This is a genomic window from Anaerocolumna xylanovorans DSM 12503 (assembly GCF_900143645.1).
Classification (GTDB): domain Bacteria; phylum Bacillota; class Clostridia; order Lachnospirales; family Lachnospiraceae; genus Anaerocolumna; species Anaerocolumna xylanovorans.
The window spans coordinates 57672-106777 of sequence record NZ_FRFD01000017.1; the positions used below are offsets into that span (position 1 = coordinate 57672).

Here is a 49106-nt window from a genome sequence, read left to right on the forward strand (position 1 = left end):
CTTGCAGCCCGGGAAACTTTTTCATTTGTCTCATATTCATTCTGTCTTAAAAGGACTTCATAATCTGTTTCCATCTCATACCTCCATGCATATCGCAGGCTTGTCAGCAGACCACGAGCAATCTATCCTATTCTAACGTATCTTTTGCCGGGCTGCAAGCTCTTTTATACCTTCCTGTTACTATTCTATTTTCTGAAATAAGATTTCAATTTCAGTAAGATAATGGTAGAGTTTATTGCTTATTTGCTTTATAATAAAGAATATTAACGCCATTATCTATTTGGATTAAGGTATGTGTATGAGGAGGGGTAACTTTGAGAAGAAGTTTTTTGGTTTTTGCAATTATTTGCTTTACACTGATGCTTTGTTCTTGCGTAAACACCGGTAAGAAAGTAGAACCATTAAGAACTGAAACTGTTGATTTTGATATTAATACAGCTGCACAAATGGTTGAAAAGGGTGAAAAAATCATTGCAGATATCTCTCTTAAAGATACTGTTTCAAGAGACGAGTTTAAGCAATTTTTAACCGATATGGAAGATGCATACGACGGGTATAAAGAAATACAATGGAACTATATGTTTTTCTATAATGACGAATTTGAGGATGAACATATCGCTACGCTCCATTTGAATAAGGATATGTTCTATCCGACGATATATCATAAAGACGTAGAAATTGTATCTGCCCAGGTAAAAAATGAATATTACGAAGATGAGACTTTAAACGACATCATTTTAACCATAAGAGAAGAATATTTAGGTACGGACAGCAAATTAAAAGGCTGGTACAGGGAGTCTCTTTATAAAAAAAATGAGGAAGGTAAATGGGTGTTTTTTTCTTTTGACGGTCAGATGAATTTTTCGGATGAGGGTATCACATCTGATTATCTTAAATTAAAGTAATTAAAACAACTCATCCATCAGAATATAATATTTAATTTTATCCCAATCCGGCAATATCCCCAACTCGTTAAAAAGTAACTCCGGGTTAAAATCCTCATATATTTTTCCACCATAGCTGCCGTTATAATTATGCTGCAGACTCCTATAACACAGGGCAATATCCTGGTATTTATCAGCAACCCCGCTTCGGCCCAGATCAATAAATCCATTCACATTATTGTCCTTAATAAAAATATTGGGTAAGCAATAATCGCCATGGGAAAAAACAAGTTCCTCATCCGGCTTATTTTCTTTAAGCCACTCAAGCAGCTTTGCAGGACTTTCAAACCCCTTTTTTCCATATGTCTTAGGTTCGGCATCTTCCATACCGCAAAGATTGCTTTGAACACGGAATTCAGCAAGCTTTAATTTATTCTCTATGGAATTACTATGCGGACAATCTGATATATCCACACTCCACAGCATTTTTAACCCCTTAGCCAGCAGTCTGACTAATTCTTTGGGATTTTCAAGTAATTTTGGTGAACATGACATTTCGCCCATAATCCTGCTCATGAGCAGATAATTTATTCCATCTTCCTTGTATGAGCATAGAATCTTGGGAACAGACAGTTTATCTGCGAGCCAGAACATGATCCTATGTTCATTATCTGATTCTTCCCCTTGCTTTTCAATTTTCAGTACCATATCATCAAAGCAGATTACCTGTGAATCTGACATTCCAATTGCGTCAAGGGAATATGGCCTGCTGCCAATTATTTTTCTTATATTTTCAGGGATATATAAATTCATTTTTACTTGATGCGCTCCTTTCTTTTCAACTTTGCCATAATCAAGAGCAAAGCTATATTTATCATTAGGTTAGTTCCTAACGAATATAATAGACTAAAATATATCCACCAGGAGCATAAGTATGGGTTACTATGTTACTGCCGCAGATAATGTAAAAATATATGTGGAGGATCTTAATCCGGAATGTAAAAAAACTATTCTATTCATACATGGCTGGCCTGGAGACCATAATCTGTTTGAATACCAGTTTAACCAGATTCCCAAACTGGGTTATAGATGTATTGGAATAGATGTAAGAGGCTTTGGCAAATCGGACAGACCATTTTGCGGTTATGATTTCGGCACTTTTCGCTGCCCCTGCTCCCAGTCTGATTAAACTTCCTGATTTCCCATATGGCGTGGATAGAGAGACAGTGACACAAATGATTGAAGAAACCTGGATCAAAGAAGTATTATTCACTGATTTAAAAGCCATCCGTGTACCTACCTTAATCATCCACGGGATACATGATAAAGTGGTTCCCTTCCAACTAGAAATCGGTCTATCTGACAAGCAGATAGACCGAAGTTAAGCGCATGGCCTTGGTCCAGCCGACCAGGCATTTATTGTTCATTCATTCTTGCAAGCTTAGCACTTTGATCAGCGGCAATGAGGCTGTCGATTACTTCTTCCAGGTCTCCGTCCATGATATTGTCAAGCTGGTGAAGAGTCAATTTGATACGGTGGTCGGTAACACGGCCCTGGGGAAAGTTATAGGTACGAATCTTTTCTGAACGGTCTCCGGTACCTACCTGGCTTCTTCTGGCTTCTGCTTCCGCATTATGGGCTTTTTCAAGTTCCAGTTCATAAAGCTTGCTTCGCAGTACCTTTAAGGCCTTATCCCTGTTCTTTAACTGAGATTTTTCATCCTGGCAGGAGATTACGATACCGGTAGGAATATGCGTAAGCCGTACCGCTGAGTCAGTGGTGTTAACGCACTGTCCGCCGTTTCCTGAGGAGCGGAATACATCGAATTTACAGTCATTTAAATCAAGGGCTACATCCACTTCCTCTGCTTCCGGCATGATTGCAACCGTAGAGGTTGAAGTATGAATACGTCCGCCGGATTCCGTTACCGGAATACGCTGTACGCGGTGCACTCCACTTTCATATTTCATTTTGGAATATACGCCTTTCCCGTTAATCATGAAAACAACTTCCTTAAAACCGCCAAGTCCGTTTTCATTGACATTCATCATATCTATCTTCCAGTTCTGACTTTCTGCATATTTGGAATACATACGGAAAAGTTCCGCTGCAAATAAAGCTGCCTCATCTCCGCCTGCACCACCTCTGATTTCAACGATTACATTCTTCGCATCATTGGGGTCTTGGGGAAGAAGAAGTATCTTGATTTCCTTTTCAATAACTTCCTGTTTATCTTTACATTCATTTAATTCTTCCTTGGCAAGCTCTCTAAGCTCTTCATCACTTTCTTCGTCAAGCATGGTAAGGCTATCCTCAATGCGTGCCTTGGTTTCTTTATATTCTGTGTATTTTTCTACAATAGGCGCAAGATCGTTCTGCTCCTTCATAAGCTTCCTGAAACGCGTCTGGTCATTTACTACATTGGGGTCATTTAATTCGTCCGTCAACTCCTGGTAACGGATAAGTAAGTCTTCTAATTTATCAAACATTCCGGTTCCTCCATTTCTTATATCCCTTTATTCTTTCCATATCTGAGACGCTAAGTAAAGGGTTCACCTTTTTTCTCATTCCATCTTCCTGTAACCACTCTGTTAAGTCCTGCCAAATCCTTTATAATATTTATATCATCCATTCCTGCTTCTGTTAACAATTTCTTCACTGCCTCTCCCTGGTCATACCCAATTTCAAAAAAGACATATCCGCCTGGATTTAAGTAATCCTTCAATCTCTTGCATATTTCACGGTAAAAATATAACCCGTCTTCTTTTCCGTCCAAAGCGATGGTAGGTTCATTATCCTTTACCTCTTCCATCAGAGTAGTAATAACGCCGGTAGGTATATAGGGTGGATTCGATATTATTATATCATATTTTTTATTTACCTGTGAATAGATATCACTCTTCCTAAATTCAGCTGTAACCCTCAGCCTTTTTGCATTTTCACAGGCTATTTCCAATGCTTCATCAGATATATCTACTCCTGTTCCCTGCTTTACGCCGCCAAGTTTTAAAAGTGAGAGAAGAATACAGCCGGAGCCGGTACAGATGTCCAATACTTCCTTATCCTTACACACCTTTAAGGCTTCCATAACAAGAATCTCTGTGTCCTGTCTTGGTATCAGCACGCCTTCTCTGACCAGGAAATCAAGTCCCATAAATTCCTGTTCTCCGGTAATATATTGAAGGGGTATGTGCCGGCTTCTCTTTCTGATCAAATCAAGATAAGTCTCGTAGTCTTTTTGGGTAATTTCCTTTAGAGGCTCTGCCAAATACACCGCTCTGCTTATCTTAAACTGAAAAGCCAGCAAAAGCCATGCATCATGCTCTCCATTATCAATCTTATTTTCAGTAAGAATCTCTCTTCCGCTTTTTAAAGCATCCTGTAAGGTTATCATAATACTCCTGCTTTATTCCTTGCCTGCAGCCTCATCTGTAATTGCTACAAAATCATCTACGGCCTTTAATATCTCATCATCTTCCTCAAAAAGATTCATCGTCTTTAAGGTTTCTCTTCTTGCGGAGGTTGCTGCCATCTCTCTTGCAGACTTATTATAAGCATTGCTTTGGCTGCCTGCAGCCGGTTTTCTATTTTTATTGTTACTTGCTTTTGAAGAAGAATTATTTGCAGTTTTCTCACTTTTTGTATTTTTACTCTGTGAATTCCCCGCCTTAGTAGTTCTTGCTTTACTGCTCTGATTATTCCCTGCACTCTTCTTATTACTATTTTGCCTGTTTTCTTTCTTCTCTGCAGCAACTGCCTTACCGTTGTTATCAGCATCTATGGTAATGCCGGTACCCTCTGCCTCTTTTCCTAAAAAAACTCTCCAGTCAAATACTGCTTCTACGGACCTTATAGCAACTTCAATCATGTCATCGTCAGGTTCTCTGGTAGTCATACCCTGAAGCCACATGCCAGGTTTACTTAAGACTCTTACAGCAACCGTATCATTCCTTCCGGCAAAACGGATAAATTCATAGGATACACCGGCAATTACAGGTATCAGTAAGATTCTGCTGGCATAGCGAAGCCAGGTGATATCTGTCCTTATAAACATAAAGAAAATAATACTGACAAACATTACAAGGAACAAAAAGCTGGTTCCGCATCTTTTATGCTGTCTGGACTGTCCCCTTACATTTTCTACGGTGAGGTCATATCCATTTTCAATACAATTGATGGTCTTATGCTCTGCTCCGTGATACATAAATACTCTCTTTATATCCTTAAGCTGGGATATGGCAAATACATACAGTACAAAAAGGGCAATTCTTATAATACCTTCTATAAAGGCTACCAGACTGTCAGAAGCAATGGATTTTCCTAAAAGACCCGCTGCAAAAGCCGGCAGGACTACAAATATTCCCATAGCCAGTACAATGGCAATAACCATAGTAACAGCCATTAAGATGCTTTCTGTCTTGCCCTTAAAAACCTTCGAAAAGGCCTTATCAACCTTGGACTCTTTTTTTGCCTCTTCCTCTTCAAAAAAGCTGGCCGAAAAATTCAGCGTCTTTATCCCTATGCCCATGGACTCCGCAAAAGCAAGTATACCTCTTAGAATGGGAAGCTTCCATATTTTATGCTTTTCCGAGATACTGTTAAAGCTATCCTTCTGTACAACGATTTCGTTATCTGGCTTTCTTACCGCTATGGCATAATGATCTTTGTTTTTCATCATTACACCCTCAATAACTGCCTGTCCCCCGATTCCTGATGGTTTCATATACTTTTCCTTTCTGTGATAATCCATGTTTATAACAGGGTTATCCTGTAAACTGCGAATTTAAAAATAGGTTGAGATAATTAAACCTCAACCTGTTTTTAACACATAGTAGTATTGTCATTCTATTGTTCCTGATTAAGACCATATCTGCGGTTGAACTTATCAATAGCACCGCGAGCTGCCGCAGCTTTCTGCTGTCCGGTATAGAAAGAATGGCACTTAGAACAGATTTCTACGTGAATATCACTCTTTGTTGAACCTGTAACAAATTCATTGCCACAGTTGCAAACTACTTTTGCCTGATAGTACTTCGGATGTATTCCCTCTTTCATGCTTTCACCTCTTTACAAACAAATATAATTTTTTGAAAGTTGACAAATGTCAAACTAATATCATCATTAAAACAGCTTTCTCATTATAACATAGGTTATTTACGTTTGCAAGTCCTAATTCGTTAATTTCGTCTTTTTTACTATTTCGATAAATTCTGCATTTGTCTTCGTCTTAATAAACATATCAATGATTCTCTCTACCGCATCATCGGATTTCATACTGTTAAAGGCCTTTCGCATCAGATAGGTCGCTTCCATTTCCGGCTGCGTTAACAGCAAGTCATCCCTTCTGGTACTGGACTTCGGTAAATCTATGGCAGGGAAGATTCTTTTCTCGGAAAGGTTTCTGTCTAACACAAGTTCCATGTTACCGGTTCCTTTAAACTCTTCAAACACTACATCATCCATACGGCTTCCGGTATCAACTAAGGCTGTCGCGAGGATGGTAAGGCTGCCGCCTTCTCTCATATTTCTGGCTGCTCCAAAGAACCTCTTAGGCATATGAAGGGCCGCCGGATCAAGACCGCCGGAAAGTGTCCTTCCGCTTGCCTGTACGGTTAGATTGTATGCTCTGGCAAGTCTTGTAATGCTATCCAGCAAGATTACAACATCCTGCTTATGCTCCACAAGCCTCTTGGCACGTTCAATTACCATTTCAGATACTCTCTTATGGTTATCAGGCAGCTCATCAAAGGTTGAATAAATAACCTCTACATTCTTTCCTTCAATGGATTCCTTAATGTCGGTAACTTCCTCGGGACGCTCATCTATCAGTAAAATAATTAAATGGATGCTTGGGTGATTTATTGTAATTGCTTTGGCAATCTGCTTAAGCAAGGTTGTTTTACCAGTCTTTGGCTGGGACACAATCATACCTCTTTGCCCCTTGCCAATAGGGGATATCAAGTCTACCATACGCATGGAAACATTGGTTCCCGGTGTTTCAAGATGAATTCTCTCATTTGGAAAAACAGGAGTAAGGTCTTCGAATTTCTTTCGTTTCTGCGCTTCTGCAGGATGAAAACCATTCACACCCTTAACGTATAATAACGCGCTGAATTTCTCTCCCTGATTTTTAATTCTGGTATTTCCTGCAACAATGTCTCCGGTTTTTAAGGAAAAACGTCTTATTTGTGCCGGTGATACATAAACATCATTTTCTCCCGGCAAATAGTTATCACAGCGTATAAAGCCATAGCCATCCGGCATAACCTCCAAGATTCCTTCCTTGGTTTCGCCGCTGTCCAAGACTTCCGCATCCTGCTGCACATTATTTTTCTTGTCGGCTTCCTGACTGCCGTTTAACTGCCAGTAGGTATTCTTTTTACTTTCCTCGGATTGGTTCTGGGTCGCCCTCTTTATGCCGTTCTCCTGCCCTAATGGGCTTCTTGTTTCCCCATCCTTCTCTGTTCTTGTGTTCTTTCTTATCTGAGTGGAGGTTGCCTTCTCTTCCTGGACCTTCTCACTGGTAACTTTTCTATCTTTTTCTTCCTGTTCTGCCGGTTTTTTCAGTTCAACTTCTCGTTCAGTCTCACCCTTTCCAGCAATATCCGTATTATCTTTTGCTGATTCCGTACCCGCACCTAATATATCAATAAGCTCCTGCTTACGAAGTGTGGATACGCTCTTTATACCTCTGCTCTTCGCTAATGTTCTTAGCTCAGCCAAGGACATTTCACTGATTTGTACTTCCATGAATTCTTGCTCCTTTACAAGTATAAAATTAATAAATTTAGTGGGAAAGGTTTCGATTTGATCTAGAAGTTCATATGAATAAAATCAAAAATGTACTACTATTTCTAATTATACAGCATAGAGCCTAAAAAATAAAGTAGGATTTTATAATTAATTGGTCCTGTCAATGCTCTTGATTTACCCCTCTTACAGTGTTATGATGTTTTTATCTAATTAGTTTGTAAAAGTGTATACCATGACATCAGAAAAGAGGTTACTATATGACAAACAGTGAAAAAGCACTGCTTCTGCATGAGCAGTGGCATGGAAAGATTTCAACAGACGCAAAATGTTCGGTAAAAACCAGAGAAGACCTTGCTCTTGCTTACACTCCCGGAGTTGCAGAGCCTTGTAAGGTAATAGCAGAAGATAAGGATGCGGCTTATAAATATACACTAAAGGCCAATACCGTAGCAGTAGTCTCCGACGGCAGTGCCGTTCTGGGGCTCGGAAACATAGGACCCTATGCCGCAATGCCTGTTATGGAAGGAAAAGCAGTACTTTTTAAAGAATTCGGAGGCATCAATGCCTTTCCCATCTGTCTGGATACTCAGGATACGGAAGAAATTATTGAGACAGTTATCCGTATAGCCCCTGCCTTTGGCGGCATTAACTTAGAGGATATATCCGCTCCAAGATGTTTTGAAATTGAGGAGCGATTAAAGGAACGCCTTTCGATTCCGGTATTTCATGACGACCAGCATGGTACGGCTATTGTTGTATTAGCCGGTATCATAAATGCACTTAAGGTGACCGGCAAGACAGTAGAAAGCTCCCGGATTGTGGTTAACGGAGCCGGCTCCGCCGGAATTGCTATTGCTAAGCTCCTTTTAAATTACGGTTTCAGGCATTTGATTCTTTGTGATAAATCAGGTATGCTTTCAGAAAATACTCCCAGCCTGAACTGGATGCAGCAAAAGCTTATGACCGTTACCAATCTTGAAAGAAAAGAAGGTTCTTTGGCTGATGCCCTAAAAGGCGCTGATATCTTTATCGGTGTATCAGCCCCCGGAATTGTTACCAAGGAGATGGTAGCTTCTATGAACAAGGATGCTATCCTGTTTGCCATGGCAAATCCGGTACCGGAAATCATGCCGGATCTGGCAAAGGAAGCCGGAGCCAGAGTTATCGGAACCGGAAGATCTGATTTCCCCAATCAGGTCAACAATGTTGTTGCCTTCCCCGGTATTTTTAAGGGAGCTCTGGAAAGCAGGGCAAGCCAGATAACAGAGGAAATGAAGCTGGCTGCTGCAAAGGCAATTGCCGGACTGGTTTCCGAAGAAGAGCTGAATGAGGATAATATACTGCCGCAGCCCTTTGACTCAAGAGTATGTGAAGCAGTCAGCAATGCTGTAAAGGCCAATCTTGCTTCTACATAAGCCGGAAGGGAGTTAAACCTTGTCAGAGAAGAAAATGTGGGGTGATAAGCCCTATTATTCCCTGGATTATTATTTAAAAGAAACCTTCGGCAGAAAAATTTATAAAATTTCATTAAATGCCGGACTGACCTGCCCCAACAGAGACGGTACTCTCGGAGTGAATGGCTGTATCTTTTGCAGCGAAGGCGGCAGCGGAGATTTCTCTTCCTCCCCCTCTCTTTCCATTACATCCCAGATAGAGGAGGCAAAGAACAGAGTATCCGGGAAGCTTCCTGCAGGACAGACTTCATTTATTGCATACTTTCAAGCTTATACCAATACCTACGGGGAGATATCCTATTTAAGAAAAATATTTCATGAGGCTCTGTCCAATGAGGATATTGTCCTCTTATCCATCGCAACAAGACCCGACTGTCTGGGGGCAGAGGTATTAGCCCTGCTGTCTGAATGTGCCAAAATCAAGCCTTTATGGGTGGAATTAGGATTACAGACCATACATGAGGATACGGCAAGGCTTATTCGAAGAGGCTATTCTCTGTCTGTCTTTGAAAAGGCTGTCAGAGACTTAAATGACATCGGTGCTAAGGTTATTGTCCACATGATTTTAGGCCTTCCCGGTGAAAGTCCTTCTATGATGCTCTCTTCCATGGATTATCTCGGCAGCCAGCCGGTGCATGGTATTAAGCTGCAGCTTCTGCATGTACTAAGAGACACAGAGCTTGCCGCAATGCCCTATGAGGCACTTGCCTTAGAGGAATATACGGACCTTTTAATAGCCTGTATTGAAAGGCTTCCGCAAAATATAGTAATCCACAGGCTTACCGGTGACGGGCCTAAAAAGCTCTTACTGGCACCTTTATGGAGCAGCAATAAAAAACTTGTTTTGAACTTTATCCGAAGGGAGATGAAAGTCAGGGATTCCTGGCAGGGAAAATTGTTGTAGTTTTTTGAGAGGAGGCTTTTATGCAGTCAGATGCGTTAACTTTGTATAAACTGATTATACTGTTTCTATTAGATAAAGTGGATTTTCCACTGACAAATGCACAGATATCGAATTTTATTCTGGATAAGGAATACACCAACTATTTCAGCCTGCAGCAATGCATATCCGAATTGACGGAAGAAGAATTCATAAAGGTAGAAACTGTCGGTCACACTTCCCTCTACCAAATAACACCCTCTGGTGAAGAAACCCTTTCCTTTTTTCAGAATATGATACCTCAGGCTATCCAGGAAGAGATACTTGCTTACCTGAAAGAAAATAAATACAGCCTGCGGGATGAAACCTCCACCTTATCCGAATATCACAAATTAAACAAGGACGAGTATATGGTTTCCTTAAGGGTTATGGAGAAGAAAAATCCGATTATCGACATTCATATATCGGTGCCTACGGAGGAGGATGCGGCTAAGGTCTGCAGCAATTGGCGCAGCCAGAGCCAGGAGATATATTCCTATGTTCTTAATCAGCTTTTAAAAGAATAAGTTAATACAAGAAACTCCCTTCTATTCTTTCATACAAGGGAGTTTTTTCATTCTATTCGGTTTCAATTTCAAGCGCTTCTTCGATACAAGTCCATATTTCATCTCTGCCCTGCTTAGAAAGAGCGGAAAAGGGAAGTATTTTGGTATCGCTTTTTGCGCCCAGTCCGGTTCTTAGCACTTTAATCTGCTTATCCTTCTGGCTCCGGTTTATCTTATCCAGCTTTGTGGCTATAATCACCGGCTCATAGCCCTGATGGACAATCCAGTCATACATCAGTTTATCATTAGCAGAAGGCTCGTGACGGATGTCTATCAGAAGGAATACAATTTTAAGCTGTTTTGAGGTCTTCAAATAATTTTCAATCATTTTCCCCCATTTGGCTTTTATCTCCTCCGATACCTTTGCATATCCATACCCCGGTAAATCCACAAAATAAAGTTCTTCATTGATATTATAAAAGTTTATAGTCTGCGTCTTTCCGGGTTGGGCACTGATTCTGGCATAAGCTTTACGGTTCATCAGCCCGTTTATCAGTGAAGACTTTCCCACATTTGATTTTCCCACAAATGCTATTTCCGGCTTCTCATTTTCAGGAAGCGTGCTGGTAATACCGCAAACTGTTTCAAGGTTTACATTTTTTACATGCATGAAAGCATCTCCTTTCCCGTGGCTTTCCCTAAGCAAAAGCATATTTCAGCACTTCGGCCATGGAATCCACATATTTTAGCTCAATGCCCTCCAGTATTTCCGCTGCAATTTCCTCAATGTCTTTTTTATTCTGCAGCGGTACAAGAACCTGCTTCATATGGGCAGCTTTCGCTGCCAGTATCTTTTCTTTAAGGCCGCCTATAGGAAGGACCCGTCCCCTTAAGGTTATTTCTCCCGTCATGGCGGTATCCGCTCTTACGGCTTTTTTTGTTATGGCTGACAGCATCGCCGTTGCCATGGTTATTCCGGCAGAAGGGCCATCCTTGGGTACCGCCCCCTCCGGTATGTGAATATGAATATCGTTTTTTTCAAAATAATCTGCAGCAATTCCATAGTCGCCGCTGACAGAACGGATATAGCTAATCCCTGCCCTGGCAGACTCTTTCATTACATCCCCCAACTGGCCTGTAAGTTCAAAGCTTCCCTTTCCGGGCATAACATTGACTTCTATCTGAAGAGTATCTCCGCCTACACTGGTCCAGGCAAGTCCTCTTACTATCCCTATTTCGTCCTTTTCATTTGCCTGCTGGAAAGAGTATCTTTCTTTACCCAGGAACTTTTCCAGATTCTTTTCATTGACCCTTACTTTAGGTACCTGACTGCTTACAATCTCTTTGGCAGCCTTTCTGCAGATAGCTCCCAGCCTACGCTCCAGATTTCGGACTCCGGCTTCCTTCGTATAGCCGCTTATAATCTTAGCAAGAGCCTTGTCCGATACACTAAGCTGCTTAGAGGTCAGACCGTTACGTACAATCTGCTTCGGTAAGAGATGTTTTTTGGCAATATGGAATTTTTCATTTTCCGTATAGCTGCTGACTTCGATAATTTCCATCCTGTCAAGAAGAGGCTTTGGTATACCCTGCAGGGAATTTGCCGTAGCAATAAATAATACCTCTGATAAATCCACCGCTATCTCCACATAATGGTCTACAAATCTTTTATTCTGCTCAGAGTCCAGTACCTCTAAAAGAGCTGCCGAAGTATCCCCCTTATAATCACTGCTGACCTTATCAATCTCGTCTAAAAGCATAAGAGGATTCTTTACTCCTGCATTCTTAAGTCCTGTTATAATTCTTCCGGGCATAGCTCCTACATAGGTTCTTCTGTGTCCCCTGATTTCGGCTTCATCCCTTACACCTCCAAGACTGATCCGGACATATTCCTTATTTAACGCCTTGGCAACAGAATGTGCAATGGAAGTCTTACCGGTTCCCGGCGGGCCCACGAGACAAAGAATCGGGCTTTCTCCTTTTTTGGTCAGTACTCTGACCGCCAGAAATTCCAGAATTCTTTCTTTTACCTTCTCAAGGCCGTAATGCTCTTTCTCCAGAATATTTTCTGCCTGCAGGATGTCTTTTTTATCCTCACTCACCTTATCCCAGGGCAGTGCCAGCAATGTCTCAATATATCCTCTGATAACAGCACCCTCGGAAGAATTGCCGGAAACACTCTTAAAGCGCTCAATTTCTTTTATTATCTTATCCTTTACTTCCTGCGGGGCCTTTAGCCTTTCAGCCGCTGCCATATAATTGTCGGCATCGGCAACTCCTCCCCCTTCTCCCAGCTCTTCCCTGATAAGCTTTAGCTGCTCTCTTAAGATATATTCCTTTTGATTCTTATCAACTTTCTCTTTTACCTTAAGCTGTAAATCTTTGCGGATACGGATGATATCAATTTCCTCCGTCAGAACCACCATGATTTTTTCATATCTGGTAAAAGTATCTTCCGCCTCCAGAAGCATTTGTTTATCATCAAGACTTAAGGGCAGGTTGATCGCAATTTGGTCAATCAGCTCACCAACCTCTTTAATCTTACTTAGGACCTTCATTACCTCTTTCCCGATTTTGGGATTTTCATTAAAGTATACCTCTAAGATATCCTTAAGACCCCTTAGCATTGCTTTCTTTTCAGATTCGGTAAAATCCTCTTCTTTTTTCTCTATGATAGCAACCTCGCCCATAAGGAAGGGTTCTTCTTCAACGATACTGTCAAGCTTTGCCCTGTCCGTACCAGTGACCAATACCCGGATGACATTTCCCGGAAGCTTGATAATCTGCTTTACCAAGGCTATGGTACCCACAGAAAACAAATCTTCCTGCCCCGGTGTTTCCGTATCCGGATCTTTTTGCGTCAGCAAAAGCACCAGCTGGTCATTTTCCATAGCATTCTCAATAGCCTCTATGGATATCTGGCGGTTAACGTCAAAATGAATCTGCATTCCCGGCAGCACAGCCATTCCACGCAGTGCTACAATAGGCACTTTTCTGCTGTATTCACTCATTCTTGCCTCCCTGTCTTCATCATAAGCTAAAAACTGCCTTAAACCCTCGAATAAGGCTTTTAAGGCAGTCCCATAACAATCGAATCCTCTTTCAGCAGCTCTGCTATGTTTATTTATGCAATCTCATTGCTGTTCTTTTTGGATATTCGTTTTGATATTGCTTTTCTGGGCTGATTATCCTCCGTATTAATTAACTTCGGCTGATTCTGACCCTCTGCAGCATCTTTTGTTATAATACATTTTAAAACCTGAGTATCTGTAGGGACTCTATACATAGAATCCATCATAACAGATTCCATAATAGCGCGTAAGCCCCTGGCACCGGTTTTTCTCTCCAGAGAACGCTTAGCTATGACACGGATGGCCGCTTCTTCAAACTCAAGCTCTACGCCATCAAGTTCAAAGAGCTTCTTATACTGCTTCACAATAGCATTCTTGGGTTCTGTCAGAATCTTTACCAGCGTTTCCTCATCCAGCGCATCCAGAGCCACGCATACCGGAACACGTCCGACAAATTCCGGAATCAATCCGTATTTTACAAAATCCTGGGGCATTGACTGACGGAATAATTCGCCTACATTCTCCTTCATCTTTTCGGAAATCATAGCATTAAAGCCAATGGATTTCTGACCGATTCTGGCTTCAACGATTTTCTCAAGGCCATCAAAAGCACCGCCGCAGATAAATAATATATTCGTTGTGTCAATCTGTATAAATTCCTGATGAGGATGTTTTCTTCCACCCTGGGGGGGAACGGAGGCAGTCGTTCCTTCCAATATTTTAAGTAAGGCCTGCTGAACACCTTCTCCGGATACATCTCTGGTAATGGAGGTATTCTCTGACTTTCTGGTTATCTTATCAATTTCATCAATATAGATGATTCCATGCTCTGCTCTTTCAATATCAAATTCTGCCGCCTGAATCAGCTTTAGCAGAATATTTTCCACATCTTCACCTACATAGCCTGCTTCTGTCAAAGCAGTCGCATCTGCTATTGCAAAAGGTACATTTAAAAGTTTCGCCAGAGTTTGTGCAAGAAAGGTTTTACCGGAACCGGTAGGTCCTACCATAAGAATATTGCTCTTTTGCAGCTCAACATCCAGGTCTCTTCCTGCTAACACCCTCTTATAATGATTATATACAGATACTGCCAAGACCTTTTTGGCTTCTTCCTGACCAATTACATATTGGTCCAGAAAATTCTTAATCTCTGTAGGTTTTAATAAATTAATCTCTGTATCGTGCACTTTGTCATCAAATTCCTCTTCCACAATCTCGGAACAGATTTCGATGCACTCGTCACATATATATACATTCCCCGGTCCTGCAATGAGCTTACGCACTTGGTCCTGGGTTTTATTGCAAAAGGAGCACCTTAATTGTTTTCTTTCATCGGTTCTGTTCGCCACTCTTTTTACCAACTCCCTTCCTGCCTTACTTTTATCTGCCTACGATTACACTGTCAATCAGACCGTAAGCCTTTGCTTCTTCAGCCGTCATATAATAATCTCTTTCCGTATCGATTTCGATAACGTCCAGAGGTTTTCCTGTATTCGCTGCCAGAATTTCATTCAATTTCTTTTTAGTCTTTAAAATATTCTCAGCAACAATCTTAATATCCGTTGCCTGACCCTTAGCACCACCGGAAGGCTGATGGATCATAACCTCTGCATTGGGAAGGGCAAATCTCTTACCCTTAGCTCCTCCTGCTAACAGGAAGGCTCCCATACTGGCTGCCATACCGATACAAATAGTTGAAACATCACACTTAATATACTGCATGGTATCATAGATTGCCATACCTGCTGTTACAGAGCCACCGGGGCTGTTAATATATAAATTGATATCCTTTCCGGGGTCTTCCGATTCAAGGAAAAGTAACTGTGCCACAATAACACTGGCAGATACATCACTTACTTCCTCTCCCAAAAAGATGATTCTTTCCTTTAATAATCTGGAATAAATGTCGTAGGATCTTTCACCGCGGCTTGTCTGTTCAATGACATAAGGTACTAAACTCATAGTTGGCTCCCATCTGCGTGCTTTAGCACGCGTATAAAATCAGGGGGAGTGAAGGTTTATCTTTCACTCTTATCCTCCTTTATTCTGCTGCTACGGCTGTCTCTCCAATCAGATCAACTGCTTTTTGAACAGCCATATCCATAATGATTTGTTCTTTTTCTTTCTCTCCGACTAAGGCTTTTAACTTATCTGCTTCCATCTTGTAGTTTTCTGCCATCTGAGCTACTTCTGTTTCATATTCTTCATCGGATACTGTGATGTTTTCAGCCTTTACAATAGCCTCTAATGCCAGTCTTACCTGGATGGTCTTTAATGCCTGCGGACGCATCTGCTCTAAGAGCTGCTCTCCATTAGTGCCTGTAAACTGGAAGTACTGCTCAATGGTAAGTCCCTGTGACTGAACTCTCTGGGCAAAATCATCTGCCATCTGTCTTACCTGTGTATCAATCATAGCCTCCGGAATTTCCATCTGGGCCAGCTCTACAATTTTGTCAAGGGCAGCATCCTCTTTTGCTCTCTTTGCATCTTTTTCTTTCTTTTCTTGTAATTTTGCCAAAACGTCAGCCTTGTATTCTGCCAGGGTATCGAATTCAGATACATCCTGTGCAAAATCATCATCCGCTGCCGGTAATTCCTTTGCCTTGATTTCCTTTACGGCAACCTTAAATAAAGCAGGCTTTCCTGCCAGTTCTTTTGCATGGTATTCTTCCGGGAAGGTTACATTTACTTCTACTTCTTCTCCGATGCTTTTTCCGATTAACTGATCCTCAAAGGTATCAATAAAGGAATGGGAACCGATAGTTAAGGAATGGTCTTCTGCCTTTCCGCCTTCAAAAGGAATGCCATCTACGAAACCTTCAAAATCGATTACTAAAGTATCCTTATCCTGAACAGGCCTGTCTGTTACTGTTACGATTCTTGCATTCTGGTCTCTTACCTTATCAATCTCTGCGGTAATCTCTTCCTCTGTCACTTCTGCAGAAGGTATTTCTACTGCTATTCCCTTGTATTCACCAAGAGTAATCTCCGGCTTAACAGCAACTTCAGCAGTAAAAATAAAGGGCATACCCTTTTCAATCTGTGTAACTTCGATTTCAGGTCTTGAAACCAAAGTCAATCCGCATTCCTCGGCAGCCTTCTCATAAGCATCGGGAATAATAAGGTTCGCTGCATCCTCATAGAAGATACTCGGACCATACATCTTCTCTATAAAAGCACGAGGTGCCTTACCCCTGCGGAAGCCCTGGATATTGAATTTTCCTTTATTCTTGGCATAAGCTTTCTCGATAGCTGCATCAAATTCTTCAGCTGCAGTCTCTACAGTAAGCTTAACCATGTTTTTCTCTAACTTCTCTACCTGTAAACTCATTTAAAATTTCCTCCTTAAAATATGTGAAACTACCATACGTTTATTTATACGCAATAGTACAACTTCCCATTTTGACGTTTTGACATTAGTATATTATATCATAGCCATTCTGTAAATACCATATTTTTTTATATTAATACCTATGCGTATTACAAGCTCGCCAATAGATTGCCTGCAATCTACACAATACTGCTTAATGTAGAAAATTTGAAAAATACCTTTTATTTTTTCCGCTAAGCAACCACGTGCCCCTGTGCTTTCAATTTTTCAACCACAAGGTTTACATATTTTTCACATTCCTCTATAGTGGAAGCTTCAACCATTACCCGAAGCACAGGTTCCGTTCCGCTCTCTCTTACAATAATACGGCCGTTGCTCCCAAGGATACCGGTTACTTCTTCGATTGCATTTACAATTACCGCATCTTCCCTTGCCGTCTTTTTATCCTTTACGCGGACATTTTTAAGAACCTGAGGATATATCTGTATCTCTTTGATAAGGTCGGAAAGCTTCATTTTGGTTTCCAATATAACTTCCATAAGCTTTAAAGAGGTCAGGATTCCGTCCCCTGTCGTAGCATGCTTGCTGAAGATAATATGGCCTGACTGCTCTCCGCCGATGGAATGTCCATTCTCCATCATGTTTTCATATACATATTTATCTCCTACCGCGGTTTTTTCATAAGCAATTTCCTTTTCCTCAAAAGCCTTATAAAGTCCCAGGTTACTCATAATCGTCGTTACCACAGTATTATTATTCAGCTCATTCTTTTTCTTCATGTATACAGCGCAGACATAAAGAATCAGGTCGCCATCTATAATATTACCCTTATCATCTACGGCTAAACATCTGTCTGCATCCCCGTCATATGCAAAGCCCACATCCAGGTGATTTTCCACTACAAATTTCTGAAGCCCTTCAATATGGGTGGAGCCGCACTTTTCATTAATGTTTATTCCGTTAGGTTCATTATTAATTACATAAGTTTTGGCACCCAGTGCATCAAAGACCACCTTTGCCAGACTGGAAGCAGAACCATTGGCACAGTCAAGACCTACCTTCATATTCTTAAATGAACGTGTTACCAGTGATATAAGATATCCGATATAACGGTTTCTTCCTATTACATAGTCCGTAGTCCGTCCGATATTTTCTTTTGTTGCATAGGGTATTTCTTCTCCCGTTCCGTCTATGTAGTTTTCTATCAGTTCTTCTACTTCATTCTCTAATTTATAGCCGCATCCGTTTATTACCTTGATTCCATTGTCATAGTAAGGGTTATGGCTGGCAGAAATCATAATACCGCAGTCAAAATCCTCGCTTCGCACTACGTAAGATATACTTGGCGTACTGGTTACATGTAACAGATATACATCCGCGCCGCTGGCCGTAAGACCCGCTACCAGGGAATATTCAAACATATAGCTGGAACGTCTGGTGTCTTTTCCGATAACTATTTTGGGTCTGTGCTCTTTTCCGAAATAATATCCCAGGAATCTTCCCACCTTATAAGCATGCTCCACAGTCAAGTCAACATTGGCTTCTCCTCTGAAACCGTCCGTACCAAAATATTTACCCATGATTATACCTTGCAGCAGGCTTTATACCGCCGTCTGCTATCCTTTCTTTCTGATGATTACTTCTATGTATTTTTCCCATACAAGCTTGTTTTTTAATACAGCCTGATGTAAACTCATAATTTATGCGGTCCAGAAACGATTGTAACATAAATCCTGCCCCGAGTGCAACCCATTAAAGTTGCTCATAGTATTATATGTAAATTCTTTTGTCTCCGTGTATATAAAAAACATCATCTTATATTTATGACTGGCCTGCTTTATGCAAATGCCTGGTCATATATATTAGATGATGTTTTAGTGGTCAGGCTTATTGCAGCTATAAGGCATCTGTCTTATAGTTTAAGCTGACAGTTAGATCTTCTTTCTTTTATCCCAGAAATTAATAAGAACCGGATGAGCTCTGACCGGACATGGATTCTTCCTGTCTCTTGATCATACGTCTAACCATTTCTCCGCCTACAGAACCATTCTGAGCGCTGGTTAAATCTCCATTGTAACCTTGTTTTAAAGGTACTCCGATTTCAGAAGCAACCTCCATTTTAAATCTGTCAAGAGCTTCTCTAGCCTGAGGAACTTCTGTTCTGTTTGATCCGCTGTTGCTACTTGCCATAATTTTCACCTCCGAAAATATTTGTTTGTTTCCAGGAACTCTTGTTCCTGTAGCTGCCGATAACCGACTCTTTTTGAATCAGTTATCGTAATATTATTGTTGTCAGAATTCGAAAAATTATTATGGTAAGTTGTGGAATCTTTTTTTCTTTTGATTCTTTTTGAAAGAACGTCCTATTCCTCATACTTAATGTCCGGCAAACAGCATATACTATAAAAACCTTATATAACGGTAGTCTCTATGGAAAACGTATTGTCAATTATTAAAGCTTTAAATCACCTGCTGTGGAACGGTCCTATGCTGATACTCTTATTGGCAACCCATCTTTTTTTGACCTTCCGGTTAAAATTTATTCAAAAAAAGATATTTAAGGGTATCCGCCTTTCAACAAAGACTTCAGAGGATGATAAAGGACAGACCAGCAGCTTTGCAGCTCTTACCACTACGTTAGCCGCAACTCTTGGCATCGGAAACATTGTCGGTGTCTCTACGGCAGTTGCCATGGGCGGCCCCGGTGCTATCCTGTGGCTTTGGCTTACCGGTATACTTGGTATGGCTACAACCTATGGGGAATGTTATCTTAGTATCCGCTACCGGACTCTTGCAAAGGACGGTACTTATTCCGGCGGCCCCATGTATGTTCTGGAACACGGGCTTAAATCAAAACCGATGGCTGTACTTTATGCCTTGTTGACCGTATGCGCCTCCTATGGTGTAGGATGCTCCACCCAGTCTAATTCCATCACCAATGTTACCTCGTCCCTCTGGGGATTATCTCCTTATGGCGTGGGGATTGCCGCCGCTGTGCTTACCGGTCTTGTCATTCTCGGAGGAATTGACTCCATCGGAAATCTGTGCAAAAAGCTGGTTCCTGCCATGGGAGTCTTTTACATAGCAGCCTGCTTCATCTTAATTTTTATGAATCGCAGCTATATTCTTCCGGCCATTTCACTGATTTGCCGTTCTGCCTTTCTGCCAAGTGCCATGGCAGGAGGCTTTGTAGGTGCCACTATAAAAGCAGCCGCAAGATATGGCATAGCAAGAGGACTCTTTACGAATGAAGCGGGTATCGGAACCGCTGCCATAGCTGCTGCCAGCGCAAAAACCGATAATCCACACAACCAGGCTCTTGTATCCATGAGTGCGACCTTTTGGGATACGGTAGTAATGTGCGGCATTACAGGTATCGTAATCGTTGCAAATATCCTTAAAGATCCGGCTTCCGTAAAGGATATACCTGCTTCAGACTTAACAACTGCCGCCTTCATGCAGCTTCCCTATGGGGAATACATTCTTGGCTTTTCCATTGTTGCCTTTGCAATGGCAACTCTAATCGGCTGGTCTTATTTTGGTGAAAGAGCTGTTGTATACCTCTTTGGCAAAGAGGGAATCGGTACCTATAAATTGTGCTATATCGTTATGATATTTGTCGGCGCTGTTCTCTCTCTGGAGTTTGTCTGGGAATTATCAGATCTTATCAATGCTCTTATGATATTGCCAAATGTGCTGACTCTCTGGTTACTGCGAAAGGATATTAAAAATACTGAATAGTCCTTCCTATTCTGTCCGCTGTTTCATTTTCTTTCAGGAAACGGATAATTTCCAGGGAAAAGTCAATGGCGGTACCCATACCCTTTCCGGTAATAATATTACCGTCGGTAACTGCCCTTGCTCCCGTTACTTTTGCTCCGATAAGCTTCTCTTCATAGCCCGGAAAACAGGTTGCTTCCTTGCCCTTTAGCAGTCCATTTTCTCCCAGAATGCTGGGAGCCGCACAAATAGCTGCCAGTGCCTTGTCTTCCTCTCTGAACTTTTTAAGAAGGTCTACAAGGCCTGCGTGGTCTGCCAGATTCTTTGTTCCAGGCATTCCTCCGGGAAGTACTAACATCCTGGCATCCTCAAAATCAAGATTTTCAAATAAATCGTCTGCTTCTACGTTAATACCATGGGCACCTGCAATCTTTAAACTGCCGGTCACAGAAACTGTCATAATCTTAATCTCTGCGCGGCGCAGCAGATCAACTACTGTAAGCCCTTCAATTTCTTCAAACCCGTCTGCTAAAAATAAATATACCATACTATTAATACCTCTTTTCTTAAATAATATTTTTGCTTATTTATCCATTTATCTTTCTGTCAGAACTTTCATGACTCTTATTAATCATACAATTATCTGCTGTACTTTATTATAGCAGAAGTCCCGCCAAAGAAAAATACTTCTTTACAGCACTATCTAAGAACTAGAAAGCATTATACTTCTATTACTCTGTATTTCTTCTGAATATAATGTTTGGTAAAAAAGAGAGGATTTTATATTATGAAAATTTTAGTTTTAGCAGGCGGGCTTAGCCCGGAAAGAGATGTCTCCTTATCCTCCGGCAGCTTAATTGCCAATGCCCTGATGGTCTCCGGCCATGCTGTAGCATTAGCAGATGTATATGAAGGAATTAAGGCAGGGGCGGAAGAACTTCCCGGCCTGTTTCTGACAAAGGAAGATAACCACCGGTATGAGTACCTCATACCGGATACCGTACCGGATCTGGAAGCGCTTGTTAGTAAGAATAACGGAAGAAAAGAGCTAATCGGTGCCAATATCCTTTCCTTGTGCAAGATTGCAGATGTCGTATTTATCGCACTTCACGGCTCTATGGGTGAGAATGGTCAGCTTCAGGCAGTTCTTGACTGCCACGGCATCTCCTATACCGGCACCGGCTACACCGGATGCCTCCTTGCTATGGATAAAGACATAACTAAAAGACTTTTATGTCATGAAGGCATCCTTACAGCCCCCTGGATTACAGACGATGCAGCAAATATTACTCCAGAGAAAATAATAGCTGCCATAGGCTTTCCCTGTGTTGTTAAGCCCATAAGCAATGGCTCCAGTATCGGTATATCCTTTGCCCGCAATGCAGAAGAACTATCCTCTGCCCTAACCCTTGCAACGGAGAAGCTCTCCTCCTTCGGCTCCAAAAAGGTGCTTGTAGAAAAGCTGATTAAAGGAAGGGAATTTTCTGTCGGCATCCTGGAGGAAAAAGCCCTCCCGGTAATCGAAATCATACCAAAGGAAGGCTTCTATGATTATAAGAATAAATACCAGCAGGGACTTACCACAGAATGCTGCCCTGCTGTCTTATCAGAAGAACTTACGAAAAAAGCACAATCCCTTGCCCTGTCAGTCCATAAAACCCTGCACCTTGGAACCTACTCCCGGGTTGACTTTATTCTAAGCGGAGACGGAGAATTCTTTTGCCTGGAAGCCAATACCCTCCCCGGCATGACCCCGGTAAGCCTGCTGCCCCAGGAGGCAAAGGCCGATGGCATCTCTTATGAAGAGCTTTGTGAAAGCATTGCAAAGCTTGCCCTTTAAAACACCTCCATTGCTCCCTTCTTAACTGAGACTTTTTCAATCAGCCTTATTAAGAAAAAAGACAGTAAGTAATAAAGAATCCCAATTCCTGCTTCTCGCAGTAGAAGCCGTATAAATTGATATCTGTTTATGGTACCAAACAGCATGTTTACTGCTTCAATACTGTGAGTAAGCGGAAGGAAATCTGATACTAATCTGGCACCAGGCGGAAGCTGTTCTATAGGGAAATTAGCACCGCAGAAAATCATCAGCACATATGACATAAAATTCAGCACAAAATGCATTTGGTCCGTAATCAATCCGAAAATGCCAATAAACATCCCAAAACCTGCTGCCGCAAACATTGCTGTTACAACAGCTGTGAAAAATAAGAACCAATTAATACCTGAATAATCCACAGAAAATATCAGTCCTCCTGCAAAAAAGCCAATGATAACCGTAGCCATGGCAGCAATGCAGGTAAAAAAGCCTTTATGCAGTATAATCCCAAGCTTATGGGAGGGAGACACAATCAGGCTTCTGACACATCCGTAGGCCCTCTCGGCCATAAACGTACTTCCCAATGTAAAGATGCAGGTATTAATACACAGTAAAAAGGAATTACCCACCACCCATCTTGTCAAATCAGATGTTTGATAGCTGTATCCTGCAAGAACACAGTAAAAGATTAATGTAAGAAGAGGATATAATGTCTCATAGCAAAGAAACTCTTCTATCTTAAACATGGATTGCCGGCTCTTAAAGCTTAACCATGATAATGTAAAAAACCGCTTCATCCTTATCAGCTCACCTCCAAGGTTGCCAGTACCCTTACCTGGCTCTCGATTAATTTTAAAAGAAAGTACCCTATAACAAGATAAACAGCGGTAACAGCTATCAGAATACATAACACCGTATAAAACTCTTTTATATTCCAGACTTCCGATACGCTAAGCCGTATTAATTTCACCGCCCAGGTCGGAGAAAGGATATAACTAATCGGCCTTACCCACAAAGGAAGTATTTCTGCAGGAAATACAAAACCGCATACGAGAATAACAGGGATTTCAATACAATTCATGTATAACTGTGTTTTCCTGGACAGTGTAAGCAGATAAGCAACAATGATTGAAATCATGGAAAAACTGACAACCGCACAAAAAATGGCTAACAGCAGGCAATAGGGATGGCTTACTTTTATATCTATCCGAAACAAAATCTTCGCCGTTAAAAAGGACAAGATAAAAGTAACCATGCTTAGTATTGTATTCCCGATCACTTTTCCCGTTATAATGGCAGAAAAACCTGCCGGAGCCACATAGATAAGAGAAAGCGTTCCGCTATACCTCTCTCTGTTAATATCACCTGCGGAAGAAAAGCAGATGCAGCTCCAGAGTGCCATAAGCCCCGCACCAAGTACAACGTAGGAAACAAAGTCTCCTCTGTCAGAGCTTTTAAACATTTCGTATAAAAGTACGGTATTAACGATAGGATTCGCTATCAGGCAGAAGCGGAACATTGGCCTTGCAAAGGAACATTTCATCTGCAGCAGTGCCGTATAATAAATTACCTTCAATCCTTTCATGATAACCCCTCCAGCATTTTTATATAAACATCTTCCAGGGTGATTTCCCTATTGGAAAAGGAATGCACCTTTGTCCCCTTTAAAATCTCCATAACCGCTTCAATAATTTCTGCCCCGGCGCTGTACTTTACCGTAAGAAGACAATCCTTTTCATCCTGCTGCAAAACAGCTTGTTTTACTCCCTGTATCATTTCTATCTCTTTTACCTTATTTTCCATGGGATATTCCAACCGGATTTCTATTACTTCCTCTTCCTCTGCCAGCTTCTTTAAATTTGCAGGGGTATCTATGGCTACCAGCTTTCCGTGGTTTAAGATTGCTATCCGGTCACAAAGCTCATCTGCCTCATACATATAGTGGGTCGTCAAAAGTATCGTCTTTCCCTCCTCCTTTAACGTTCTTATGATATCCCGAAGCATTCTGGCCCCCAGCGGGTCAAGTCCTACTGTAGGCTCATCCATAAAGAGAATCTCCGGGTCATTTAAGAGTCCCCTTGCTATCTGCAGCCTCTGAATCATCCCTTTCGAAAAGGTTTCAACCAAAATATCAGCCTTTTCGCTTAGTCCCACCAGTTCAAGTATCCTGGCAGTCCTGCTGTCAGCTTCCTCTTGCCCTATATGATACAGGCAGGCAAAATATTTCAGATTGTCTCTTGCAGATAATCGCCTGTAAAGCCCCAGTTCCCCTCCAAAAATAAAATTAATTCGGTTTCTTATTTTCTTCTCCTGGGAAAATGTATCAAAACCCAGTACCTCACATTTTCCTTTCGTTGGTGCAAGCAGTGTAATCAGCATCTTAATGGTGGTTGTCTTACCGGCTCCGTTTTGCCCCAAGAGCCCAAATACTTCCCCCCTTTTTACCTGAAAAGAAATCCCGTCAACCGCCTTGACCCTTTCCTTCTTTCGGTGAACCCATCCCTTTGATGTAACAAATTCACGATGCAAATCCTGAACGTCAATGACACAATCCATAGAAATCTCCTTCTTTAATATTCGATATATATCGAATATTATTATAATCGAATCATGTGTCAATAGTCAATGACGAATATATTGTTTTTAACGAGGCTGTATTTTAAACGAACGTTAAATTTGTTATATTATTTCGTATGTGCTATAATTTGGTACAAACTTGTAAGATCTTATAAACTATAACTGAGTATGTTATGAGAGATTTTTTTAACTACGGAAAGATTAGAATTTTCAATTTTGATGACAAAGCAGGATTACATAGGTGAAAAGAGAAAGAAAATTTCGATATGAAAGGATGAGTGTAAATATGTCACTAGAAAGAGTTAAGCGCTATTTTAAACAGTTAGGGATTGACAACAGGATTTTGGAATTCGATGTCTCCAGTGCAACGGTGGAGCTTGCCGCCAGGGCTTTAGCCTGTGAAGAATGCCGGATTGCAAAGACATTATCCTTCCATGCCGGTGAGAAAATTGTTCTGATTGTAACTGCCGGTGACGCCCGGATCGATAATGCAAAATACAAAGCCCAGTTTGGAACAAAAGCAAAAATGCTTGCCCCAGAGGAAGCAGAACCGCTGACAGGGCATGCCGTAGGCGGTGTCTGCCCTTTTGCAGTAAATGATAAAGCAGAGGTTTATCTGGACGTATCCCTGCAGCGCTTTCAAGCGGTATTTCCTGCCTGCGGCAGTTCCAACAGTGCCATAGAACTGACACCCGCAGAACTTAAAGAATATTCAAACAGTTTAGGCTGGATAGATGTCTGCAAAGTTTACCACGCTTAGAACCGTAAGATTAGCTTTTAAACAGTAGTATTTTTTCCTTCCAAAAGCTTTTTCATCGCTTCCAGCAGTTCTTTTGCATTATTTCTATTGATACTGTAATACTTGGAGCTCTTATCCTGCTCCTCATTTAGAAGACCGCAGCTCTTTAGCTGTTCCATATGATGGGATATGGTGGAAGGTGCCATAGACAGCTCCTTCGCTATATCAAGCCCTCTTAACGGTTCCTTTTCATTTAGCAGGGCAATAATCTTAAATCTCGTATCATCCCCCACAGCCTTAAGCTGCTTTACTATCTTTTCCTGATCTTGCTGCGGCTCCCTGATAGAATAAAACAACACCTGATTTTTCCCGAAAAAACGAATCATTCTGGGTGTCAGAAATAAGCTGGGGGAAAAATAAAATTCCTGATAAGGCCCTCTGTTATGAAAAACCTTTCCCATCATCTTCTGGGAGTATTCTAATGGTTCCAGATGCTCCAGTTCCTCTTTGGTCTTTGCCTCTTCCCTTTCAAGAACTTCTTTTACTTTCTCGTTTTCTTTGCGAAAACCATCGGTGTCCAGTTCCTTTACAAAAGAAAAAAAGTCGCAGATTATCTTCCGGCTCTCTCTAAAAAGCATCTTACAACCCAGATAACTTCCCAAAAGCCTTGAATACTCCCTGTAAAGCCTTTCAAAGCACTCTTCATTTTCAAGGGCCTCTCTGACAAGCTTCTCATTGAAAATATTAAAATAGCCGGACAAAAAGCTTGCCGTATCCATATGCAGGAGATAATCGCAGTATGTATCTAAACTAAAATCCTTAATGGGATAATCCGTCAAAGGTTCTAACATTCCATAGGAACCCCCTGCTGCATTAAAAACTTCCGTAAGAAAGGCATACTTGTTCTTCAAAGCCTCCCGTGTCTTTCTGGCATATGCCTCCATAGACAGGTTATGCCCCTTTTCCCCCTCCAGAATATTAATAGCCGCCAGCATAAGCTCTATCTCATCCGAATATATATAATAGCTGTTTTCCTTAAGCTCCTGATAAAACATATCCGTATTAACCTTCTTTCATAATGCCTTCATCGTATCACCCCCATAATCTTTTGTCAACCAAACGAAAACAGGATCCGAATCCCCTTAATGGTTTCGAATCCTGCATTTTTATCTTTCTTCTCTAAAATATGCCTCCCCAAGACTGGCCGGCGGCTGGTTTTCATGCTTGTTTCTCTTACTGGATAAGATTAACACAATAATGGTTACCACATAAGGAAGCATCTTGCAAAGCTCCTGTGTCGCTCTTGTTAATCCCGGCAGATAGATATAAAGAATATAGAGTCCGCCAAAGAGGAAAGAACCCCAGATAGCATTAACAGGCTTCCACAGGGCAAGGATAACCAAAGCGATGGCAAGCCACCCCCTGTCACCAAAGCCATTATTGTTCCAGGTCCCGCCAAGATACTCCATTACAAAGTACAATCCGCCAAGTCCTGCAATAGCCGCACCGGAAATGGTTGCCGTATATTTATATCTGGACACGTTAATACCGGCAGCATCCGCCGCACCGGGGTCTTCTCCGATAGCCCGAAGGTTAAGTCCCTTCCTGGTCTTTTTTAAGAAGAAGGCAAGCAAGACGGCAAGGATAACGGAAAAGTATGTTAAGAAACCATAGGAAAACAGCAGGTCGCCGATTACGGGAATCCCGGACAATCCCGGTATCTTAGCCCGGTAAGCAGATGCCGTAGTCTTAACGGATATCTGCCCTACACCTCCTGCCAGCTTTGAAATAGAGCCGCCGAAGAAGTTGCCAAAGCCCACTCCAAAGGTAGTAAGTGCAAGGCCGACAACATTCTGGTTGGCACGAAGGGTTATGGTTAAGACACTATAAATCAGTCCGCCAAAGGCAGACGCTAACATCGTCACAAGCAAGGATATTAATAACCCTATAAAGGCATTGGGATGGCCGGTCGATTTTTCATAGAAAAAAGCTGCCATCAGGCCTGATATACCGCCCATGTACATAATACCCGGAATACCAAGATTTAAGTTACCGGATTTCTCCGTAACAATCTCACCGGAGGCACCAAACAAAATACTGACTCCCTGGCTGATTGCATTCTGTAAAAATGTTAACAGCAATGACATGTTATTGCACCTCCTTCTTGCTCTTACGGAATTCCACTTTATAGTTAATAAAGAACTCGCATCCTATCAGGAAAAATAACAGGATACCGGTTATAATGTCGGAAGCATTTTCATTTAGTCCATACTGCGAAGCAATCTGGATGGAACCTTGCTGCATGAATACCAGAAAAGCAGATACTAAAAGCATGGCAACCGGATTGAACTTTGACATCCAGGCAACAATGATCGCCGTAAAGCCCCTGCCTCCGGCAGTACTGGTGGATATGGTATGACTGGCACCGCTTACAATAATACTTCCCGCAAGACCGCAGATTCCGCCGGAAATCATCATAGTCCGGATGATAACCTTTTTCACGTTAATTCCCGCATATTTTGCTGTGTTCTGGCTCTCTCCGACAACTGCAATTTCATAGCCCTGCTTGCTGTGCTTCATATAAAGGTATACGGCTAAAGTCATGATAAGAACAATGATAACGTTTAAGACATACTGTTGTCCGAATATATTCCGAAACCATCCCTTTCTGGTTGCACCGTTAATGATTCCAACCGTATTGGAGCCGGCAGGATTTTCCCAGAAAACAATACAAAAGGTTACGATCTGCATTGCCACATAATTAAGCATCAGGGTAAATAAGGTTTCATTGGTATTGTAATAAGCCTTAAATACTGCGGGAAGAAGTCCCCACAGCATACCGGCAAGGCTGCTCACAATGAAAATAACCAAAAGCAAAAGCCAGTTAGGCATTGCATTTCCAAAGTATATCATCATAGCTGCTGTAGCAGTACCGCCCATTAATATCTGGCCTTCCGCCCCGATATTCCAGAACCGCATCTTAAAGGCCGGGGTAAGTCCTACCGCTATAATCAAAAGCACCATGGTTTCCCGGACAGTCACCCAAAAGCGGCGTTTTCTTCCTACCGCTCCGTCTATAATTCCAAGGTATACCTGAAAGGGATTATCATTTGTAAGTGCGACAATAATAAGGGCACAGAGAATCAGTGAAAGTACAACAGCAATTCCTCTGATAGCCCATGCTTTTCTTTTGGAAATACTGTCCCGTTTCGTCATACGTAAGAATACTTCTTTATTTGCCGCTTCTTTGCTCATGTTTATGTGCCCCCTTTCTGTCTGACGTCATCATAAGTCCGATTTCTTCCTTGGTCGTCTTTCTCGCGTCCAGGACACCGGCAACTCTTCCGCTATTAAGCACTAATATCCTGTCACACAAATCCAGTAATACATCCAAATCTTCACCAACGCAGATAACTGCAACCCCTTTTTCCTTCTGCTCATTTAACAGGTTATATATAGTATAGGAAGAATTGATATCAAGCCCTCTTACCGGATAAGCCACCATCAGAACCGTTGGGTTGGAAGCAATCTCACGTCCAACCAACACTTTCTGTACATTTCCGCCTGAAAGATGCCTTACAGGCGTGTCCACCCCGGGCGTTATCACGTCCAGCTTTTCTACAATACTGTTGGCCAGATTCTTTGGCTTCTTACGGTCAACAAAGAAATGCTTTCCTTCCTTATAGCTTCTAAGCATCATATTATCCGTTAAATCCATGGAACCGACAAGTCCCATTCCAAGCCTGTCCTCCGGAACAAAGGACAGATGAATCTTTAACTCCCTGATATCTGTTGCCTTCATGTCCGATATCTTATTTGTGCTGCCATCCGGTGCATAATAAAGAATTTCACCGCTTTCTATCGTTTGAAGCCCTGCGATAGCTTCTAAAAGCTCTTTTTGTCCGCTGCCTGCAATTCCTGCGATTCCTAATATTTCACCGCTGTAAGCCTGAAAGGAAGCTTCCTTTAAGACCTTAAGCCCCTCCCTGTTTCTGCACGTTATGCCTCTCATCTCAATCCGTTTCTCTGTGTTAGAAGGCTCCGTACGGTCAATATCTAACTTCACCTTTTCTCCTACCATCATTTCGGTAAGAGAATCCGCGGTAGCCTCTGCGGTATTTACCGTGCCGATATATTTTCCCTTTCGAAGCACCGTAACACGGTCGGAAAGCTCCAAAACCTCATTCAGCTTATGGGTAATGATAATAATGGATTTTCCAGCCTTCTTCATATTGCGGAGTACATCAAAAAGCTTCTTCGTTTCCTGGGGAGTCAAAACAGCCGTAGGCTCATCTAATATCAGGATATCAGCACCACGGTAGAGTACCTTTACAATCTCTACTGTCTGCTTTTGGGAAACAGACATGTTATATATCTTTTGTGACGGATTCAGATCAAAGCCATATTCGGCAGTAAGTTTATTTATCTCTTCGTGTACCTGATTCATCTTTAATGTTTTACTGCCCTGTAAACCCAGTATGATATTCTCTGCGGCAGTTAATATATCAATCAGCTTAAAATGCTGATGGATCATACCGATACCCAATGCAAAGGAATCTTTTGGGGAACGTATCATTACTTCATTTCCGTTAATAAATATCTGGCCTTCATCCGGGAAATAGATGCCGGAGAGCATATTCATAAGGGTGGTCTTACCGCTCCCGTTCTCTCCTAAAACAGACAGAATTTCACCCTTTCTGACAGAAAAGTTCACACTGTCATTTGCTATTACTTCGCCAAAACGCTTGGTAACATTCTTTAATTCAATGGCGTTTATCTGTTCCACAAAAAAACCTCCTGCACAATAAATTTGCGGAACCGCAAACTTGCAGTCCCGCATAAAAGGCCAAACACCAAGCCTCATACATTTTAAGCAACAATTTTAATTATTTTGTCAATTCAGTAATTCCATCAATTCTTAAATCAAAGGCAGGAGCAGAGATGACTTCTGACTCGTGGAAATATCCATCGGATACATAGGCAGAATATTTGGAGAATTTTTCATCCTTCGTGATTAAATCTTCGATTTTAGAGCCCTGAACGGTAAACTTGCTGGTATCAAATACCTTAAGGGAACCGTCCTTTAAACTTGCTTCCACTTTGGCAACCTCATCGGCTGTTCCGGGAGCAACTGCTTTGTCATTTAAAGGAGAGATGCTAACAGCACCATCAGCAAATCCCTGGCACCAGTCAGTGGCAATAGCTGTTTTGTCGATAATAGATTTCACAGCATATATATAATAAGGTCCCCAGTTAATGGTAGCAGAGGTTAATGCTGTGCCCGGAGCAACAGACGTCATATCTACGTTATATCCTACACAGGGAATATTTGCTTCTTCACAGGCAGTAGGAGCGCCGGTGGTGTCTGCATGCTGGCTGATTAATACACATTTATCAGCAATAAGCTGTTTTGCAACTTCATTTTCAGCCGCCATATCTCCCCAGCTGTTGGTATACTGAACTTCCATCGTAACAGAAGGGCATACACTTCTGGCGCCAAGATAAAATGAAGTATAACCGGATACAACTTCCGCATAGTTATAAGCACCTACATAGCCCATCTTAGCCTGGTCTGCCGTAATTGTTCCGTTCTTAATCATGTCATTCAGCTTAAGTCCTGCTACAACACCGGATACATAGCGGGATTCATATACCGCTGTAAAGTAGTTATGCATGTTGGCAAGTCCGGAGGACTTCGCCTGATAGCCGGTAGCGTGGCAGAACTGGATGTCAGGATATTCTCCTGCTGCCTGCATCATATAAGTTTCATAGCCAAAGCTGTTAGCAAAAATAATATTACAGCCCTGGTCTGCCAGGTCAACAATAGCATCATAACAGGATTCATCTTCTGCTATATTGGTCTTTTCAATTACCTGATTCTTTGATAAGCCCAGGGTATTCATCATTTCCTTGATGCCGTCCATGTGAGCGGCAGTATAGCCTTCATTCTCATCTCCAATGTAAATAATACCAACCTTGATATCGGAAGAATCACCCTTTGTAGTATCTTTGGTATCCGACTTACCGCATCCTGTCACCATTCCGACTGTCATTACCAAAATAAGCACTAACGTAACCACTTTCTTCATTAAAATTTCCTCCTGTAAAATTTAGTAGCGTCCATGGAGATTGTAACCCTATGAACACATTTATAACATAATGCCAAAAGCATATGTATCATAGTAAAAACAACATCTGTAAATCTCATAAAAGAAAGGAGTTGTATGTATAAAAATACACGCAACTCCCTCCATTGGGCCTATGCATAAATAGACTTAAATTTACCTGAAGGAGTATTCTAGGCTTTTTCTTCAAGCATCGTTAAATACCTTTCGATGCTTGCAAGCTTAACACAAAGTGTAAAAAGCTCCATAGCTGTCTTTAAATCTTTAGCCGGCGGGAAAGAGGGTGCAATACGTATATTGCTGTCGTTAGGATCCTTTCCGTATGGATAGGTTGCCCCTGCGGAGGTCAACTTAACTCCTGCTTTTTGGGCCCTTTCTACGACTTCTTTCGCACAGCCGTTTAAAGTATCAAAAGATATAAAATAACCGCCCTTTGGCTTATGCCATGAGGCAATTTCAAGTCCGCCAAGCTCTGTTTCCAAAACCTCAAGAACTGTCTCGAACTTCGGTCTTAATATATCCGCATGCTTTTTCATATGTGCAATAATACCGTTAATATCCTTATAATATCTCACATGGCGCAGCTGGTTTACTTTGTCGTGGCCGATGGTCTGGATTGCCAGCTGCTTCTTTATATCTACCAAATTGTTCGGCGAAGTTGCAATGGCAGCTACACCGGAACCTGGAAAGCTTATCTTTGACGTAGATGAAAACTTATAAACAATATCAGGATTCCCGGCTTTTTTGGATTCCTCTAAAATCTCCAGAATATTTTCCTGTTCGTCTTCATAAAGATGATGCATACTGTAAGCATTATCCCAATATATACGAAAATCCTTAGCCGCAGGCTTTAGTCTTGCAAACCTTTTTACCACTCTGTCAGAATAGGTAATTCCCTGAGGATTCGAATACTTCGGAACACACCAGATACCTTTTACCATTTCATCCTCTGATACATACTTCTCAACCAGATCCATATCCGGACCTTCATCTGTCATAGGTATATTGATCATCTCAATGCCGAAATATTCTGTGATAGCAAAATGCCTGTCATATCCGGGTACCGGACATAGGAACTTGACCTTGTCCAAACAGCACCAGGGGGTACTTCCCATAACACCATGGGTCATGGATCTGGAAATTGCGTCATACATAATATTTAAACTGGAGTTACCATATATAATCAAATTTTCAGCGGGAACCTCTATCATATCTCCAATGAGCTTCTTTGCTTCCGGCAGTCCGTCAAGTACTCCGTAATTACGGCAATCCATTCCGTCTTCGCAGGTAAGGTCGGAGGAACTGTTCAAAATATCCATCATTTCCATGGAAATATCCAATTGCTCTATACAGGGCTTTCCCCTTGACATATCAAGACTTAAATTAAGTCCTCTCATCATTTTATACTGCTTTTTTAATTCGTCTTTTAATTCCAGTAATTCTTCCCTGGACATCTCTTTATAAGGTTTCAAGAAGAGGCCTCCTCTGCAACATCATTTGTGTCAGTCTATCACAAAATTCTTGCGCATGCAATGGAAAACAAGCCACTTTCACCGTTTTCGTCAAAATATTTATCCTATTTACAGCTGTTATTTCTTACTTATAAGCAGGCTTTATTTAACTCATATTTGCTGCTTATTTATACTGTAAACTTTTTCCTTTCTGCTCTTTTTCAAGGTCATACACCATATATTTCCATGAGGCAGGAATTTTCTCTGCCAGATTAAAAATATTTACCTTTATTCTAAATAAACGGATAATGGATTGTCGTGATTTCCTATTGAATATTAATAGAAATATATAGTAATAAATGATATAATTATTCTATTAGTGTAATTCAGGGTATCATATGCTTATCCGACAGCAGAAAGGATTTATAATTATGAGTGAACCACTGGTCAGTATTATTGTGCCGTTATATAATGGAGAGCAGACAATTGAACGTTGTTTAGCCAGTATCCGAAACCAAAGCTACAAGAATATTGAAGTACTTATTGTAAATGACGGAAGCAAGGATCACAGCATGAAAGTCCTAAAAAAATTTAAGGAGAACGACCCGCGTTTCCACATACTGAACAAGGGGAATTCCGGTGTAAGCGACAGCAGAAACTTAGGTATGAAGAACGCCAGAGGCAAATACCTGCAATTTGTGGACGGTGATGACTGGCTTGTAAAGGACGCCACGGAAACCTTTGTTACTGCAGCAGAAACTAACCACTGTGACATGATTATAACCGACTACCACCGGGTTGTTAACCATAAAATATACATACGGGGACATATCCCGGAAGAAGGACTCATAAGCCGCAGGGAATTTGCAGAATATATGATGAAAGCTCCCGCCAACTTCTATTATGGAGTTATGTGGAACAAATTCTTCCGGACGGATATTGTAAAATCCCATAAATTAAAATGCTCCAGAGATTTAAATTGGTGTGAAGATTTTCTCTTTAATCTGGAGTACCTCCAATATGTGAAGGACGTTTATGTTGTAAAAAAGCCCATCTATTACTACGTAAAGACCAAGGGGAGCCTCGTGGCCACACAGGTCAACCTAAGACAGACTATACGAACCAAACGTATTCTTTTTGACTATTACAAAGATTTATATAAAAGTATGGATATATACGATGAAAATAAGCTTCGTATACAGATGTTTTATATTGCTGTTGCCAGAGATACCGGAAAACGTAAGAAACCTCTGGATGCTGTACACCCAACAGAAAAAATCCCTAAAATATCCACTAAAAAACCAGCCTCCGAACCGGAGCCTGTTGAATATAAATTGCCGAAGAAGAAAGCGGATAAGAAGCCTGTGAAAAAATCCAAGGAGAAGAAAGCAGATAAAAAATCCAGAAAAATTTTAGAGCAATAAGACCAAAGAGTTATCCTATAAATCCGAGGGTGTCTCAAAAGTCTCCCATAACTGGCTAAACTGACTTTGGGGACACCCTCAAGTTCTCAATGAATTCTGCTGCTTTAATCTATCACATATATACCAAATCCGCAGGCTGATATCCTGACATGGGATTCCTCCCTGTCAATAACACCCTGTTCTGATAAGGCTGTTCTCCTTCCGGGTACTTTTGCCTTTTCTTCTCCTTCTTTGGCATTTAAGCAAACCAGGATTCTTCCTTTATCTCCGGTTCTAATAAAGGAATACAGTCCGCTCCCCTTATCAGCCTGCAACACCTCATAACCGGAAGCAGCACAGATATATTCCTTCCTGATACTTAAAATTTTCTTTACAAATCCTTCAAATTCCCCGTCACTGCTCTGCCAGGGCATGGCGCTTCTGTATTCCCGCTCCGTGATTCCCTCTACCTTCTTCTCATCTCCATAAAACAAGCTTGGTACACCGGGAAAAAGCATCAAAAAAATAAAAGCCAGCTTCCACCGTCTCATATCGCCCCGGCAAAGGGATAAAAATCTTGGCACATCATGGCTATCCAGTAAATTAAGCTGACCCAGAGAGATATTGGCGGGGTACCGAAGCATCATAGTTGAAACCGCTCCGGCAAAACTGAAAGCATCCATTTTTCTGGAGGCAAAGTACTCTCTGCAATATTTTCTGAAATCATAATTCATGGTAGAATCAAAGGCATCACCCTTAAGCCAGCTTTCTGCATTCTCCCATACCTCACCGATTAAAACCGCCTGGGGATTTTCTTCCTTTGCCGCCTTCCTAAAAGCTCTCCAGAAATCTCTTGAAACTTCATTGGCCACATCAAGCCGCCAGCCATCCACCTTATATTCCCTGATCCAATATCTGCAAACCTCCGTAAAATATTCCTGCACTTCTTTGTTCAGGGTATTAAGCTTCGGCATCTTTTTCTCATAGGCAAAGCAGGCATAATTCGGTGCCTCGTTGCCCTCCGGCCTTATAACCGGATAGGTAAGGTTGTAAAACCAATCCTTATATTTGGAATTCTCTCCGTTTCTGACCACATCCTCAAAGGCAAAGAAATACCAGCTGCAATGATTAAATACACCATCTATGATAATATGCATGCCATTTTTGTGAACCGTCTCTACCAGTTCTTTAAAATCCTCATCACTGCCAAGGCAGGGGTCGGTATGATAATAATCCAGCAGGTCGTATTTATGGTATTCTCCTGCCGTAAAGATAGGATTTAAATAAATGCAGTTAAAACCCAATTCCTTTACATATTCTACATTTTCTGTAATCCCCCGTATTGTTCCTCCAAGAAGAGCCCTGGAACAAATACCGTTATCTAATGGTATTTGCTTCTCCTGCACTGTAAGTGCTTCCTTTCCCGTAGCAAAGCTGTCAGGAAATATATTATAAACTATAGTATTTTTAAACCATTCCGGCACATCCGGTATTTCATTCCTTAGAATATAGGGATATTGATAATATTCACTCCTGCCCTCAATCAAACTGCCCTCCAGGATAATATCCGGCAGCTCTCTAAAGAACCGGTCAGCATAGTAATATGTCCATTCCTCACCGGATTCCAGCCTGAAATAATAACATATCCGGTTAAAGGGTACCTCAAAGACCGCCTCATAATATTCAAAGAGCTCATCCCTTGCCACAACCTTCATTGGCAAAGGGGAAAACTGCACCGGACTTTGGGAACAAGCCCTGTCTCCAATATATAGGATACAGTCTGTCAGACTATCTGCCTCAGCCCTTAGGCGGATAGTCATACTGTTTTCACTGTTTGGATAAGCATACTGGGACTGGGGTATATGTAAAATTGCACTTTTATTCATGTTGATACCCATTTATCACAGGCAGTACCTATGTATATACCTGGGATATTGCCATAATAAAGGATTGAAAGAATTGTCATATGGCTTCCTTTCTCTGTTTCATTTTCTTTCAACCTGACCGGTATTTTAGCAACGGGTTTAACCCTTTACACCGCCGGAGGTCAGACCGGACACCATATACTTCTGGATGAAGAAGAATATGATAAGAATTGGTACCGATACAAGGATGGCTGCTGCCGAGAATAACGGCCAGCTTCTGCTGTAATCTCCGGCTTGCAGCTGATACAGCCCTCCCGCAAGAGAATAACTGTTTTCGTTTAGCATAAAGGTGGTTGCAAACAAATACTCATTCCACACGAAAATAAGAATCATGACGGAAGTTACAATAATAGCAGGCCTTGCCAAGGGCAGTATTATTGCTGTCAGCAGCTTAAAATTACCGGCTCCGTCAATTTTGGATGCTTCTTCTATCTCAATGGGTATGGTATCAAAATAGCCTTTCATATTCCAGATTCCAAAAATGCACATGGATCCTGCATAAATCATTATTAACCCCAGATGCCGGTTTAGAAGATCCATCTGTTTAAACAGACGGAAAATGGCAAACATGGACAAAATCTGCGGAAAGGCATTTAAGAGTAATAATCCTTTTAATACTCCCTCCCTTCCTTTGAAGCGAAACCTGGAAAATGCATAAGCGGCTTCTACCGAAACCCCCATGGCTATTATCATGGTACCGGCGCTAAGCACCACAGAATTTTTAAGCCAGACTAAAAAAGGTTTTTCTATGATAATAGCTTTATAATTATTTAAGGTTGGATTATCCGGCAGGATAGAAATGCCGGAGGACAGTACCGCACTGCCTGAGCTTAAGGACAGTGAAAGTGCATAGAGGATTGGTATCATCCCCAAAAAACACAGGAGGATAAAGAATATATTAAGCAGGGAATATCCCATTGTTCTCTTTAATTTATATTTTTTCATGTTTATCCTCATTCCCGCGCACATTCCTCCTGCGTCTTATATCCACGGCAGATTTCTTCTGCCTGTATTTTACTCTTGTTGGCTTGGCACTGCCAGCCGCCTGCTCCTCCCTCACTCCCCGGTTGGTGAACAGGGAGAGTACTATGATGATACCAAATATTATGATGGATACCGCTGAAGACAAACCATAATTATTGGAAACAAATGCATTTTGATGTGCATAGGTAATTATTGTCTGAAGTGTTGCTCCGGAATAAGCACCTTTTTGCATGGTAAGAAGATAAAAGATATCAAACTGCTTAAAGGTTGTAAAGGTCGTCATAATAACAGCCGGTGCCATAATCGGTTTAATAAACGGAATTGTTATATTGATATTCTGCTGTAAAAACCCCGCACCATCCAGCCTTGCACTTTCATAATAGCATTTGTCTATACTTTGCAGAGCCCCGTCAAACATCATAATCATAAAGGGAAGAGCCATCCACAGGTTTAAAGCCAGGCAGGAAAGAAAGGCAGGAATGTTTTCCGAGAGAAAATTCATCTTAGGCAATCCAAGCATACTCCCAAATTTGTTTATAAGGCCGAATTCCGTATTATACATACCTACCCGCCATAGCAAGATGGATACATAGGCCGGCATAGCCCAGGGAAACATCAGCAGCGTTTTATAGAGCCTTCTGGCCTTTAAGCCCGGAGCATTAAGCCCTAAAGCAATAAAATAAGCCATTGCCATCTGCAATACCATATTAAATGCTGTCCAGACAAGAGTAACCAGAATTGCTTTAAGAAACCCCGAATCCACTTTAAACAATGCTCTCTTAAAATTCCCCAAACCAATGACCCTATAATCCATCCAATGAAACAAATTCATATTTGTCAACGATATAAATCCGGTATAAAAAATGGGAAAGACAATAATAATCCCAATCAAAACCAGTGCCGGGGATGAATACAGCCATGGCAGATACTTCTTTTTTCCTTTCATTCTACGAACATTCCTTTCCTTCCTTAGCAGTAAACCTGTATTTCTTAAGCTTCTTACTGCATATCGGCAATTGCGGTAAGCGCATCTTTCTGATACTTTTCTGCGGCCTTATCAAGGTCTTCTCCTGATTTATTCGCCGCTGCCAGAAGAGCTTCTGCAGGTCCCCACATAACTGCCATCTCCGGTACATTTGGCATGGGCTGGGCAGTTTTTGCAGTTTCCTTCATGGCTGCAATCATTTCATTGCCGGCAACCTCTGTGTCATCATATGCCTTTATATTGGCAGGTGCACAGCTAAATTTCTTTGCAAGCTCTGTCCCTGCCTCCTTGCCGGCTAATACCTTTAACACTTCACTTATTGCTTCTTTTTTGTTTTCAGCCGCGTATTTCAGCACACAAACTCCCTGTACTCCCGCATAAGGTGCCAGGCTGCTGCCATTTGGCAGGGTAAAGTCTGCCAGAGACTTATAACCCAGATTAATTCCTGCTTCTTTAATTCCTGATATCAGCCAGGGCCCTCCTATTATGGCAGCTGCTTTTCCTTCATTAAACAGAGTGTTTACGGTATTATAATCCCCATCTGCCTCAAGCTTTGCAAACTTTTCATTATAAGCGATAGCTTCCTTGGTAGCTGCATCATTTAAGCCCGGCGTACCGTCCGGTTTTAAGATATAACCTCCAAAACCATTAATAAAAGGAGAAACATTATAGGCTGTAGAATGCTGGTTGACAAGTGCATAGGTACCTGCATCCGTATTGGTATTTTCTTTCATGTACTGGTATAATTCTTCCGTAGTATTTGGAACCTCTCCCTTCCACAGATCCTTGTTATAAAGGAATAACAGGGTTTCAAAATATACCGGAAGCTGATACTTCTTTTCCTTAAAAGTGCCTGCCTGTACGGTCATGGGCAGTAAATCCGCCATGTCTTTGTCTTCAATAAGATCGGATACAGGAGCCAGTATTCCCATCTGTGCAAACATTCCCACAGAGTCATGGGCATAAAAATACATATCCGGACCATTAGCAGCATCACTGCCATACATCTTAAGCTGGTCTGTCAGGCTGGTCTTTTTTTCAAAAGCAACCGTAATCTTACTGTCCTTTAAGCTTTCATTGAGGCTCGCCTGAATATTATCCATAATGGCCTCATCACCGTCATGCCAGATTTTTATCTCTACCGGCTTTTTTTCTGCATTTCCATCCGTTTTCTTATCCGCCTCTTTCGTGATATCTGTTGCATCCGGCTCCTTCACAGAGCTTACAGTGTTGTTCTTCGCGCAGCCTAACAGACTTACTGCAAGCAAGCCGCACAGAATAATCGTTACCAATCGTTTCATACCATTATCCTCCTTGTTATTTAGGAAATCATTTTCCTAAACTCTTATTAAAAACAATCCTATTTCATGTTTGTTTCTGTTATTTTTACCATATTAGTAGGGCATAGTCAATTATGTTTTGTTAAAAATAGTTGACTTTGTAAGGAAACCGCTATACTATTATAAAAAAACTGTATGTATTTAAGGAGGAAAAACATGCCTATAACCATTGGTGACGTTGCCAGAGAAGCCGGTGTCTCAACATCCACGGTTTCCAAGGTACTGAATAACTGGACAACCATATCTCCGGCAACTGCAGCACGGGTACAGGAGGTTATCCGCAGACTAAACTACACCCCCAATTCCAGAGCCGTCAGCTTTGCCAGACAGATTACCCAAAACATTGTATACCTAACCTCTCTAAGCAAGGATGAAGCCTACCATAATCCCCATATGTTTGATATCATGTGCGGCGTTAACAGGGTTTTATCAGAAAACAACTATTCCCTTACCCTTATGGATACCTCTACCGATACGGATAAGGGAGAATCCGTATCTAAGGTTATGGCCAAAAAATGTGCCGACGGAATGATTATCCACGGTTCTGCTATTAACAAAGAAATAGCGGACATGATTACCAGACAGCAATTTCCCCACATCTTAATCGGCCATCCCGGTTTTGACACGCAGCTATGCTGGGTTGATACCAACCATGCTCTGGCCGGACAGACTGCTGCAGAATATTTAATCTCCTGCGGATATGGTGACATTGCGTTTATCGGCGGCAGACAGACCGATTATATTTCCACCCAGCGCTTGAAGGGGTTTCTTGGAACCATGCATCATTACGGATATCTGGTTGCTGCGGATAAAATCTGCTACACGGATTCCGGAATCGAAGAAAGCTGCCAGGCAGCTCTTCGTCTATTGCAGTCCCCAAAGCCTCCCAAGGCTATCCTCTGCGAAAATAACACCATTGCTTTAGGTGTCGCGAAAGCTATAGAGAAATTAAACCTTAAGGTGCCGGAGGATGTCGCATTTCTTACTTTTGATTTATACCCCTATACGAAAATTCTGGACCCCAAACCCGTAGTAATTGATATCAATGTATACGACATGGGTATGCAGGCCGGTAATATGCTGCTTCGAAAGCTGGAAAATCCATCTCTTCAGATACAGACCTATACCACTTTACCGGTAATTAACGCTTAAGACAGTATTCCCATACCGATATACAAAACTGCCGGGCGGATTAATGCTAAAATCCTGCCCGGCAGTTCAATTTATTGAATTTAATTCTAACTGCTTCATATCAAAAAAATTACGCTTTCTGATAAAACATAATAAAAAAAGCCTTGAAAATCAAGGCTTCTAAATTTCCTATGCGGATGACAGGACTTGAACCTGCACGGTATCCCACTAGATCCTAAGTCTAGCGCGTCTGCCAATTCCGCCACATCCGCTTAATTGTTGTTACGAAATGAGACATCCGGGATTCGAACCCGGGACACCTTGATTAAAAGTCAAGTGCTCTACCAACTGAGCTAATATCCCAATTATTTTACACTGCCTGCAGCAGTGCCCTTATTTCAGCTTATAACGGCTGACTGGGCTGGCTGGATTTGAACCAGCGACTGCAGGAGTCAAAGTCCTGTGCCTTACCGCTTGGCGACAGCCCAATGGTACTATTACCAAGGTGGATAAAGGGATTCGAACCCTTGGCCTCCAGAGCCACAATCTGGCGCGCTAACCAACTGCGCTATACCCACCACAAACAATAACACCTTATCTTGTCCATATTGTAAACACAACATGGCTGTCTTACCCTGTTGCTGTGCATATGCCTAGACAAGATAAAATGTGCCAGAAGGGATTCGAACCCCCGACACATGGCTTAGAAGGCCATTGCTCTATCCAACTGAGCTACTAGCACACATAAGATGTATATTAACATACATCAAGCGGGTGATGGGAATCGAACCCACGTATCTAGCTTGGAAGGCTAGTGTTCTACCATTGAACTACACCCGCATATGAAGTTTTGTCTTTTGTCACCTTAACAAAAGTCGGGGTGACAGGATTTGAACCTGCGACCTCTTGATCCCAAATCAAGCACTCTAGCCAAGCTGAGCCACACCCCGTTTTCGGCCTTTTTTAATGCGGCTCTCGTGACGCAAGAATTATTATATAATAGAGCCTATCAATTGTCAACAACTTTTTAAACTTTTTCGAATTTTTCTACAATGTCTTGTCTTGGCAGATTTTCGGCATTATTGTATATTGTTTTCGTTCATTCGAATTCTATCCCATATTACAAATAATTAAGTGTAAAATGAGCCAACCCCTTCTGGTCAATATCCATAATAATATAGGAAGGCCTGCCATTTTCCTGCCTTGGCTGGCTTATACTGCCGGGATTTACTGCCCACACATCGGTGCTAAGATCGATTACCGGCCTATGGGTGTGCCCAAATAAGACTATATCTGCCCCATGTAAAAGTGCCGTCTCTTTTATCCTTCCGGTACCAAAATTAACACCGTAGCGGTGCCCATGTGTCATTAAGATCGTATGCTTTCCTAATACAAGCGTTTTTTCCTTTGGCGCATCTGCAAAAAAATCGTTGTTTCCAGCCACAAATTCTACCGGACAGGCCGCCAGCAGGCCGATATAATCCTCTCCGCTCTCAAAATCCCCTAAGTGAAGCATTAAATCAAGAGGGGCTACTTTTTGAATTACCTTTTCAAGGTTTCCGACTCTGCCATGAGAGTCACTTACAATCAGTACTTTCATAAATTTTCAAATGTCCCGGTCACATTGCCTTTCTGCCTTATTTTTATAGCATTTCCTTCAATTTCTCTTTCATGCTGCCAAGTGCCTTGCCCCTGTGGCTCACTGCATTTTTAACTTCCGGCGGCAGCTCTGCCGAAGTACAGCCAAATTCCGGCACCCAAAAAATAGGGTCATACCCGAAGCCGTTTTCTCCTGAAATTTTATCACCGATAAAGCCTTCGAAAACACCTCTCGTTGTAAATATCCTTCCATCCGGAAAGGCACAGGCTATTACAGACACAAATCTTGCACTTCTTTTTTCCTCTGGAAGTCCCTTCAATTGCTCTAAGATATAATTATTTTTTATATCATAGGAAGTATCCTCTCCCATAAATCTTGCAGAATATACACCCGGTGCCTTATCCATGGCATCTACCTCAAGCCCGGAATCATCTGCCAAAACAATATTACCTGACAGCTCCATAATTGCTTTTGCTTTTATAATGGCATTTTCTTCAAAGGTTGTACCATCTTCTACAATATCTGCCTCTATCCCTGCTTCTTTCATCGACAGGACCTGGCAATCCAAATCTTTCAGAATCATACGGATTTCTTTCATCTTGCCTTCATTTCCAGTCGCAAATATAATTCTATGCATGCTTTCCCTCATTCCTGTATTTTCTTATGCTGCTTTATACTTAATCACCGGCATTCTTTTTTTCCTCTAATGCTTTCTTAATAACCACTGAAATAGCCTGTGCAATATCCTTTTCGCTATCTCTTGACTTTAAGAAGGACAGCTCCTCTTCATTTGACAGAAAGCCCACCTCAATTAATGCTACAGGAACCTGGGATTTATGAATTATTAACATCTCATCACCGGCAACCAGCCCGCGGTTAATATGTCCTGATATATTCTTCATTTCGTCTAAAGCAATACTCGCAAGTTTTTCCGAAGTAAAAGAGCCCTGATTCCAATCACTCTTATATAAGACCTCAATTCCTCTGGGCTGTGAGGATTCACTGGAATTACAGTGGATGCTCAAAAACAAATCTGCTTTCGTTTCATTTGCCAGATTTACTCTGGGATTTAAATACACTGTTTCATCCCCTGTTCTGGTATAATATACCTTGATATTTTCCCCGTCAAGTATTTCTTTTAAATCCAGTAGAATTTTGAGGTTAATGCTTTTCTCATAGCAGGAACCGTCTATGGCTTCTGCGCCAGGATCTTTTCCGCCATGTCCGGCATCAAGCACCACAATATTATCATAGGCCTTGGATGGTTCCTTCAAAGCCACATATATCTGTCCGTCTTCCTCAAACAACACAGGCGCATAAACATGATCCAGCGTAAAATGGATTTCTGCTTCATACTCCTTCTCATTAAGCATTTCATAGCTAATAGTAAAATCATTCACAGGATCCGCTTTCAGAGCCTCTGGAACCCTTCCATAATAAGAAGTCTCACCGCTTGCTGATAAAACCTCTGGTACAAGGTATCCTCCCTGTTCTGTATTCTCCCCCGAAACAGCCCCTTTATAAGTTTGTCCCTGATTTACCCTGACAATCTCATCTTCCGTCAGATTTTGTTCATTCAAACCTTTTATTGTGAGGGTTATTTCTTTCTTCATGTAATTTTCATTTATGGTATATGTACTATTATTTCCGGCATTCTTTATAATAATATATTTCTCCCCAAGCTCACCTTTTAATTCTTCGGCAGTGGATAGATAGTCCTTGCTTTTATTCTTATGTTCATAGAATGTTGCTTTCATTTCGGCAAAGGCAGAATTGGGATTGTAAACTCTTTGTCTTCCGGAAATAAAGATTGAAAGTATCATTACAGACAGCATCAGAATAAATGTAAATGCAGCTATATTCTTAAGTGCTTTTTCTCCCATTATACCCCCCCTTTGTGAATATCAGATCTTTCATTTAATATTCCTGAATACGCAGTCGAAAAATTTCTTTTTAATTTTCACACTTGGCTCCCATGCATATCGCAAGCTCCCTTGTGATACTGCATAAATAAGGGGGTGTGAAAAGTGCATTGTATTTTTCACACTTTCCCTGTTAGAAAGATTATACTATGCATCCTATTTTTCTACAATATACAAAATAATTTTACATGCCGGCAACGTAAAAAGCTGCCGCAAAAACATCAGCAGCAGCTTTTCTTATTATAAATATTTCTATTCTTCACCCGGTAATACTATATTCTTTTTAGGCGGGCGTGGTCCCATAAACTGATAAAAATAAGTCTTTATCATTCCATTATAGATTTTACGGTTTTTATCTTCTTTTCTTCCAATATATTTTACCGCATCCTCATAGCTTGTTATCAGGAACATAGACCACGAATCCAGATTTGCATATACCCTGCCTATTTCTTTATAAAGAGCCGGAAGAGCTTCTCTCTCTTCAAGCCTCTCACCATAGGGAGGATTCGTAATAATAAAACCATATTTCTTACTATGGCTTAATTCACTAAGGGGCCTTTGCTGAAAATGAATATAGCCATCCACCTCCGCTAAAGCAGCATTCTGTCTTGCCGCCTTGATAATGTCTCCATCAAGATCATATCCCTGTATCGTCATCTGGACATCTTTTTTTCTTACATCATTTGCTTCCTCAATGGCTTGATACCATACCTTTTTGGGTGCCAGGCTCCAATTTTCCGCCAGAAAGGAACGATTTATTCCCGGTGCTATATTTGCTCCCAACATGGCAGCTTCGATGGGAATCGTACCGCTGCCGCAAAAAGGATCTAACAGTATCCGGTCTTCTCTCCATGGAGTCAGCATAATAAGCGCTGCCGCCAGTGTCTCCGTAATAGGCGCCTTACTTGCCAGCTTACGGTATCCTCTCTTGTGAAGAGATTCCCCGGAAGTATCTATTCCTATTGTTATTTCATCCTTCATGAAAGTTACACGAATAGGATACTCTTCTCCATCTTCCGGAAACCAGTCAAGCTTATAAACCTGCTTAAGCCTTTCGACGATAGCTTTTTTCATAATTGATTGTATATCGGAAGGGCTGAATACTTTACTCTTTATAGAAGTAGCCTTAGCCACCCAAAACTTACCATCCTTTGGGATATAATTTTCCCAGGGAAGATCTTTTGTCTTTTCGAACAATTCATCAAAGCTCTCTGCTTTAAATTTGCCTACTTTAAGGAGTATACGTTCGGTAGTCCGAAGAAATATATTGGCTCTTGCAAAAGCAGTCTCATCTCCTGAAAAGATGACTCTCCCATCTTCCACCTGTTTAATCTCATAACCTAAATCCATAACTTCTTTCTTCAGGACACTCTCTAACCCAAAGTGGCATGGTGCTAAAAATTCATACTGACTCATCTTACTGTACTCTTTTATCCTTTCGTTATCGGCAAATTAAACTGCCCATTGATTATAACATATGGGAGATACCAATGCAATAAATACTAATACTCCAAAGGTCCCCGGTATGCATTAAGTCCCCCGTAAATATTCTTAACCATATACCCCTCATTACTTAAATCCCTTGCGAGCAAAAGACTTAGATTTCCTCTTTCACAATATAAAATAAGAAGCTTATTCCTTGCTATATTTCTCTGTCCATTCTCAAAATCATCATAAGGTATATTGATAGCCGATGGTATATGTCCCTGCCTGTAATCACTCGGCTCACGGATATCAATTATCTGAGTATCCTCTCTTCTTATGTAAAATATAACATCCTTTGCACGTATGGTCTCAAAAGTCATAATATCACCTGCGCTTTGATATTATAATATTCTCTGTAATTTTAATTGTGCAATGCGAAGATAGGCAAAAAAATAAGCCTTCACCAGGCTTATTTTTCCGTACATTCTTTTATTATTCTTTTGTTGTGTTGCGAGCAGAATTAGATGTACTTGTGTTCTTCGCATTGTTCTTAGAAGAATTGGAATTCTTTGATGTTGTGTTAGATGTTGTGTTGGATGTTGTGTTCTTGTTGGTAGTATTCTTTTCAGAATTGGATGAGTAATCGTTATAATTGCTTGTCATTTTTAAAAGTCCTCCTAAAAATCTTATTTGTTGTGATTACACAAATATTATGGACCTGTTTAAAATGAAATATGCATCTTCAAAGTATTTTTCTCAAAAATACTTTCTATAATTTTCTATTGTTTTAATGAATAAAAGTTATTAAGATTTTTTAAGAATTTTTTTTCAATTTATCTTCCTAGCATCTTGCATAAATGATATTTATGTATTATAATGTAAGTGTGTTAGAGATATCAAATGATTTTCTAACGCACTATATAACCCCTTATTAATTATTTATACTCCCCTCATCGAAACAACCGCCTTGGCTCCCCCTTGGCGGTTGTTTCATTTCTATATTTGTACCTTACTTCGGACATTTCGATTCAGTCACTGTATCTTTCCCCATCAATTTCTGTTGTTTGTTATCAGCCTATAGATTAAATATATGACCAGCAAGGGTATCCCAATGGTAAAAAACAGTTTCAATAAGATACCGCCTATAAACAGAACTACTGTAAGGACTAAAACCACTACAACAGCCAATATCAGTTTATGGTACCATTTGATCTGATAGTCCCCATAAACATGAAAGCTTCCATTTCCCTGATTATACATTCCATCCTCTTTGTAAGCTTCCTGCGTTTCTTTCTCTCTGTTCAGATTTCCGTCAAAATCTTCGTCATAATCCGCATGACGCCTTGTATTATAGAAAGATTCATGTGATAATTGATATGTCTCAATTATCGTTTTCGCAATCAGCCTTGGATCTCCCAATTGTTCCAACACGCTTTCTTCTGATTGATTTAATGTTTGCTCTTTTATATAATTATCATAATAGTAAATATTATTTTCTATCTCATTTTCCTGTAATTCTCCTGCAAGAGCTATTCTAAGCTCTGCTATAAATTCACTCTTCGTCATGTATCCTCCTAATAATGATCATCTTATATCCTACTTAAAGGCTATCCATCTGCAATATTTCTAAACTTGTGTAAGTTAGTCTAATTTTAGCATATAGAATCATCAGGGTAAATAGTAGTTAGATTAACTTTATATTAAAAAAACTGTAATTTCCTTATAGGAAATTACAGTCTCCATACGTGCGTTAGAGGATTCGAACCCCCGACCTTCTGGTCCGTAGCCAGACGCTCTATCCAGCTGAGCTAAACGCACAAATTCTATATATTTGCCAAATGCCGGCGACCGGAATCGAACCGGTACGGGCGATTAAGCCCGCAGGATTTTAAGTCCTGTGCGTCTGCCAGTTCCGCCACGCCGGCATTCAATAATTGATTCCTAAGAACCAATTATTTATGGGACCTATAGGGCTCGAACCTATGACCCTCTGCTTGTAAGGCAGATGCTCTCCCAGCTGAGCTAAGATCCCAAAACTTGTGCTGTGAATTATTTATCTGGTTCTTTATTTCTAAAGAAACGACCCAGAAGGGACTCGAACCCTCGACCTCCGCCGTGACAGGGCGGCGCTCTAACCAACTGAGCCACTAGGCCATATAATAATAAGTTATATGTATCTGCAAAATTAAAAATATACAGATTGTAATGGACCTTCAGGGACTTGAACCCCGGACCGACCGGTTATGAGCCGGTTGCTCTAACCAACTGAGCTAAAGGTCCAAAAAGCCGACGATCGGACTCGAACCGATAACCTGCTGATTACAAGTCAGCTGCTCTGCCAATTGAGCCACGTCGGCAAATACCATTTCCACGTTCATGACAACACAAAATGACTCCAAGGGGATTTGAACCCCTGTTACCGCCGTGAAAGGGCGGTGTCTTAACCGCTTGACCATGGAGCCATAACATTAATTATAACACAATTCTTAACATTTGTCAATAATTATTTTACTTTTTTCGTAGTTAACAGTTTATTTTGTAACTACAACTCCCCGAGTGGGACTCGAACCTACAACCCCACGGTTAACAGCCGTGTGCTCTACCATTGAGCTATCGAGGAATAAACTACACCAGATAATATTTTATCCAATAATTAAGGAATTTACAAAAGCATATGAACATTTATATAACCATAAGTGTAATATAACATTCCACTTACTTAAGGTCAAGCCCTCGACCTATTAGTATTAGTCAGCTGCATGCATTGCTGCACTTCCACCTCTAACCTATCCACCTGATCGTCTTTCAGGGGTCTTACTAGCTTATGCTATGGGATATCTCATCTTGAGGGGGGCTTCACGCTTAGATGCCTTCAGCGTTTATCCCTTCCCGACTTGGCTACCCGGCCATGCACTTGGCAGTGCAACCGGTACACCAGAGGTCAGTCCAACCCGGTCCTCTCGTACTAAGGTCAGCTCCTCTCAAATATCCTACGCCCGCGCCGGATAGGGACCGAACTGTCTCACGACGTTCTGAACCCA

General features: G+C 41.3%; 45 protein-coding genes, 15 tRNA genes, 1 rRNA gene and 1 pseudogene (1 of these 62 only partly in view). 11 read left to right on the forward strand and 51 right to left on the reverse strand.

The window, feature by feature from the left end:
• Positions 1-74, reverse strand: partial view of a LuxR C-terminal-related transcriptional regulator gene (locus BUF11_RS22550; RefSeq protein WP_073591143.1) — the 5' portion only. 772 nt of this gene lie to the left of the window's left edge; only the first 74 of its 846 coding nucleotides appear in the window; the start codon lies at positions 72-74; its stop codon lies beyond the left edge, outside the window.
• A gap of 240 nt (positions 75-314) precedes the next feature.
• Between BUF11_RS22550 and BUF11_RS22555 the strand changes: the two genes are divergently transcribed.
• The gene (locus tag BUF11_RS22555) at positions 315-905 is read left to right on the forward strand and encodes a hypothetical protein (RefSeq protein ID WP_073591144.1); all 591 of its coding nucleotides are present in this window, start codon (positions 315-317) and stop codon (positions 903-905) included.
• Here the strand turns inward: BUF11_RS22555 and BUF11_RS22560 are convergent, their stop codons facing one another.
• On the reverse strand, positions 906-1697 hold the full coding sequence (locus BUF11_RS22560) for an APH(3') family aminoglycoside O-phosphotransferase (protein WP_073591145.1): 792 nt from the start codon (positions 1695-1697) through the stop codon (positions 906-908).
• A gap of 121 nt (positions 1698-1818) precedes the next feature.
• Between BUF11_RS22560 and BUF11_RS25090 the strand changes: the two genes are divergently transcribed.
• Entirely contained in the window at positions 1819-2073 is a 255-nt protein-coding gene (locus tag BUF11_RS25090; protein ID WP_073591146.1) for an alpha/beta fold hydrolase, read from the forward strand.
• Complete coding sequence (locus tag BUF11_RS25095; protein WP_330393928.1) at positions 2000-2269, forward strand: hypothetical protein; 270 nt, start codon at positions 2000-2002, stop codon at positions 2267-2269. The genes BUF11_RS25090 and BUF11_RS25095 overlap by 74 nt, the downstream gene beginning before the upstream one ends.
• Positions 2270-2300: 31 nt before the next feature.
• On the opposite strand, the gene prfA is transcribed toward BUF11_RS25095, so the two are convergent.
• The 5 genes and pseudogenes from prfA to rho all read right to left on the reverse strand — a co-directional run bounded on the left by prfA (position 2301) and on the right by rho (position 7635).
• A complete protein-coding gene (gene prfA / locus BUF11_RS22570) occupies positions 2301-3374 on the reverse strand; it encodes a peptide chain release factor 1 (protein ID WP_073591147.1) in 1074 nt (357 codons plus the stop codon).
• 50 nt (positions 3375-3424) lie between these two features.
• Positions 3425-4276, reverse strand: a complete 852-nt coding sequence (prmC, locus tag BUF11_RS22575) for a peptide chain release factor N(5)-glutamine methyltransferase (RefSeq protein WP_073591185.1) — start codon at positions 4274-4276, stop codon at positions 3425-3427.
• A gap of 339 nt (positions 4277-4615) precedes the next feature.
• A pseudogene (locus tag BUF11_RS22580) lies at positions 4616-5608 on the reverse strand (DUF1385 domain-containing protein); the annotation flags it as partial.
• A 122-nt stretch (positions 5609-5730) separates the two neighbouring features.
• Positions 5731-5940, reverse strand: coding sequence for a 50S ribosomal protein L31 (gene rpmE, locus BUF11_RS22585; protein WP_073279224.1), 210 nt, complete (start codon positions 5938-5940; stop codon positions 5731-5733).
• A 114-nt stretch (positions 5941-6054) separates the two neighbouring features.
• Complete coding sequence (gene rho / locus BUF11_RS22590) at positions 6055-7635, reverse strand: transcription termination factor Rho (protein WP_073591149.1); 1581 nt, start codon at positions 7633-7635, stop codon at positions 6055-6057.
• A 260-nt stretch (positions 7636-7895) separates the two neighbouring features.
• Here rho and BUF11_RS22595 point away from each other — a divergent pair, with 260 nt between their 5' ends.
• From BUF11_RS22595 to BUF11_RS22605, 3 genes are read left to right on the forward strand one after another with little or no spacing between them, the layout of a single operon-like run.
• The gene (locus BUF11_RS22595; RefSeq protein ID WP_073591150.1) at positions 7896-9053 is read left to right on the forward strand and encodes an NAD(P)-dependent malic enzyme; all 1158 of its coding nucleotides are present in this window, start codon (positions 7896-7898) and stop codon (positions 9051-9053) included.
• A gap of 34 nt (positions 9054-9087) precedes the next feature.
• Positions 9088-9996, forward strand: coding sequence for a TIGR01212 family radical SAM protein (locus BUF11_RS22600; RefSeq protein WP_073591186.1), 909 nt, complete (start codon positions 9088-9090; stop codon positions 9994-9996).
• A gap of 20 nt (positions 9997-10016) precedes the next feature.
• Positions 10017-10538 (forward strand): DUF4364 family protein, encoded by a 522-nt coding sequence (locus BUF11_RS22605; protein ID WP_073591151.1) that lies wholly within the window; start codon positions 10017-10019, stop codon positions 10536-10538.
• A 52-nt stretch (positions 10539-10590) separates the two neighbouring features.
• Here BUF11_RS22605 and yihA read toward each other — a convergent pair whose 3' ends face one another.
• From yihA to BUF11_RS22640, 8 genes are all read right to left on the reverse strand, one after another.
• Positions 10591-11187 (reverse strand): ribosome biogenesis GTP-binding protein YihA/YsxC, encoded by a 597-nt coding sequence (yihA, locus tag BUF11_RS22610; RefSeq protein ID WP_073591152.1) that lies wholly within the window; start codon positions 11185-11187, stop codon positions 10591-10593.
• A 28-nt stretch (positions 11188-11215) separates the two neighbouring features.
• The gene (gene lon, locus BUF11_RS22615; RefSeq protein WP_073591153.1) at positions 11216-13528 is read right to left on the reverse strand and encodes an endopeptidase La; all 2313 of its coding nucleotides are present in this window, start codon (positions 13526-13528) and stop codon (positions 11216-11218) included.
• Between the two features lie 113 nt (positions 13529-13641).
• Complete coding sequence (clpX, locus tag BUF11_RS22620) at positions 13642-14937, reverse strand: ATP-dependent Clp protease ATP-binding subunit ClpX (RefSeq protein WP_073591187.1); 1296 nt, start codon at positions 14935-14937, stop codon at positions 13642-13644.
• 31 nt (positions 14938-14968) lie between these two features.
• A complete protein-coding gene (clpP, locus tag BUF11_RS22625; RefSeq protein WP_073591154.1) occupies positions 14969-15550 on the reverse strand; it encodes an ATP-dependent Clp endopeptidase proteolytic subunit ClpP in 582 nt (193 codons plus the stop codon).
• Positions 15551-15629: 79 nt separating this feature from the next.
• On the reverse strand, positions 15630-16919 hold the full coding sequence (tig, locus tag BUF11_RS22630; protein WP_073591155.1) for a trigger factor: 1290 nt from the start codon (positions 16917-16919) through the stop codon (positions 15630-15632).
• Between the two features lie 233 nt (positions 16920-17152).
• Complete coding sequence (gene glmM / locus BUF11_RS22635; RefSeq protein ID WP_073591156.1) at positions 17153-18499, reverse strand: phosphoglucosamine mutase; 1347 nt, start codon at positions 18497-18499, stop codon at positions 17153-17155.
• On the reverse strand, positions 18492-18647 hold the full coding sequence (locus tag BUF11_RS24535) for a hypothetical protein (RefSeq protein WP_175562131.1): 156 nt from the start codon (positions 18645-18647) through the stop codon (positions 18492-18494). Before BUF11_RS24535 ends, glmM begins: the two co-directional genes overlap by 8 nt.
• Before the next feature lie 231 nt (positions 18648-18878).
• A complete protein-coding gene (locus BUF11_RS22640; RefSeq protein ID WP_073591157.1) occupies positions 18879-19109 on the reverse strand; it encodes an alpha/beta-type small acid-soluble spore protein in 231 nt (76 codons plus the stop codon).
• Positions 19110-19349: 240 nt separating this feature from the next.
• On the opposite strand from BUF11_RS22640, the gene BUF11_RS22645 reads away from it, so the two are divergent.
• On the forward strand, positions 19350-20660 hold the full coding sequence (locus tag BUF11_RS22645; protein WP_073591158.1) for an alanine/glycine:cation symporter family protein: 1311 nt from the start codon (positions 19350-19352) through the stop codon (positions 20658-20660).
• Here the strand turns inward: BUF11_RS22645 and BUF11_RS22650 are convergent.
• Positions 20644-21186, reverse strand: coding sequence for a DJ-1 family glyoxalase III (locus tag BUF11_RS22650; RefSeq protein WP_073591159.1), 543 nt, complete (start codon positions 21184-21186; stop codon positions 20644-20646). The genes BUF11_RS22645 and BUF11_RS22650 overlap by 17 nt on opposite strands.
• Before the next feature lie 240 nt (positions 21187-21426).
• On the opposite strand from BUF11_RS22650, the gene BUF11_RS22655 reads away from it, so the two are divergent.
• Positions 21427-22479: a D-alanine--D-alanine ligase family protein gene (locus tag BUF11_RS22655; RefSeq protein ID WP_073591160.1), complete on the forward strand. Its 1053-nt coding sequence runs from the start codon at positions 21427-21429 to the stop codon at positions 22477-22479.
• On the opposite strand, the gene BUF11_RS22660 is transcribed toward BUF11_RS22655, so the two are convergent.
• Genes BUF11_RS22660 through BUF11_RS22670 form a run of 3 tightly spaced genes read right to left on the reverse strand, consistent with a single transcriptional unit; the run spans position 22476 to position 25014 of the window.
• Positions 22476-23255, reverse strand: a complete 780-nt coding sequence (locus tag BUF11_RS22660; protein WP_073591161.1) for an ABC transporter permease — start codon at positions 23253-23255, stop codon at positions 22476-22478. The two genes, BUF11_RS22655 and BUF11_RS22660, sit on opposite strands and share 4 nt — an antisense overlap.
• Before the next feature lie 5 nt (positions 23256-23260).
• Positions 23261-24043 carry an ABC transporter permease gene (locus BUF11_RS22665; protein ID WP_084558835.1) on the reverse strand — a complete coding sequence of 261 codons (783 nt, stop codon included), beginning with the start codon at positions 24041-24043 and terminating at the stop codon, positions 23261-23263.
• Complete coding sequence (locus BUF11_RS22670) at positions 24040-25014, reverse strand: ABC transporter ATP-binding protein (protein ID WP_073591162.1); 975 nt, start codon at positions 25012-25014, stop codon at positions 24040-24042. The genes BUF11_RS22665 and BUF11_RS22670 overlap by 4 nt, the downstream gene beginning before the upstream one ends.
• Before the next feature lie 307 nt (positions 25015-25321).
• Here BUF11_RS22670 and BUF11_RS22675 point away from each other — a divergent pair, with 307 nt between their 5' ends.
• On the forward strand, positions 25322-25795 hold the full coding sequence (locus BUF11_RS22675; RefSeq protein WP_073591189.1) for a YbaK/EbsC family protein: 474 nt from the start codon (positions 25322-25324) through the stop codon (positions 25793-25795).
• 17 nt (positions 25796-25812) lie between these two features.
• Here BUF11_RS22675 and BUF11_RS23875 read toward each other — a convergent pair whose 3' ends face one another.
• The 6 genes from BUF11_RS23875 to BUF11_RS22705 form a co-directional block, all read right to left on the reverse strand.
• The gene (locus BUF11_RS23875; RefSeq protein WP_084558836.1) at positions 25813-26829 is read right to left on the reverse strand and encodes an ArsR/SmtB family transcription factor; all 1017 of its coding nucleotides are present in this window, start codon (positions 26827-26829) and stop codon (positions 25813-25815) included.
• Positions 26830-26940: 111 nt separating this feature from the next.
• Complete coding sequence (locus BUF11_RS22685) at positions 26941-27921, reverse strand: ABC transporter permease (protein ID WP_073591163.1); 981 nt, start codon at positions 27919-27921, stop codon at positions 26941-26943.
• A gap of 1 nt (position 27922) precedes the next feature.
• Positions 27923-29029, reverse strand: coding sequence for an ABC transporter permease (locus tag BUF11_RS22690; protein WP_073591164.1), 1107 nt, complete (start codon positions 29027-29029; stop codon positions 27923-27925).
• The gene (locus BUF11_RS22695) at positions 29007-30560 is read right to left on the reverse strand and encodes an ABC transporter ATP-binding protein (RefSeq protein WP_073591165.1); all 1554 of its coding nucleotides are present in this window, start codon (positions 30558-30560) and stop codon (positions 29007-29009) included. The genes BUF11_RS22690 and BUF11_RS22695 overlap by 23 nt, the downstream gene beginning before the upstream one ends.
• Positions 30561-30660: 100 nt before the next feature.
• Entirely contained in the window at positions 30661-31863 is a 1203-nt protein-coding gene (locus BUF11_RS22700) for a BMP family ABC transporter substrate-binding protein (RefSeq protein ID WP_073591166.1), read from the reverse strand.
• Between the two features lie 209 nt (positions 31864-32072).
• Entirely contained in the window at positions 32073-33371 is a 1299-nt protein-coding gene (locus tag BUF11_RS22705; RefSeq protein WP_073591167.1) for an aminotransferase class I/II-fold pyridoxal phosphate-dependent enzyme, read from the reverse strand.
• A gap of 410 nt (positions 33372-33781) precedes the next feature.
• Here BUF11_RS22705 and BUF11_RS22715 point away from each other — a divergent pair, with 410 nt between their 5' ends.
• On the forward strand, positions 33782-34774 hold the full coding sequence (locus BUF11_RS22715; RefSeq protein WP_084558841.1) for a glycosyltransferase family 2 protein: 993 nt from the start codon (positions 33782-33784) through the stop codon (positions 34772-34774).
• A gap of 104 nt (positions 34775-34878) precedes the next feature.
• Here the strand turns inward: BUF11_RS22715 and BUF11_RS22720 are convergent, their stop codons facing one another.
• The 4 genes from BUF11_RS22720 to BUF11_RS22735 form a co-directional block, all read right to left on the reverse strand.
• Positions 34879-36639 (reverse strand): glycoside hydrolase family 13 protein, encoded by a 1761-nt coding sequence (locus BUF11_RS22720; RefSeq protein ID WP_084558837.1) that lies wholly within the window; start codon positions 36637-36639, stop codon positions 34879-34881.
• A gap of 138 nt (positions 36640-36777) precedes the next feature.
• The gene (locus tag BUF11_RS22725; protein WP_073591191.1) at positions 36778-37623 is read right to left on the reverse strand and encodes a sugar ABC transporter permease; all 846 of its coding nucleotides are present in this window, start codon (positions 37621-37623) and stop codon (positions 36778-36780) included.
• Positions 37610-38608: a carbohydrate ABC transporter permease gene (locus tag BUF11_RS22730; protein WP_084558838.1), complete on the reverse strand. Its 999-nt coding sequence runs from the start codon at positions 38606-38608 to the stop codon at positions 37610-37612. The genes BUF11_RS22725 and BUF11_RS22730 overlap by 14 nt, the downstream gene beginning before the upstream one ends.
• Before the next feature lie 53 nt (positions 38609-38661).
• Positions 38662-39948 carry an extracellular solute-binding protein gene (locus tag BUF11_RS22735; protein WP_073591171.1) on the reverse strand — a complete coding sequence of 429 codons (1287 nt, stop codon included), beginning with the start codon at positions 39946-39948 and terminating at the stop codon, positions 38662-38664.
• A 195-nt stretch (positions 39949-40143) separates the two neighbouring features.
• On the opposite strand from BUF11_RS22735, the gene BUF11_RS22740 reads away from it, so the two are divergent.
• A complete protein-coding gene (locus BUF11_RS22740; protein ID WP_073591172.1) occupies positions 40144-41139 on the forward strand; it encodes a LacI family DNA-binding transcriptional regulator in 996 nt (331 codons plus the stop codon).
• A 171-nt stretch (positions 41140-41310) separates the two neighbouring features.
• On the opposite strand, the gene BUF11_RS22745 is transcribed toward BUF11_RS22740, so the two are convergent.
• The 22 genes from BUF11_RS22745 to BUF11_RS22850 form a co-directional block, all read right to left on the reverse strand.
• Positions 41311-41390 (reverse strand) — tRNA-Leu (locus BUF11_RS22745).
• Positions 41391-41408: 18 nt separating this feature from the next.
• Positions 41409-41481, reverse strand: a tRNA-Lys gene (locus BUF11_RS22750).
• 53 nt (positions 41482-41534) lie between these two features.
• Positions 41535-41606 (reverse strand) — tRNA-Gln (locus BUF11_RS22755).
• A 16-nt stretch (positions 41607-41622) separates the two neighbouring features.
• Positions 41623-41696: transfer RNA gene (locus BUF11_RS22760), tRNA-His, on the reverse strand.
• 90 nt (positions 41697-41786) lie between these two features.
• Positions 41787-41860: transfer RNA gene (locus BUF11_RS22765), tRNA-Arg, on the reverse strand.
• Between the two features lie 27 nt (positions 41861-41887).
• Positions 41888-41958: transfer RNA gene (locus BUF11_RS22770), tRNA-Gly, on the reverse strand.
• A gap of 35 nt (positions 41959-41993) precedes the next feature.
• Positions 41994-42068, reverse strand: a tRNA-Pro gene (locus BUF11_RS22775).
• A 170-nt stretch (positions 42069-42238) separates the two neighbouring features.
• Positions 42239-42718, reverse strand: a complete 480-nt coding sequence (locus BUF11_RS22780; RefSeq protein WP_073591173.1) for a metallophosphoesterase — start codon at positions 42716-42718, stop codon at positions 42239-42241.
• 43 nt (positions 42719-42761) lie between these two features.
• The gene (locus tag BUF11_RS22785; protein WP_073591174.1) at positions 42762-43355 is read right to left on the reverse strand and encodes an XTP/dITP diphosphatase; all 594 of its coding nucleotides are present in this window, start codon (positions 43353-43355) and stop codon (positions 42762-42764) included.
• Between the two features lie 40 nt (positions 43356-43395).
• Positions 43396-44601 carry an N-acetylmuramoyl-L-alanine amidase gene (locus tag BUF11_RS22790; protein WP_073591175.1) on the reverse strand — a complete coding sequence of 402 codons (1206 nt, stop codon included), beginning with the start codon at positions 44599-44601 and terminating at the stop codon, positions 43396-43398.
• 291 nt (positions 44602-44892) lie between these two features.
• Positions 44893-46056: a THUMP domain-containing class I SAM-dependent RNA methyltransferase gene (locus tag BUF11_RS22795; RefSeq protein WP_073591176.1), complete on the reverse strand. Its 1164-nt coding sequence runs from the start codon at positions 46054-46056 to the stop codon at positions 44893-44895.
• An 86-nt stretch (positions 46057-46142) separates the two neighbouring features.
• Positions 46143-46445 carry a rhodanese-like domain-containing protein gene (locus BUF11_RS22800; protein WP_073591177.1) on the reverse strand — a complete coding sequence of 101 codons (303 nt, stop codon included), beginning with the start codon at positions 46443-46445 and terminating at the stop codon, positions 46143-46145.
• A 670-nt stretch (positions 46446-47115) separates the two neighbouring features.
• Positions 47116-47631 (reverse strand): DUF1700 domain-containing protein, encoded by a 516-nt coding sequence (locus tag BUF11_RS22805; RefSeq protein ID WP_073591178.1) that lies wholly within the window; start codon positions 47629-47631, stop codon positions 47116-47118.
• Between the two features lie 178 nt (positions 47632-47809).
• Positions 47810-47883, reverse strand: a tRNA-Arg gene (locus BUF11_RS22810).
• 21 nt (positions 47884-47904) lie between these two features.
• A tRNA-Leu gene (locus tag BUF11_RS22815) sits at positions 47905-47990 on the reverse strand.
• Between the two features lie 34 nt (positions 47991-48024).
• Positions 48025-48097: transfer RNA gene (locus BUF11_RS22820), tRNA-Val, on the reverse strand.
• Positions 48098-48145: 48 nt separating this feature from the next.
• Positions 48146-48219: transfer RNA gene (locus BUF11_RS22825), tRNA-Asp, on the reverse strand.
• Positions 48220-48271: 52 nt separating this feature from the next.
• Positions 48272-48345: transfer RNA gene (locus BUF11_RS22830), tRNA-Ile, on the reverse strand.
• A gap of 4 nt (positions 48346-48349) precedes the next feature.
• Positions 48350-48422: transfer RNA gene (locus tag BUF11_RS22835), tRNA-Thr, on the reverse strand.
• Between the two features lie 33 nt (positions 48423-48455).
• A tRNA-Glu gene (locus BUF11_RS22840) sits at positions 48456-48527 on the reverse strand.
• Positions 48528-48613: 86 nt separating this feature from the next.
• A tRNA-Asn gene (locus tag BUF11_RS22845) sits at positions 48614-48685 on the reverse strand.
• A 101-nt stretch (positions 48686-48786) separates the two neighbouring features.
• Positions 48787-49106: ribosomal RNA gene (locus BUF11_RS22850) — 23S ribosomal RNA — on the reverse strand; the annotation flags it as partial.

Bases quoted from the DNA above. Each gene is read 5' to 3' on its own strand.
- BUF11_RS22560 (WP_073591145.1), bottom strand. From the start codon at position 1,697: ATGAATTTATATATCCCTGAAAATATAAGAAAAATAATTGGCAGCAGG.
- BUF11_RS25090 (WP_073591146.1), top strand. From the start codon at position 1,819: ATGGGTTACTATGTTACTGCCGCAGATAATGTAAAAATATATGTGGAG.
- prfA (WP_073591147.1), bottom strand. From the start codon at position 3,374: ATGTTTGATAAATTAGAAGACTTACTTATCCGTTACCAGGAGTTGACG.
- rpmE (WP_073279224.1), bottom strand. From the start codon at position 5,940: ATGAAAGAGGGAATACATCCGAAGTACTATCAGGCAAAAGTAGTTTGC.
- rho (WP_073591149.1), bottom strand. From the start codon at position 7,635: ATGGAAGTACAAATCAGTGAAATGTCCTTGGCTGAGCTAAGAACATTA.
- BUF11_RS22595 (WP_073591150.1), top strand. From the start codon at position 7,896: ATGACAAACAGTGAAAAAGCACTGCTTCTGCATGAGCAGTGGCATGGA.
- BUF11_RS22600 (WP_073591186.1), top strand. From the start codon at position 9,088: ATGTGGGGTGATAAGCCCTATTATTCCCTGGATTATTATTTAAAAGAA.
- BUF11_RS22605 (WP_073591151.1), top strand. From the start codon at position 10,017: ATGCAGTCAGATGCGTTAACTTTGTATAAACTGATTATACTGTTTCTA.
- yihA (WP_073591152.1), bottom strand. From the start codon at position 11,187: ATGCATGTAAAAAATGTAAACCTTGAAACAGTTTGCGGTATTACCAGC.
- lon (WP_073591153.1), bottom strand. From the start codon at position 13,528: ATGAGTGAATACAGCAGAAAAGTGCCTATTGTAGCACTGCGTGGAATG.
- clpP (WP_073591154.1), bottom strand. From the start codon at position 15,550: ATGAGTTTAGTACCTTATGTCATTGAACAGACAAGCCGCGGTGAAAGA.
- tig (WP_073591155.1), bottom strand. From the start codon at position 16,919: ATGAGTTTACAGGTAGAGAAGTTAGAGAAAAACATGGTTAAGCTTACT.
- glmM (WP_073591156.1), bottom strand. From the start codon at position 18,499: ATGGGTAAATATTTTGGTACGGACGGTTTCAGAGGAGAAGCCAATGTT.
- BUF11_RS24535 (WP_175562131.1), bottom strand. From the start codon at position 18,647: ATGTTACAATCGTTTCTGGACCGCATAAATTATGAGTTTACATCAGGC.
- BUF11_RS22640 (WP_073591157.1), bottom strand. From the start codon at position 19,109: ATGGCAAGTAGCAACAGCGGATCAAACAGAACAGAAGTTCCTCAGGCT.
- BUF11_RS22645 (WP_073591158.1), top strand. From the start codon at position 19,350: ATGGAAAACGTATTGTCAATTATTAAAGCTTTAAATCACCTGCTGTGG.
- BUF11_RS22650 (WP_073591159.1), bottom strand. From the start codon at position 21,186: ATGGTATATTTATTTTTAGCAGACGGGTTTGAAGAAATTGAAGGGCTT.
- BUF11_RS22655 (WP_073591160.1), top strand. From the start codon at position 21,427: ATGAAAATTTTAGTTTTAGCAGGCGGGCTTAGCCCGGAAAGAGATGTC.
- BUF11_RS22660 (WP_073591161.1), bottom strand. From the start codon at position 23,255: ATGAAGCGGTTTTTTACATTATCATGGTTAAGCTTTAAGAGCCGGCAA.
- BUF11_RS22665 (WP_084558835.1), bottom strand. From the start codon at position 24,043: ATGAAAGGATTGAAGGTAATTTATTATACGGCACTGCTGCAGATGAAA.
- BUF11_RS22670 (WP_073591162.1), bottom strand. From the start codon at position 25,014: ATGGATTGTGTCATTGACGTTCAGGATTTGCATCGTGAATTTGTTACA.
- BUF11_RS22675 (WP_073591189.1), top strand. From the start codon at position 25,322: ATGTCACTAGAAAGAGTTAAGCGCTATTTTAAACAGTTAGGGATTGAC.
- BUF11_RS23875 (WP_084558836.1), bottom strand. From the start codon at position 26,829: ATGTTTTATCAGGAGCTTAAGGAAAACAGCTATTATATATATTCGGAT.
- BUF11_RS22685 (WP_073591163.1), bottom strand. From the start codon at position 27,921: ATGTCATTGCTGTTAACATTTTTACAGAATGCAATCAGCCAGGGAGTC.
- BUF11_RS22690 (WP_073591164.1), bottom strand. From the start codon at position 29,029: ATGAGCAAAGAAGCGGCAAATAAAGAAGTATTCTTACGTATGACGAAA.
- BUF11_RS22700 (WP_073591166.1), bottom strand. From the start codon at position 31,863: ATGAAGAAAGTGGTTACGTTAGTGCTTATTTTGGTAATGACAGTCGGA.
- BUF11_RS22715 (WP_084558841.1), top strand. From the start codon at position 33,782: ATGAGTGAACCACTGGTCAGTATTATTGTGCCGTTATATAATGGAGAG.
- BUF11_RS22720 (WP_084558837.1), bottom strand. From the start codon at position 36,639: ATGAATAAAAGTGCAATTTTACATATACCCCAGTCCCAGTATGCTTAT.
- BUF11_RS22725 (WP_073591191.1), bottom strand. From the start codon at position 37,623: ATGAAAAAATATAAATTAAAGAGAACAATGGGATATTCCCTGCTTAAT.
- BUF11_RS22730 (WP_084558838.1), bottom strand. From the start codon at position 38,608: ATGAAAGGAAAAAAGAAGTATCTGCCATGGCTGTATTCATCCCCGGCA.
- BUF11_RS22735 (WP_073591171.1), bottom strand. From the start codon at position 39,948: ATGAAACGATTGGTAACGATTATTCTGTGCGGCTTGCTTGCAGTAAGT.
- BUF11_RS22740 (WP_073591172.1), top strand. From the start codon at position 40,144: ATGCCTATAACCATTGGTGACGTTGCCAGAGAAGCCGGTGTCTCAACA.
- BUF11_RS22780 (WP_073591173.1), bottom strand. From the start codon at position 42,718: ATGAAAGTACTGATTGTAAGTGACTCTCATGGCAGAGTCGGAAACCTT.
- BUF11_RS22785 (WP_073591174.1), bottom strand. From the start codon at position 43,355: ATGCATAGAATTATATTTGCGACTGGAAATGAAGGCAAGATGAAAGAA.
- BUF11_RS22790 (WP_073591175.1), bottom strand. From the start codon at position 44,601: ATGGGAGAAAAAGCACTTAAGAATATAGCTGCATTTACATTTATTCTG.
- BUF11_RS22795 (WP_073591176.1), bottom strand. From the start codon at position 46,056: ATGAGTCAGTATGAATTTTTAGCACCATGCCACTTTGGGTTAGAGAGT.
- BUF11_RS22800 (WP_073591177.1), bottom strand. From the start codon at position 46,445: ATGACTTTTGAGACCATACGTGCAAAGGATGTTATATTTTACATAAGA.
- BUF11_RS22805 (WP_073591178.1), bottom strand. From the start codon at position 47,631: ATGACGAAGAGTGAATTTATAGCAGAGCTTAGAATAGCTCTTGCAGGA.